Origin of the sequence: uncultured Caulobacter sp., assembly GCF_947036865.1 — a bacterium.
Classification (GTDB): Bacteria; Pseudomonadota; Alphaproteobacteria; order Caulobacterales; family Caulobacteraceae; genus Caulobacter.
Map to the genome: position 1 here is coordinate 1 of NZ_CAMQSF010000009.1, position 55,382 is coordinate 55,382.

Genomic DNA, 55,382 nt, shown 5'->3' on the forward strand with positions numbered 1-55,382 from the left:
GGTCCGCCCCGCTTCGGCGGCGGTGGCGGCGGCGGCCGTTTCGGCGGCGGCGGCCCTGGCGGCCCGGGCGGTGGCGGCGGTGGTCCCCCGCCCGGCATGATCCGGCCGGGCCAGGGTCTGCTGCAGCTCTCGATCTATCACACCTGGCGCCTGTCGGACGAAGTGACCATTCGCAAGGGGCTGCCGGTTCTCGACCAGCTCAACGGCTCGGCGATCAATTCGCGCACGGGCCAGCCCAGGCACGAGGTGCAGGTCCAGGGCGGCTACTTCAAGGACGGCGTGGGCATGCGCTTCAACGCCACCTGGAGGGCCTCGACCTGGGTCGACGGCGGCTCCACGGGCGGTCAGACGCTGTACTTCTCGGACTTGGCGACCGTCGGGGTCAATCTGTTCGCCAATTTCAGCGTCCCGCAGCGCAAGAAGTGGGTCGACAAGTATCCGCTGCTGAAGGGCGTGCAGGCCTCGCTGAACTTCGAGAACCTGTTCAACGCCAAGCAGTCGGTCCACGACCAGAGCGGCGCGACGCCGCAGGCCTATCAGCGCGACTATCTCGACCCGCTGGGCCGCACGGTGCGCCTGGGCTTCCGCAAGCTGCTCTGACCAGGGCGAGGGCGGGGCGACTTCAACCCGTCCTTAAACTGTGGGGCGTACGCTGCGGGGTCTGAACGGCCGCTCCCGGCCGGATCGGAGGCTGTCATGTCCATCATGACCACGAGCACGCGGCGGACGGGCGATCACTTCGAGCCCAGCGACGCCGACCCCCAGGTCCAGCGCCGCCTGCGCGGCTATCTGGAGCAGATCGACTATACCGCGTTCGCCTCGAACAAGGCCGTGCTGGGGGCGACCGTCGGCCGCGCCGAGGGCGAACGCTTCCAGCGTCTGGCCGTCGCCGCCGCCACCGCCCGCGCCAAGTGGGTGTCGGAAGCGGCCGCGATGGTCGACGCCGGGGCCAGTCTCTCCGAGGCGCAGGTCGCCCGGCTGGCCCATCTGCGCTCGACCTATGACGAGCTGGTCTCGGTCTACGAAGCCACCCGCCGGATGGTCGAGCGGGGCTACGTCGCCTACAAGCCAAGTCAGGCTTAGCAAGACGGACTTTTATCCGGATAATATTGACTCCGGATTTTCACCCGGGCAAAAGCGCGTCCAGGAGGACCGCATGTCCGGACGCAAGGCGCTGCTGCGCCAATACAGAGAACGCAAGGTCGAGGCCGGGATCTACGCGGTGCGCTGCGCCGTGACCGGCGAGGCATGGATCGGCGCCACGCCCGATCTATCGACTCGCCAGAGCGGGATCTGGTTCTCGCTCGGCCACGGGGCGCATCGCGAGGCGAGCCTGCAAACCGCCTGGAAGACGCATGGGCCCGACGCCTTCGTGTTCGACGCGCTGGAGGTCGTCGATATCGAGGGGCTGGACCGGTTCGGGCGCGACAGCCGGCTGAAGGCGCGCCGCTCGCACTGGATCGCGGCGCTGAACGGCAAGGGGCTGATGTGATGGAAGAGCGGTACGTTGTCTTCCAAGGCCATCGGCGCGTGGCGGCTGGATCGCGCCTTGAGGCCGCGCTGGCGGCCCAGCGCCTGGCGGGCGAGGCCGGGGTGGTGATCTTCGGACCACGCGGCGGCTCCACGGATTTCGACCTGAGCGGCGGACCCGAGGCCCTGACCGCGCGCTTGGCGCCCGCCGGCGAGGCGCCGCGCGGACGCGGCCGGCCGAAGCTGGGGGTCGTCGCCCGCGAGGTCACCCTGCTGCCGCGTCACTGGGACTGGCTGGCCGGCCAGCCGGGCGGCGCGTCGGTGGCGCTGCGCAAGCTGGTCGAGGCCGCGCGTCGCGAGCAGGAAGGCCCCGATCGCGTCCGCGCGGCGCGCGAGGCGGCCTATCGCTTCGCCTCGGCGATCGGCGGCGATCTGCCGGGCTTCGAGGAAGCCATGCGCTCCCTGTTCGCCGGAGACGCGGCCGGGTTCGAGGCGCGTATCCAGGACTGGCCGCCCGATGTCGCCGATCAGCTGCGGACCTACGCCGCCGAGGCCTTTCCGGAGGCCTGACGCGGCTCGGCCTCAGGCCTTGGGCTGCAACAGGTCCCAGCGGTTGCCGTAGATATCCTCGAACACCGCCACCGAGCCATAGGCCTCGTGGCGCGGCGCCTCCAGGAACCGGACGCCGGCGGCGGTCATGCGCGCGTGATCGCCGGCGAAGTCGTCCGTATGCAGAAAGAGCCAGACGCGCCCGCCGCCCTGGCGACCGATCGCCTCGGCCTGCTCGCCGGTCGCCCGAGCCAGCAGGATGTCCGCGCCGTCAGTTCCTGGCGACACCACCACCCAGCGCTTGCCGCCGCCCATGTCGGTGTCCTCGACGAGCGTGAAGCCCACCTTGCCGACATAGAAGGCGATCGCCTCGTCATAGTCGGCGACCAGCAGGGAGACGAGGGCGACGCGGCGGGCCATGGGGCGACTCCGTTTAGGGAGCCGCCTGCATACCATGCGTCCGGGTGAGCGAGGACGGCCGCGCCGCTAGCCGCCCGTATAGCCCCCGATGATCGGCAGAATCTCGCCGGTGATGAAGCTGGCGGTCTGGGGCGAGGCCAGGAAGACATAGGCCGGGGCGATCTCCTCCGGCTGGGCGGCGCGCTTCATCGGGGTCTGGGAGCCGAACTCGGCGACCTGCGGCGCCATCTTGTCCGCAGGGTTCAGCGGGGTCCAGACCGGGCCGGGGGCCACGGCGTTGACGCGGATCCCCTTCTTGACCAGGTGCGTGGCCAGCGAGCGGGTGAAGGCGTGGATGCCGCCCTTGGTCATCGAATAGTCCAGCAGGTCCTTGTTGCCGAGCAGGCCGGTGACCGAGCCGGTGTTGATGATCGAGCCGCCGTTGGGCAGGTGCTTCACCGCCGCCTTGGCCATGTGGAAATAGCCGTAGAGGTTGGTGCGGAGCGTGCGGTCGAAGTGCTCTTCCGTCAGGTCCTCGAAGTCGGTGACGTGCTCCTGGAACGCGGCGTTGTTGACCAGCACGTCGAGGCGGCCGAGTTCCGCGACGGTCTTTTCGACCGCGCTTCGAGCGTACTCCGGGTCGGCGACGTCGCCGGGCAGCAGGATGGCGCGGCGGCCCTCCAGCTCGACGGCCAGGCGGGTCTGCTCGGCGTCCTCGTGCTCGTTCAGATAGGCGATGGCGACATCCGCGCCCTCGCGGGCGAACAGCACCGCCACCGAGCGGCCGATGCCGCTGTCGGCGCCGGTGATCAGCGCGACCTTGTCCTGCAGCTTGCCCGAGCCCTTGTAGTACGGCGCGTCGTACATCGGCTGAGGATCGAGCTTGCTTTCCTCGCCCGGCTTGGCCTGGTGCTGCCGGGGGAACGGCGGAGCGGGGTAGGGGCGGGCGCCGGCCTGCATGGCCTGGCTCTTCTGGCCCTCGTCGCCAGCGTCCTCCGATTGGAAGGAGCGCTCCTCCTTGGCGTCCAGCGGAGCCTGGATATCGCGATAGGCCTGGGCGACGCGGTCGCCGGTCTCTTCGAATTCGGGAGTCTGGGTCTCGGCCACGGCGCGGTCTCCTGTGAGAGGGGGAGCCCGGAGAACCGCTGGGGTGGCGCGATGTTCCAAGCGTCACTACATGCGGGCTTGCCTAGAAATCGGGCATGGGCCAGTTTCGCGCCCTTCTTTGACACGGGTGACCCCATGCCGCGCGACGCGGCCGAAGCGATGCTTCCGCCGAAGCGATCGCGCGGCCCGATCATGACCGACCTTCTCGAACTGCTCCGCCTGGCGGGGCCGGTCGTGCTGTCGCGCCTGGGGATCATGGTCATGGGCCTGACCGACGCGATCGTCGTCGGCCACTTCTCCGCGCGGCAGCTGGGCTTCCACGCCATGGCCTGGGCGCCGACCTCCGTGGCGGTCACCGCCACGGTCGGACTGCTGGTCGGGATCCAGGTGATGACGGCGCGCGCCATCGGGGCCGGCAATCCGCACGAGACCGGGGCGGTGCTGCGGCGCGGCCTGGTCTATTCCGGCTGGCTCGGCGTCGGCTCGGCCCTGGTCCTGGCGCTGCTGGGGCCGCTGTTCCTGCACGCGCTGGGCCTGAAGGACGGCCTCGCCGACGGCGCGACCGCGCCCTTGGTCGTCTTCTCGCTGTCCCTGCCGGTCTACGCGGTGTCGGTGGCCTTGACCTTCTGGTTGGAGGGCCTGGGCCGACCCGGTCCCGGCGCGGCGATGATGTGGCTGGCCAATCTGGTCAACCTCGGCGCCAACCTGCTGTTCGTGCCGGGAGCCTTCGGCCTGCCCGCGATGGGCGCCGTCGGCGGCGCGTGGTCGACCTTCGTCGCCCGCACGGCGCTGGCCCTGGCCCTGGGCGTCTATGTGCTGCGGATGAAGGACTCCCGGACCCTCGGCGTGTTCGACAAGCCCGCCCGCGATCGGCCCGCCGAGGTCGAGCAGCGTCGCATCGGCTACGGCGCCGGCGCGTCGAACTTCTTCGAGGTCTCGGCCTTCGCCGGCATGAACCTGGTCTGCGGCTGGATCGGCAGCCTCGCCGTGGCGGCCTACGCCGTGGTGCTGAACGTCTCGGCCATCGTCTTCATGGTGCCGCTGGGCGTGGCGACGGCGACCGCCGTGCAGGTCGGGCGGGCCTATGGCGCGCGCGATCCGGAAGGCATGAAGCGGGCGGGCTGGATCGCCTTCGCGGCGATCGCGGTGGTCGGGATCGTGTTCGGCCTGATGCTCTATCCGCTCAGGGCTTGGGTGGCGCTGGCCTATACCACCGACCCGGCCGCCCTGACCCTGATCCTGCCGGCCATGGCGCTGTCCTGCCTGTTCTTCGCGCCCGACGCGGTGCAGGTGGTGGCGGCCCAGGCGCTGCGGGCGCGGGGCGAGGTGTGGATCCCGACCGTGACCCACCTGATCAGCTACGCCCTGGTCATGGGGCCGCTGGCCTGGTGGCTGGCGATCCCCAGGGGCATGGGCCTGAACGGGGTGCTGATCTCGATCATCGTCACCAGCTTCCTGGCGGCGGCGTTCCTGGTCGGACGGTTCCGGATGCTGGACTGGCGGGATCGAAGGGCGGCCCAGAACGCGTAGCGACCGTGCCGCGTCCTCACCCTTCGACAGGCTCAGGGTGAGGACGATTGCAGACGCTTGCAGTAGAGATCCTCACCCTGAGCTTGTCGAAGGGCGAGGGTCTCGGTTCCACTAAGCCCCCAGGATCCAGCCTTCCTCCGCCTCCGCCGCCGCCAGCGCCTCGTCCGACAGCCCCTTCGGCGCGGCGAAGAGCGCGCCGAGCTTGCCGGTCTCGTCCAGCTTGGCGAAGTGCTCGGCCAGGCTGCGCACCTGGGCCAGATCCTTGACCTCGCCGGCCGACGCGGCCGCCTTGAGCAGCGACGGATAGACCTCGGCCACGACCACGGCCACGCCGTCGAGATCGGCGTCGGTCAGGGCCTTGAAGCCCGTTTCGAACGGCCACACCCGCACGGCCTCGCCGCGCGCGTCCTTCAGCCGGCGCACGGCCGGGATGCCCATGATCGCCTGACCGCCGACCGAGCCGTTGTAATAGAGCTTCCAGATCGAGTGCGCGCCCTTGGCGGCCTCGTCGGCATGGCGGAACTCCGGCAGGTCGCCCTCGCCATGCTCGCGCGCCCGCTTGGGCTGCAGGGTGGTCAGGGCGTCCTTGGGCGGGCAGCCCCAGAACGGGAAGGGGCCCCCGGTCAGGCGGCGGTTGATCTCCGAGCCGACGCCGAAGCGGTTGTTGGTGTTGTCGGCCTTGTCCTTGACCATCTTGGCCAGCTGGTCCCAGACCGCGCGCCAGGGCGTCTCGCCCGGCAAAGCCAGGGCTTGGGCCAGGCCGCGCGGGAAGCCCAGCGGGAAGTCGAAGCCGACCAGGGCCCGCTCGCCGCGCTTCTTCAGGTCGTCGAGGATGGCGGCCAGGCGCGTCTCGGCCTCGGCGCGGGTGGCGGGATTGAAGCTCTCGAAGATCAGGCGGAAGCGCACGTCGCGCTTGAGCACGCCGATCCAGATGGAGTCGGCGCCGGTGGTCGGCTTGGCCGCCGCGCTCCAGTCGACGATCACATAGGCGCTGAACAGACGCGACACGGGGCGAAGCTCCGAGAGAGAAACGAAGTCGCGCTTCTACTCTTCCGGCCGCGCCCCGGCCAGATCATCAAAGCGCTTGACGCGCCGATATCAGGCGGCGTCGCGGACCTTGGCGGTGGGGCCGATCGGCCGGCCGTCGCGGGCGAACCAGCGGATCGGCGGCTCGCAGGCCGGACCCAGGGCGGCGCGGACGATGGCCGGCGGGCGGCGTTCCTCCGGCGTCATGAACAGGCCGTTGGCCTTCAGCTTCAGGCCGGCGACCTTGTGCGCGCCCAGCATGGTCAGCGGCACGGCCAGAACCAGGCCCAGCAGGATCGGGGCGGTCGAGGTGAAGAGGTCCGGCGTGAACCAGAACACCGAGGCCAGGATCAGTCCGGTGACGCTGATCCAGCCCATGGCGGCCGAGGCCTCCTTGAAGCTGACCTTGTCGGCGTCGCGACGCTGGGTGGCCCAGCCGCCGACCTTGCCGGCCAGGATCTCGACGATGGCCCGGGTCTGGGTGAACATCAGCATCGGGGCCACGAGGGCCGAGAGCAGCATCTCGATCGCCAGGCCGGCGGCCACGCGGCGCTTGCCGCCGAAGCCCTTGATCTCCTGCTTGCGCGAGAAGACCAGGATCGAGCCCATGATCTTGGGCCCGAACAGCAGCAGGAAGGTGATGATCATCGCCCAGGCGGTGGCCTGGATCTCGCGCCAGTCGATCAGGGCGTGGGCGGCGGCCTGCAGGTCGGCCATGGTGAAGGCGGCCTTCTTCAGCTCGGGCATCAGCGCGCGCGAGGTGACGCCCGCCGACAGCGCCACGAACCACAGCGGCGACAGGGCGTAGCTGAGCACGCCGATCACCAGGTGCATCCGGCTCATCCAGTGCAGGCCGGGCAGGGCGACCAGCGGCACATGCTGGATATTGCCCCGGCACCAGCGCCGGTCGCGGGTGGCGAAGTCCAGCAGGTTCGAGGGGCTCTCCTCGTAGGAGCCCTCCAGATAGGGGGCCAGGTGCACGCTCCAGCCGCCGCGGCGCAGCAGGGCGCTTTCGAGGGCGTCGTGGCTCATCACCTCGCCGCCGAACGGCTTGGGGCCGGCGAGGTGCGGCAGGCCGCAGGTCTCGGCGAAGGCGCGGGTGCGCACGATGGCGTTGTGGCCCCAGAACGAGCTCTCGCTTCCCGACCACCACGCCAGGCCCGTCCAGGCGACGCGGCCGTAGAGGCGCGTGGCGAACTGCAGGGTGCGGGCGAAGATCGTCTGGCCGTTGATGATCATCGGCATGGTCTGGATCAGGCCGGCGCCCGGGTGACGCTCCATGGCGTCGGCCAGGCGGACCATGGCCTCGCCGGTCATCAGGCTGTCGGCGTCCAGCACCAGCATGTGCTCGTAGGCGCTGCCCCACCGGCGGACCCAATCGGCGACGTTGCCGGCCTTGCGGCCCGTGTTTTCCTTGCGGATCCGATAGTAGACGTTGCTGTGCGCCTCGCGGCGGAAGCGGGCGAAGCAGGCCTGCTCGGCCAGGGCCACCTGGGCGTCGCGGGTGTCGCTGAGCACGAAGATGTCGAAGTGCCGGCTCATGCCGGTCTCGGCGATCGAGGCGTCCATGGCGCGAAGGCGCGCGAAGACGGCGGCGGCGTCCTCGTTGTGCACCGGCATCAGGATGGCGGTGCGGGTGTGCAGCTTGGGCATCGGGGCCGCGCCGTCGATGCCGAGCGGGTCCTTGGGTTTGCCCAGCAGGATCACGAAACCGGCCACGGCGGTGCAGAACCACAGCGACAGGGCCAGGAACAGCGGGGCCAGCAGGGTCAGAACGACCGCCTCCAGCCGGGTCACGCCGCCCAGCGCGATAGTGTCGTAGCTGGCCTTCCAGCCGGCGAAGCCCATGGCGAGCGTGGCCAGGGCGATGATCCAGCGGCGCAGCGTCATGTTGGCGACCAGCGCGGTGGCCCGGCGCGGACCGCCTTGCCAGAAGCCCAGGGGCTGGACCGGCATGGCCAGGGGCACTTCGGCGGGGATCTCGACCGTATCTCGGCGAACAACCTGATCGAGGGTCACGCTCGTGGAGGAGCGCACGTCGAAGAGGGAGGAGCGATCGCTCATGTCGTCAGATCTCGGAATGATCCGGCGCGGAGATCCGCCGGTTGGGACCTACAGTAAAACCTCGATCACAAATTCGCTACCGGAAATCACGCGGATTTCGCAGTTGCGAGAAAAAAGTCGGGCGGGACGGAGCTCGCCGCTGGCGGGAAGTCGTCGGAACCCATGGATTCCAGGGCTTTCCCTAAACTGACTTGCTGTTCGGCGCGCCGACAGCGGCGGTCGCGGGGCGGGTGGAGCATGCGCGTGCTCGCCCCGAAGGCGAAGACCACGCCCGTCTAGCGCTCGCCTCGGCGCGACTCGGCGGCCGCGAACGCGCGCGCGCGGCTCTCCGGCCTCACGCACGATCACGGCCTCGCGAGCGGCGAGAGTCTAGGCGCGCACCGCCGCGTGCAGCGCCTTCAGCGTCTTCAGCAGGGCCGCCGCGCCGTCCAGAGGCAGGCAGCTGGGGCCGTCGCACAGGGCGCTGTCCGGGTCGGGATGGAACTCCAGGAACACCGCGTCCGCGCCCGCGGCGATCGCGGCCTTGGCGATGATCGGCACGCCGGCGCGGCGTCCGCCGGTCGAGGCGCCGCCGGTGCGCGGATCGGCGCCCGGCAGCTGCACGGCGTGGGTGGCGTCGATGCTGACCGGCGCGCCCAGGCGGCGCATCTCCTCGATGCCCAGCATGTCGACCACGAGGTTGTTGTAGCCGAACGAGGAGCCGCGCTCGCACAGCACGATCTCGACGCCGGGCGCGGCCTCGCGCGACTTGTCGATGATGTTCTTGCAGTCCCAGGGGGCGATGAACTGGGCCTTCTTGACGTGAAGGATGCCCTCCTGAGCGGCGGTCGCGCGGGCGGTGGCGACGATCAGGTCCGTCTGGCGGCACAGGAAGGCGGGGATCTGCACGAGGTCGGCGACGGCCGCGACGGGCTCGGCCTGGTAGGGCTCGTGCAGGTCGGTGGCGATCGGCGCGTTCAGCTGGCGCTTGACCTCGGCCAGCATTTTCAGGCCCTCGTCCAGGCCCGGGCCGCGATAGCTCTTGATCGACGAACGGTTGGCCTTGTCGAAGCTGGCCTTGAACACATAGGGCAGGGCGAGCTCGGCGCAGACCGCCTTCAGCTCGCGGCCGACCTCGAGCGCCAGGTCCAGGTTCTCCAGAACGTTCAGGCCGGCGATCACCGCCAGCGGCTGGCCGTCGCCGATCGAGAGGTTCCAGCGCTTGAGGTGGGCGACGGGCATTTGAATCTCCTGGGGGCGGACGGTGGTCATCTACCCCCAGGAGATGTCGGGAACTAGCCCAGTTTGACCAGCATCTTGCCCAGGTTCTCGCCGGTGAAGAGCTTGAGGAACGCGTCGGGCGCGCGCTCGACGCCGTCCTCGACGGTCTCCTTCCAGGTGATCTTCCCGGCCTTGATCCACTCGGCCATGTCCTTGGCGAATTGCGGGAACAGGTCGGCGTGGTTCGAGACGATGAAGCCCTCCAGGCGCAGGCTCTTGCCCACGGCCTGGATGATGTTCGGCGGGCCTTCCGGCTTACCGGTCTCGTTGTATTGCGAGATCATGCCGCACAGGGCGAAGCGGGCGAACGGACGGGCCGAGTTGATCGCCGCTTCCAGGTGCACGCCGCCGACGTTCTCGAAATAGACGTCGATACCCTTGGGCGCGACCTTGGCCAGTTCGGCCACGACGTCCGGCGTGGCCTTGTAGTCGATGACGTGATCGACGCCGATCGACTTCAGGAAGGCGACCTTCTCGGACCCGCCGGCCGAGCCGATCACGGTGTGGCCCTTCAGCTTGGCGATCTGGCAGACGACCGAGCCCACCGCGCCGGCGGCGGCCGAGACGAAGACGACGTCGCCGTCCTTCAGCGCCGCGATGCGCAGCAGGCCGACATAGGCGGTGAGGCCGGGCATGCCGACCACGCCCAGGAACGCCTGGGGCGGCAGGCCGTGCGTCTCGATCTTGGTAATCGCGCCGAGGCCGCCGCCGGCCAGGGCCTTGGGATGGGCGTTGTAGTATTCCCGCCAGCCGAACATCGAATTGACGATGTCGCCCGGCTTGAAGTCCGGATCGTTGGAGGCGACGACCTGGCCGATCGCGCCGCCCTGCAGGGCCTGGCCCAGCTGGAACGGGGGCACGTAGCTGGGGCGATCATACATGCGGCCGCGCATGTAGGGATCGACCGACATCCACAGGTTCTTGACCTGGATCTCACCGTCGCCGGGCGCGGGCAGGTCGACGCTGGCCAGTTCGAAGTCCGACGCCTGGGGCATGCCGACGGGGCGGCTCTTGAGGCGGATTTCGCGCGAGGTGGTCATGAGGGTCCTCCCTGTTCGGCGTTGAGCGCCGCCGGTTCAAACGGATGTTTAGCGCGCCCTTACGCAAGTCTCCAGTGCTTCTAAGCGCCCCCAAAGCGCGGTAGACAGCCGGCCATGACTCAAGCGCGCTCTCCTGCTTCTCCGCTTCGGGCCGGCGTCGTCGGCGCCGGGGTGTTCGGCGGCTATCACGCCAAGAAGTACGCAGAGCTAGAGGGCGTCGCGCTCGTGGGCGTCTACGATATCGACCTCGCCCGCGCCGAGGCGCTGGCCGGGTCGCTGGGCGCACGGGGCTTCGACGACCTGGACGCCTTCCTGGCCGCTGTCGACGTGGTCACGGTCGCCGCGCCGGCGGTGCACCACGCCGCGCCGGCCCTGGCGGCGTTGAAGGCCGGCAAGCCGGTCTATTCGGAAAAGCCTCTGGCCGTGACCCCGGAGGACGCCGACAGGATGGTCGCCGCCGCCGCCAAGGCCGGGCTGCCGCTGGCCTGCGGCCATCAGGAGCGCGTGGTGTTCCAGGCCATGGGCCTGCTCGACATTCCCGAACAGCCGCTGCGCCTGGAGGCGGTGCGCCGCGGCACGCCGTCCGACCGCAATCTCGACGTCTCGGTGGTGCTGGACCTGATGATCCACGACATCGACCTGGCGCTCGCGCTCTGCGACGGCGAGCCGATCGCCGTGGAAGGCGAGGGGGCGATCACCCGTTCGACCTCTCTGGACTGGGTCAAGGCCGAGGCCACCTTCGACAACGGCTTCACGGCCGTGTTCGACAGCTCCCGCGTCGCCGAGGCCCGCGAGCGGACGATGAAGGTCGTCTATCCGTCGGGCGAGGTCGAGATCGACTTCCTGCAGCGCACCTTCCGCAACACCACGCCCTATCCGCTGATCGAGAACTTCACCGAGACCCCGGCCGGCAAGGACCCCCTGGGCCTGTCGGTGGCCGGCTTCCTGGCGGCCGTTCGGGGCGAAGCGCCCCGGCCGGTGGTGACCGGCGAGGAGGCGGCGCGAGCGCTGGATCTCGCGCTGGCGGTGGAACAGGCGGTCGAAGGGTGAAGGGTCTGATCGTGCGCCCTGGTCGCTTAAGGACGGTTCGGCCGCAAGGAAAATCCGCGTTCACGACGCTTCTTCGGTAAAAACTGGGCGCGAAACTCTTCCGCCGAACTCCGCCATGGGCTAAGCCCGGCGCTCGTATTTCGAAGGGCGTTGCCATGACCAAGAAACCCGACGGCACCTGGGACAAGTCGAACCTGCCCAGCCGCCACGTGACCGAGGGGCCGGCCCGGGCGCCGCACCGCTCGTACTACTACGCCATGGGTCTTGGCACGCGCGACATCGCCCAGCCGTTCGTCGGCGTAGCCTCGTGCTGGAACGAGGCGGCGCCCTGCAACACCGCCCTGAACCGTCAGGCCGCCGCGGTGGCCGACGGGGTCAAGCGGGCCGGCGGCACGCCGCGTCAGTTCAACACCATCACCGTGACCGACGGCATCGCCATGGGCCACGAGGGCATGCGCAGCTCGCTGGCCAGCCGCGACGTGATCGCCGACTCGGTCGAGCTCTCCATGCGCGGCCACGGCTATGACGCTCTCGTCGGCCTGGCGGGGTGCGACAAGAGCCTGCCCGGCATGATGATGGCCATGCTGCGCCTGAACGTGCCGAGCGTGTTCCTGTATGGCGGTTCGATCCTGCCCGGCCGCCTGGACGGCAAGGACATCACCGTGCAGGAGGTCTTCGAGGCCGTCGGCCAGTTCGCGGCCGGCGCGATCAGCGAGGAGCGCCTCTGCCAGGTCGAGAAGCACGCCTGTCCGTCCGACGGCGCTTGCGGCGGCCAGTTCACCGCCAACACCATGGCCTGCGTGTCCGAAGCGATCGGCCTGGCTTTGCCGCTGTCGTCGGCCCTGCCGGCGCCGTACACCGACCGCGACGCCTATGCCGTGGCCTCGGGCGAGGCGGTGATGCGGCTGATCGAGCAGAACATCCGCCCGCGCGACATCTGCACCCGCAAGGCGTTCGAGAACGCCGCCGTCGTGGTGGCCGCGACCGGCGGCTCGACCAACGGCGCCCTGCACCTGCCGGCCATGGCGCATGAGTGCGGCATCGAATTCACCCTCAAGGACGTGGCCGAGATCGCCGCCCGCACGCCCTACATCGCCGACCTGAAGCCCGGCGGCCGCTACGTGGCCAAGGACATGGGCGAGGCCGGCGGCGTGCCGATGCTGCTCAAGACCCTGCTGGACGCCGGCCTGCTGCATGGCGACTGCATGACCGTCACGGGCAAGACCCTGGCCGAGAACCTGGCCGACGTGGTCTGGCGCGACGATCAGGACGTGATCCGCCCGGTCTCCAACCCGCTGTCGCCGACCGGCGGAGTCGTCGGCTTGTGGGGCTCGCTGGCCCCCGACGGCTGCATCGTCAAGGTGGCGGGCCTGAAGCACCAGACCCATCGCGGCCCGGCCCGGGTGTTCGATGGCGAGCAGGCCTGTTTCGAGGCGGTCAGCAACCGCGACTACAAGGAGGGCGACGTGCTCGTAATCCGCTACGAGGGGCCCAAGGGCGGTCCGGGCATGCGCGAGATGCTGTCGACGACGGCGGCGCTGTACGGCCAGGGCGTGGAGAACATCGCCCTGATCACCGACGGCCGGTTCTCGGGCGCCACGCGCGGTCTCTGCATCGGTCACGTGGGGCCGGAAGCGGCCGTCGGCGGCCCGATCGCTCTGGTCAAGGACGGCGACATCATCGCCATCGACGCCCAGGCGGGCACGATCGAGCTGGAGGTCGACGCCGACGAGCTGGCCCGGCGCAAGGCCGAATGGACCCCGCGCACGACCAATTACAACAGCGGCGCGATCTGGAAGTTCGCCCAACTGGTCGGCCCGGCCCACCTGGGCGCGGTGACCCACCCCGGCGCGGCGGCCGAGACCCACGTCTATATGGACCTGTAGGTCTCCCTCGCGCTCGCGAACGAAAAGGCCGCCGCCCGGGCTGGGCGGCGGCCTTGTTGTTTGGTCGCTGAGCGCTCACGGCCTTCGCGGAAGCCGTCCTCGCCCTTCGACAGGCTCAGGGTGAGGACGACTGTCGGGCCCCTGGCGCAAAATCCTCATCCTGAGCCTGTCGAAGGACGAGGATTTCCGTCCGAACCAGGGTCCGGGTCGCGCCGCTACAGGCTGACCTGCGTTCCCAGCTCCACGACCCGCCCCGGCGGCAGGTGGAAGAAGGTGGTCGGGTCGGCGGCGTTGCGCGTCAGGAAGGTGAACAGCTTGCGCTTCCAGGCGGGCAGGGCGTCCTGGGCCACCGACGGCACCACCGTTCGGCGGCTGACGAAGAACGACGTCGACATGATGTCGAACTTCAGGCCCTGCTTGCGGCACACCGCCAGCGCCTTGGGCAGGTTCGGGCTCTCCATGTAGCCGTAGTGCAGGGTGACCAGCCAGAACCGCTCGTCCAGCTTCTGGGTCTCGATGCGCTGTTCGTCGGCGACATACGGCGTGGTCTCGTTGACCACGCGAAGCAGCACGTTGCGCTCGTGCAGCACCTTGAAGTGCTTGAGGCTGTGCATCAGGGCCGGCGGCGTCGTGTCCGGGTCGGCGGTCAGGTAGACGGCGGTGCCGGGCGTCGAGGCGGCCGGCCGGCGGGCGATCATCTCGCGGAAGTCGGCGAAGGGCAGGCCGTCCTTGCTGAGCTTGGCGCGCAGACGCTCGGTCGCCGTGACGAAGATCGACATCAACAGGCAAAGGCCCGCGCCGAGGGCCAGCGGCGCCCAGCCGCCGGTCAGCACCTTCAAGAGGTTGGCGACGAAGAAGGTCAGGTCCAGGGCCAGCAGCGGCACGATCAGGGCCAGGGCGGCCCACAGGCTCCACTTCCACACATGACGCACGACGATGAAGGCCAGCATGGTCGTGACGACCATCGTGCCCGTGACCGAGATGCCGTAGGCGTGGGCCAGGGCGCTGGACGAGCGGAACGACAGCACCACCAGCACCACGCCGACGAACAGCAGCCAGTTGATCGGCGCGACATAGATCTGGCCGGCTTCGGTGGTCGAGGTGATCTTGATGTCCATGCGGGGCAGCAGGCCCAGCTGGATCGCCTGCTGGGTCAGCGAGAAGGCGCCGGTGATCACCGCCTGGCTGGCGATGACCGTGGCCAGGCCCGAGAACAGCACCAGCCCGAAGCGCCACTGATGGGGGGCCATCAGGAAGAACCAGTCGGCGTTGGGCAGGGCATGGCCCGCGGCCTCGGCGGCCGCCAGGGCCTTGGAGGCCAGCGCGGCCTGGCCGAAATAGTTCAGAGCCAGCATCGGCAGGGCCAGGCTGAACCAAGAGAACTGGATCGGCCCCCGCCCGAAGTGGCCCATGTCGGCGGTCAGGGCCTCGGCGCCGGTCACGGTCAGGAACACCGCGCCCATGACCATGAAACCGGTCAGGCCGTGATGGGTCAGGAAATAGACGGCGTAGGTCGGCGACAGGGCCGCCAGCACGCTGGGATCGTCCTTGATGTGCCACACGCCCATCGCGCCCAGGCACAGGAACCAGGCGACCATGACCGGGCCGAAGACGCCGGCCACCTTGGCCGTGCCCTTGGCCTGGAAGGTGAAGAGGGCGGTCAGGATCACCAGGCTGGTGATGATCACCTCCTGGGTGCCGAACCAGCCGTCGAAGCCGCGCACCGACTTTAGGCCCTCGACGGCCGACAGGACCGAGATGGCGGGCGTGATCACGCCGTCGCCATAGAACAGCGCCGCGCCGATCGCGCCGAGCGCGAAGATCAGGCGGGTGCGGCCCGCCGCGCCCTGCTGGGCCAGGGCCATCAGCGACAGCACGCCGCCTTCGCCCTTGTTCGAGGCGCGCATCAGGAAGAGGACGTATTTGACCGTCACCACCAGGATCAGCGCCCAGAGCGCCAGCGACAGCACGCCCATGATTTCCGCCCGCACCAGGCCGTCGCGGGCGGCTTCGGCCAGCGCGTCGCGGAAGGCGTAGAGGGGGCTGGTGCCGATGTCGCCGAACACGACGCCGACGCTGCCCAGCGCCAGCGGCCAGAAACGCGAGCTCGCGTGGCCGTGGTGGGAGGTCTGCGATGTCGGGGAAACGGTGTCGGACGCGGCGAGGGGGTCTTTACCCGCCATGGGGGCTCGAGGCTCCAAAGCGCCGGTTCAGGACCGGCGGCGGCGCTTTACGCCCGCCGCTGCGTCGCAGCAATGGAAAAAATTGACGCGGCGGGCGGCCATGCCGAAAGCGTGATCCGGCTCAATCATCGAACGGCAGCTCGTCCTGGTCGCTGGCGGTTTCCCGGCGCGCCTTGGAAACCGGCTTATAGGCGGGTTGTGGCGGCGGCTCGGGGTTCGCGGCGCGGTCGTCTTCGTCCCAGGGCGGATCGTCGAAACCTTCGAGCGGAAGGGCCGGCGCGGCCGGCGGGCGCGCGGGGGGCGGCGCGGTTGGACGCGACGCGGGCGAAGCTCGGCGCGCTTCGCTGAACGACGATCGACGCGCCAGCGGCGGCGGCGTGTCGGGCAGGGGCGGAGGCGGGGTGTCGAAATCGTCGTCGTCGTCCTCGAAGTCGTCGACGGTTTCGGGTACTGGCGGCGGCGCGGTCCGCGCGGCGACCACCGGCTCGGCGACGACCGTCGCGGAGGGGCGCGGCGGCAGCGGGCGGCGCACGATCGCCTCGCAGCGGGCCAGCCAGCGATTGGCCTCCTGCATCAGCTCGGCCGGCGAGCGGCTCTCGCGCCGCTGCTCGTCGCCGGGCGCCCAGAGGTCGAGCCTGAAGTCGGGGTGGCGGGGATCGTCGAAGATCAGCCGCAGAGTGACCGTCTGGGCCTGGGGCGCGACATGGTCGATGGCCCGGCGGCCCTCCCCACGGAAAACACGCCCCATCACCTGGCCGTCGACCACCAGCTCCGCGCCGATCAGCTCGTCCAGGCGATAGATCAGGCACCAGGCGCCGCGATCCCAGGCGACGGCCAGGAGGTTGGTGTCGAACGAGAAGCCCGCGCCGCGTCCGCGGCCGCGCGCGACGACGACGCCCTCCGGCTCGCTCTTCAGGACATTGCGCAGGGCCCGGCGGATGCGCCGGTCCTCGTCGCCGTACCAGATGGCCAGGCTGCCCAGGAACGTCACCGCCGAGCCGGCGATGGCCACGAACAGCAAAAGACGCGCGAGCTCGCTCATGGCCACGCAGGCTAGCGGGAGTCCTGATTCCCCAACAGTGGGCCACTAGAGCCTGACTGTTTCGAATGGGATCATTCGAAACAGACGGGCTCGGTCTCTAACATCTAGAGCGTGCTAGCCGCCGAAACCGCTCACACTTTCGGCTATCACGCTCTAGTCGCGGAAGTGGCCGACCACGGGGACGTGGTCCGACGGCTTTTCCTTGTCGCGCTCGTCGCGGTGGATGACGAGACCGGTCAACCGATCGGCGGCCTGCGGCGACAGCAGCAGGTGGTCGATGCGGATGCCGAGGTTCCTCTGCCAGGCGCCGGCCTGGTAGTCCCAGAAGGTGTAGCCGCCCGGCGATCCGTCGGCCTGCATGTAGGCGTCGGCGAGGCCCAGGTTCTTCAAGGCCCGGAAGGCCGCGCGGCTCTCCGGTTGGAACAGGGCGTCGCCCGTCCAGGCCTCGGGATTGGCGACGTCCTCGGGCTCGGGGATGACGTTGTAGTCGCCGGCGATGACCAGCGGCTCCTCGAAGGCCAGCAGCGCCCGGGCATGGGCGTGCAGGCGGCGCATCCAGGCCAGCTTGTAGGCGAACTTCTCCGTGCCGATCGGATTGCCGTTGGGCAGATAGATGCCGACGACCCGGAACGGGACCGGCGCGGCAATCACCGCCTCGACATAGCGCGCCTGCTCGTCGACCTCGTCCTCGGACAGGAAGGGCAAGCCCTTGCGGACGTCCTCGACGGGGAATTTCGACAGCAGCGCCACGCCGTTATAGGTCTTCTGGCCGTGGACCACGACATTATAGCCAAGCCTTTCAAAGGCTTCGGCCGGGAATTTCTCGTCGACGCACTTGATCTCCTGCAGCACGGCGACGTCCGGCGCTTCTGATTCGAACCACGCCAGCACGCCTTCCAGGCGAGCGTTGATCGAATTGACGTTCCAGGTGGCTATACGCATTGACGGCTCCAAACTGCGGCGGGAGGCTAGAGGCCATGAAGGTCGCGCTCAAGTCGGGCGGTAAACCCATCGATCGCGCGCAGCTGGCGTTGATGGCGCTGGCGACGGGCGTCTGCCTGGCGTTCGCGGTGCTGGGCGGCGTGATGGCGATCTTTACGCCGCTGGTCTTCGACCGCGTCGGCAATCGGCTCAACCCGATCGCCTGGCTGGGCTTCGCCTTCGCCGCCTCGTTCTGGGCGGTGTGCCTGCTGGCGCCGCTGGCCGGCTGGATCCTGTGGCGCAAGGGCGCGACGCCGCTGGCTTGGGCCGCGATGGCCGTGCCCCTGGCCTGGGGCGCCGTGGCGTTGACCCTGCTGCAGTTCGTGCCGGCTTAAGGGGCGGGAAGGGTAAGCAATCTCCCTTCCCCCTCGATGGGGGAAGGGCGGGTATGGCGGTGATGCGCCCTCAGATCGAAAAGCTCACCCCGCAGCCGCAGCTGGACTTGGCGTTCGGGTTCCTGACCCGGAACTCCGCCCCGGCCAGCTCGTCGACGAAGTCGATCTCCGAGCCCTTCAAGAGCGCCAGGGAGACGACGTCCACCAGGGCCGCCGCGCCGTCGCGCTCGACCTTGAGGTCGTCGTCCTCGACGCTATCCACCAGATCGAAGCGGTACTGGAAACCCGAGCAGCCGCCGCCGTCGACGGCGACGCGCAGCATCAGGGGGCGGCCCTCGCTGGCGGCGATGGCCTTGATCCGCCGGGCGGCGTTTTCGGAAAGCGTTAAGTCGGCTTGGGTCATGGGCTGTGGAAAACTTACCTTCGGACTATATGAGGGCGTCGCGGCCTCTTCGGAAGAGGCCAAATCGTCCAAGGCGATAAAGGCGGTTCATGAGCCAGGCTTCGTATTTCGTTCCCCGCGCGCCCTATGCCGAGGATCCCTTCAGGTCGAAGGGGCGCCGCTTCAAGGAGGACGAAAGCCGTACGCGCACGCCGTTCGCCCGCGATCGTGACCGCATCATCCACACCTCGGCCTTCCGCCGGCTGAAGGAAAAGACCCAGGTGTTCGTGGCGCACGAGGGCGACAATTTCCGCACCCGCCTGACCCACTCGCTGGAAGTGGCCCAGGTGGCTCGCTCTCTGGCCACCGCGCTGGGCCTGGACGCGGATCTGGCCGAAACCATCGCTTTGGCTCATGACCTCGGCCATCCGCCGTTCGGCCACGCCGGCGAGGACGAGCTCGAGATCCAGATGCGGCCCTATGGCGGCTTCGACCACAACGTCCAGACCTTCCGGGTCGTGACCGAGCTGGAGCATCGCTATCCGGACTTTCTCGGTCTCAACCTGACCTGGGAGACCCTGGAGGGGATCATCAAGCACAACGGTCCGGTGACCAACAAGCTGGGCAAGCCGTCGTGGAAGGCGATCTCGAAGTACGACAACGAGTACGAGCTGGGCCTGGACGGCTGGGCCTCGGCCGAGGCCCAGGTCGCGGCCCTGGCCGACGACATCGCCTACAACAACCACGACGTCGACGACGGCGTCACCGCCGGTCTCTTCACGCTCGACGAACTGATGGACGTGCCGCTGATCGGCCCGATCCTGGCCGCGGTGAAGAGCGAGCGCCCCGAGCTCGACCCGCGCCTGACTCACCTGGAAGCCGTGCGGCGCATGATCGGGGCCATGGTCGACGATGTGATGGGCGAGACCCTGCAGCGGGCCGCCGCCAGCGGCGTCGCCTCGGCCGACGAGGTTCGCGCCCTCGACCACGCCCTGGTCGCCTTCTCGCCGGACATGGCCGAGGACCTGGCCCGGCTGCGCGCCTTCCTCTACGAGCGCATGTATCGCCACTGGCGGGTCAATCGCACGCGCAGCCAGGCTCGCCGCATTCTGAGCGAAATGTTCGCGCTCTTCTTGAAGGAGCCGGAGGTCCTGCCGACCGTCTGGTTCGCCAAGTCGCAGAACCGCGACGAAGCCGGCCGAGCCCGCGTGGTCTGCGACTATATCGCGGGCATGACGGACCGCTTCGCGATAGAAGAGCACCGCAAGCTGTTCCATCTCGACGTCTGGAACTAGATTCTCGACGCGCGGCGCGAACGGCTTATCGTCTGCCACCTGAGCGGGGCGGGCGCTTCTGAGACGGGCCGGCGTTGGGTAACCTCGTGTCGCGCGCGTCTGATTCGATGCGTTCGATCCGTGCGTCCACAGTTCTGGGCGCAAGAGTATCTGGAGCCTGCCTGAGATGTCCGATCCGCACCGCGGGGCCTATACGCCGCCCACCGACGCGCCGCTGTCGTTCGACGCGCGTCAGCCCGTGCGCGGGGCGCGCCCGTTGCCCATGACCCTGATCATCAGCGCGGTGGTGCTGGTGACGCTGGTGGTGGCCGTGGTCATGATCTATCGCGGCGGCGTGCGCGGACCCAACGAGCCGCCGCAGGCCGTCGGGACCGAGGTCGCCCAGATGAAGACCCCGCCGCCGGCCGGCAGCCAGCCGAAGGACCCCGCCGCGGGTCTGCAAATCTATCACAACGACGAGCCGCAGCCGTCGGCGACCTTCGCGCCGCCGCCCGAGGCCCCGCAGGCGCGTCCCACCGCGCCGGTGAACGCCACGCCGGTCGAGACCGCCGCGCTGCCCGCCGCCAAGCCGGCCGCCGCCGCGCCGGCCCCGACGATCGAGTCTCTGGCCACCGCCGCCAACGCCGGCGTCCGTCCCGCCGCCAAGCCCGTCCAAGTGGCGCAAGCCGCGCCGACCAAACCCGTCGCCGCACCGGTGACGACCGCCGCCGCGCCCAAGCCGGTCGCGTCCGCCACCGGCGCCGCCTCGGTGCAGATCGGGGCGCTGTCCTCGCCCGCCCTGGCCGACAAGGCCTGGGCCGACGCCGTGCGCCTGGCCCCGAGCCTCGCCGCCGGCAAGGGCAAGAAGGTCGAGACCGTCGACAAGAACGGCGTGACCCTCTACCGCACCTCGGTGACCGGCTTCGCCACCCGCGAGGCGGCCAAGGCCTTCTGCGAGGCGATCGCCGCCTCGGGCAAGTCCTGCTTCGTCAAGTGAACCTGCTGATGGGCGCCCCCTCCGCCGCCATCCTCGGCTGCGCCGGAACCACGCTGACGGCCGAGGAGGTCGCGTTCTTTCGGGACGTGAAGCCCTGGGGCTTCATCCTGTTCAAGCGCAACATCGCCGACCCCAACCAGGTCCGCGCCCTGACCGCGGCTTTGCGCGAGACGGTCGGACGCCCCGACGCGCCGATCCTGATCGACCAGGAGGGCGGCCGGGTCGCGCGCCTGCAGCCGCCGCATTGGCGCGTCTATCCACCGGGCCGCGCCTATGGCGAACTGGTCGCCAACGATCCCCTGACGGCTCGCGAGATCACCCGCTTGGGCGCGCGCCTGATCGCCCACGATCTGTTGTCGCTGGGCATCAATGTCGACTGCGTGCCGGTGCTGGATGTCCCCGATCCCAAGGGCCACGAGATCATCGGCGACCGGGCCTATGGCGACACGCCCGAGCAGGTGGCGACGCTGGGCCGGGCGGCGGCGGAAGGGCTTCTGGCCGGCGGCGTCCTGCCGATCATCAAGCACATCCCCGGCCACGGCCGCGCCATGGCCGACAGCCACCTGGAACTGCCGGTGGTCAAGGCCAAGCTGGCGGAGCTGGACGCCCGCGACTTCGCGCCGTTCCGCGTGCTGTCCGACATGCCGATGGCGATGACGGCGCACGTCGTCTACACGGCCATCGACCGCAAGAACCCGGCGACGACCTCCAAGAAGGCCATCAAGAAGATCATTCGCGAATCCATCGGCTTCGACGGGCTTCTGATGAGCGACGACCTGTCGATGAAGGCGCTGTCCGGCGACTTCCGCCAGCGCGCCAAGGACAGCCTCGCGGCCGGCTGCGACGTCGTCCTGCACTGCAACGGCGACAGGGACGAGATGAAGGCCGTGATGGCCGGCGTCGGTCGGATGTCCAAGGAGGCCCGCCGGCGGGCTCAGGCCGTCATGGGGCGGCTGGTCAAGGTTCCGGAACCCTTCGACGTCGCCGAGGCCCGCGCCCGCTTCGACGCCGCGTTCGACGGAAAGTACGCTTGAACACGGGCTTCCAGCCGACCTTCGACTTCGAAGCCGCCGAGGAGGCGGCCGAGGACGGCGCGGCGCTGGTCATCGACATCGAGGGCTACGAAGGTCCGCTGCACGTGCTGCTGGCGCTCGCGCGCAGCCAGAAGGTCGATCTGCTGCAGCTGTCGATCACCCGGCTGGCCGAGCAGTATCTGGCCTTCGTGCAGCAGGCGCGGCGCGTGCGCTTCTCGCTGGCCGCCGACTATCTGGTGATGGCGGCCTGGCTGGCCTACCTCAAGTCCCGCCTGCTGCTGCCCAAGCCCGAGCGCGCCAAGGCCGAGGAGCCGCCCGCCGAGGAAATGGCCGCCCAACTAGCCTTCCGCCTCGCCAAGCTGGACGTGATGCGCAAGGCCGTCGAGGCCCTGAAGGAACGTCCGATCCTGGGCCGCGATGTCTTCATGCGCGGCGATCCCGAGGCGGTCAGGATCGTCTCCTCGACGCGCCTGGAAGGCGACCTCTACGGGCTGATGAGCGCCTATATCGAGCAGCGCAAGCGCGAGCACAGCCGCCACTACGCGCCACGCCCGCCGACCGCCTATCCGCTGGAGGACGCGCGTGATCGCTTGCGGGGGCTGCTGCCGCGCATGACGGACTGGACCGTGCTCTCGACCGTGGCGCCGATCGAGCGGGTTCTGGAGGAGGACGACGGCCCGTCGCCGGCGTCGTACCTGGCCTCGACGCTGTCGGCCTCGCTGGAGCTGGTCAAGGAAGGCGTGCTGGAAGCGCGCCAGCTGGAGGCCTTCTCCGACATCTATCTGCGAACGAGGGCGGAGCCGCTGGAGGTCGAGGCGTGAAGCCTACCCCCCGTCCGTTCTCCCCGGCGAACGCCGGGGTCCAGATCGAACCCACGCCCGGCCGACGGGTTGAAGGGGCGCATCTCGGATCATTCCTGGTCGGTCAGGATGAATCTGGGCCCCGGCGTTCGCCGGGGGAAACGGGTATGGGTTGGGGATGACCGTCGAACTCGAACCCCTCTTCGTCGAGCGCTGCATCGAGGCCCTGCTGTTCGCCGCGGCCGAGCCGCTCAGCGACGTCGACCTCGCCAAGCGGCTGCCCGAGGGCGCGGACATCGCCGCCGGGATCGCGGGTTTGCGAGCCCGCTATGAGGGGCGGGGAATCGAGCTCGTCGAGGTGGCGGGCCGGTGGCGGTTCCAGACGGCGACCGACCTCGCGTTCCTGATGACGGAGGAGCGCGAGGAGCCGCGACGCCTCTCCAAGGCCGCCCAGGAGACCTTGGCGATCGTGGCCTATCACCAGCCGGTGACCCGGGCCGAGATCGAGGCGGTGCGGGGCGTCCAGGCCAGCCGGGGCACGCTGGACGTGCTGCTGGAGCTGGGTCTGATCCGCATGCGCGGCCGCCGCCGCACGCCGGGCCGGCCGGTGACCTTCGGGACGACGGACGCCTTCCTGGAGCACTATGGCCTGGCCAGCCTGGCCGATCTCCCCGGCATCGCGGAGATGAAGGCCGCCGGCCTGCTGGAGATGAACCTGCCGCCGGGGTTCAATGTGCCCGATCCGCTGGGTCTGCGCGCCGGCGAGGACGAGGACCCGCTGGATCTCGACGACGAGGCGCCGGAATTCGCCCAGGACTTCCTGGGCGAGCCCGAGAAGGCTTGAGGCTTCGAGGCGGCTTCGCGGATCCTGATCGACCGGCGATGGCGCGGCCGGCCGCGCTTCGCCCCGATCCGGTCGAATTCCTGCGCTTGAAAGGCCCTCACACTTGTCCGGGGCGGCGTGGCGTTCTACGCCCCCACCCGATCTCTTCTGTTCGGGGAATTCGATGAAGCTCGCCATGACCGCCGCCGCGCTGGCGCTCGCCGCCACCACGGCTTCGGCCCAGACCGTCTCCGATTGGCGCACGCCGGACCCGAACAACGTCATTGTCGTCGAGACCAACAAGGGCCGGATCATCGCCGAGCTCTATCCTCAGGCCGCGCCCAACCACGTCGAGCGCGTGCGGAGCCTGGTCAAGAGCGGCTTCTATGACGGCCTGACCTTCTTCCGCGTCATCGGCGACTTCATGGCCCAGACGGGCGATCCGCAGAACACCGGCGTCGGCGGCTCCGATCAGCCGAACCTGGTGGCGGAGTTCACCTTCCGGCGCGGCGCCGACACGCCGCTGGCCCAGGGCTTCAAGGTCGGAACCGGCGAGAGCGGTTGGATCGGCGCCCTGCCGGTGAGCAGCCAGAATTCCGCCCTGGCCGTGATGACGGCCGACCGCAAGGTGGCCAGCTGGGGGAACTTCTGTCCGGGCGTGCTCGGCATGGCCCGCGCGGGCGACCCCGACAGCGCCAACAGCCAGTTCTTCTTCATGCGCCAGACCATGGCCGCGCTGGACAAGACCTACACCGCCTTCGGCCGCGTGTTGTCGGGTCTCGACGTCGTCCGCAGCATCAAGACCGGGGAGCCGGTGCCCGATCCGCAGGACAAGATGATCAGCGTCAAGCTGCTGGCCGACCTGCCCGCAGACAAGCGCCCGTCGATCCAGGTCATGGACACGCGCGGTCCGGCCTTCCAGGCCCTGCTCGCCAAGCGTCGCGAACAACTCGGCCCGAGCCTGACCAATTGCGACCTCGACGTTCCCGTGCAAATTAAATGAAATGATGTCCTCGCGCGCGCTCCTGGCCGGGCTTTGCCTGGCGACGATCTCCACCGCGTCCCTGGCCGCGCCGGCGGCGAGGCTCGCCAAGCCGACGGAGAAGGACTGGCGCACCCCGGCTCCCGACACGATCCTGGTGATCGACACCAACAAGGGCCGGGTGCTGGTCGAGTTGATCCCCGAAGTGGCGCCCAACCACGTGGCGCGGCTGCGCGAGCTGACCCGCGCCGGGGTCTATGACGGCCGCACCTTCTTCCGGGTGATCGACCGGTTCATGGCCCAGACGGGCGATCCTCGGGACACCGGCGAGGGCGGCACGGACAAGCCGAACCTGAAAGCCGAGTTCACCTTCCGCCGCGGGACCGAGACGCCGTTCGTGGCCATGGCGGCGCCGGCGGGCCTGCAGGTCGGCTATCTGAAGTCGCTGCCGGTCGTCAGCCAGGCGTGGAGCTGGAGCGACGTGACCAGCGACAAGAAGGTCGCGGCCTGGGGAACCTACTGCCCCGGCGTCGTCGGCATGGCCCGCGACGAGGACAACAACTCGGCCAACAGCCAGTTCTTCCTGATGCGCCAGCCCTATCCGTCGCTGGACAAGCGCTACACCGCGTTCGGCCGGGTGATCAGCGGCCTCGATGTGGTGCGATCGATCAAGACGGGCGAGCCGGTCCCCGCGCCGCAAGACTTGATGCGGAGGGTCCGACTGCTGTCGGACATCCCCGAGGGCGAGCGTCCGAAGGTTCGCCTGATCGATCCGAAGGGGCCCTGGTTCGCCGCCGAGACCAAGCGCCTGCGCGCGCTCAAGGGCGCGGACTTCTCCGTCTGCGACATTGAGCCGCCGGTCCGGATAGGCTGACGCGCCGCCCATTTCCCGCCACGATCCGGTTCACAGCCGGGCGCTAAACGCGCTAGAAGCGCGTTCGAAAAGAAACTCACCCAGCGATCTCCAAGGGAAGACCATGTCGGCCGATCTCGAAAACACCCTGATCCTGACGCTCGAGAGCGGTCCGGTCACCATCAAGCTGCGCCCCGACCTGGCGCCGGGGCACGTCGCGCGCATCAAGGAACTGGTGCGCGAGGGCTTCTATGACGGCGTCGTCTTCCACCGCGTGATCCCCGGCTTCATGGCCCAGGGCGGCGATCCGACGGGCACCGGCCGGGGCGGCTCGGACAAGCCGGACCTGAAGGCCGAGTTCAACGACGAGCCGCACGTGCGCGGCGTCTGCTCGATGGCCCGCACCCCGAACCCGGACTCGGCCAACAGCCAGTTCTTCATCGTGTTCGACGACGCCACCTTCCTGGACAAGCAATATACCGTCTGGGGCCAGGTGGTCGAAGGCATGGAGCATGTCGACGCCCTACCGAAGGGCGAGCCGCCGCGCGCGCCGGGCAAGATCGTCAGCGCCAAGATCGCCGCCGACGCCTAGAACGTGATAGCCGAAAGTGTGAGCGGTTCCGGCGGCTAGCGCCCTCTAAACACGGCATTCCAGCGACGGCCTCGGATCCTGTCCGGGGCCGTTTCTATTGGGCGATCCGCCGGAGCGTCACCATCACCGGTCGGTGATCGGAGCCCAAGGCGGGGCCGCGCTCGATCCTCACCGCCCGCCATCGCGCCCCCGCATAGACGTGGTCGATCGGCAGGAACGGGGCCGGCGCGGCCATCACCCGCGAGAACCGGCCGGCCGGCCACGAGGGCAGGGCGCGCGTCCAGCGGCGCAGGCCCAGCGCCTTGTCCTGGCGCTTCAGCGAGAACGACCAGGGCGTCGAGTTGAAATCGCCGGTCAGGATCAGGCTCTTCTGGTCGAACGGCGCCAGCATCTGAACCAGCTTGCGCGCCTGGGCCTGTTGCGGCCCGGCGGGAACGGGCCAGGTATAGTGCACCCCGGCGACCGTGAACGGGCCGTTGGCGTCGGCCAGCGTCGCCCAGGCTCCGGACAGGTATGGCGGATCGGTGGGCGCCCCGCCGCGCGCCAGCATCTTCTTGCGCGAGAAGATCCAAGTCTCGCACAGCGCGGACCTGTCGCAGGAGGCGAAGGGATAGGCGGCCTTGAGGGCGCGGATGATCGGCAGGGCGTCGCCGCCGCCTTCCTCCATCACCACCACGTCGGCGTCCTGCGCCAGGACCCAGTCGATGCTCTTTCCGGGCGTGCGGTTGTCGCGCCAGACATTGAACTGGATGATCTTCAGATCGCTCGGCGCCGGCGTCGCGCCTCGGAACCGCCAGGCGGCGGCGTATTCCGGCAGCATCAGCACCGCGCAGGCCAGCAGCGTGGCCAAGCCCAGGCCGACCATCACCCAGCGCTCGCCTCCGCGCGCGAACAGGCCGCCCAGGGCGAGGGCGCCGACGCCCATGGCCAGCCACAGCGGCGCGGCGTGGGTGAAGGCGTCCAGCTTGTCGCTGAAGGCGCCCCCCAGGCAAGCTAGACCCATGCCCGCGCCGACCAGGCCCAACATCAGGGCGGTGCCGCGCGCGAGGAGGCCGAGAAGCTGAGCAATCAGTCGCATGCCTGGCCCTTAGCACGGCTGAGCGAAGGTTGCGTGGCTCTCCTCGCCAGGCGGGGCCGGCGTCTGGACGTCGCGTCCTCGATGCGGGTCTGGCGCCTGTCTCTTGACCTTCCGGGTCCATCGTGCGCTTGAAACGCGCCCATGCGCCTTTCCGACTTCGACTTCGATCTGCCCGAGGATCGCATCGCCCTGCGGCCCGCCGAGCCTCGCGACGCCGCCCGCCTCTTGGTGGTGCGCCCAGGCCAGGGCCTCGCCGACCACGTCGTCCGCGAGCTGCCTGACTTCCTGCGACCGGGCGACGCCTTGGTCTTCAACGACACCCGGGTGATCCCCGCGCGGCTTTCGGGCCTGCGCGAGGGGCGCGTGACCGGCGGCGCGGACGGCACGCCCGTCGCCGTCGAGGCCACGCTGCACCGCCGTGTCTCGCCCAGCCGCTGGAGCGCGTTCATGCGCCCCGGCAAACGCTTGAAGGTCGGGGATCGCGTGGCGTTCGGGGCGCGCGACGACCGCGCCTGCGCCGGCGAGCGCCTGGACGCGACGATCGCCGAGAAGCATGAGGGCGGCGAGGTGCTGCTGGCCTTCGACCTTTCGGGGCCCGATCTCGATATCGCCATCGCTCGCCACGGCGACATGCCGCTGCCGCCCTATATCGCCGCCAAGCGGGGCGAGGACGAGCGCGACCGCGCGGACTACCAGACCGTCTATGCCCGCGAGGACGGCTCGGTGGCCGCCCCGACGGCCGGCTTGCACTTCACGCCGGAGCTCTTGGAGCGGCTGAAGGCGAGGGGCGTCTCTCTACACTTCGTCACCCTGCACGTCGGCGCGGGCACCTTCCTGCCGGTCAAGACCGACGATGTCTCCGAGCACAGGATGCACGCCGAGTACGGCCAGGTGACCGAGGCGGTCGCGGGCGCCCTCAACGCCGCGCGCGCCGCCGGCGGCCGCATCGTCTGCGTCGGCACCACCTCGCTGCGCCTGCTGGAGAGCGCCACGGGCGAGGACGGCGTCGTGCGGCCGTTCGCCGACGAGACGGCCATCTTCATCACGCCGGGCTACCGCTTCCGCGCGGCCGACGTGCTGATGACCAATTTCCACCTGCCCAAGTCGACGCTGTTCATGCTGGTCAGCGCCTTCGCGGGACGGGAGACCATGCGCGCGGCCTACGCGCACGCGATCCAGCATGGCTATCGTTTCTATTCCTACGGCGACAGCAGCCTGCTGTTCAAAGACGAGGCGTCCTGATGGCCGCGTTCCCCTTCGAGATCAAGGCTGTCGACGGCAAGGCCCGCACAGGCGTCTTGAAGACCCCGCGCGGCGACATCCGCACGCCCGCCTTCATGCCCGTGGGCACCGCCGCCACCGTCAAGGCGCTGACCGTCGACCAGGTCAAGGCCACCGGCGCCGACATCATCCTGGGCAACACCTACCACCTGATGCTGCGGCCCTCGGCCGAGCGGGTGAAGCGCCTGGGCGGGCTGCACAAGTTCATGCGCTGGGACAAGCCGATCCTGACCGACAGCGGCGGCTTCCAGGTCATGAGCCTGTCGGGCATCAGCAAGCTGACCGAGGAGGCGGTGACCTTCTCCAGTCACGTCGACGGCTCCAAGCACGTGCTGACCCCCGAGCGCTCGATCGAGATCCAGGCCGACCTGCTGGGTAGCGACATCGTCATGCAACTGGACGAGTGCGTCGCCTGGCCGGCCGAGGAGGCGAGGGCGCGCAAGGGCATGGAGCTGTCGGCCCGCTGGGCGCGGCGCTCGAAGGACGCCTTCGGGACGCGCGACACCCAGGCCCTGTTCGGCATCCAGCAGGGCTCGACCTTCGAGGCCCTGCGTCGCGAGTCCTCGGACCGCCTGCGCGAGATCGGCTTCGACGGCTACGCGATCGGCGGCCTGGCGGTCGGCGAAGGGCACGCGGCCATGTGCGAGGTGCTCGACTACGCGCCGGGCCTGCTGCCCGAGGATCGGCCCCGCTACCTGATGGGCGTCGGCAAGCCGATCGACCTGGTCGAGGCCGTGGCGCGCGGCGTCGACATGTTCGACTGCGTCCTGCCCACCCGCTCGGGCCGTCACGGCCAGGCCTGGACCTGGGACGGGCCGATCAATCTGAAGAACGCCAAATACGCCGAGGACGAGACGCCGCTGGACGAAACCAGCGACTGCCCGGCCAGCCGCGACTATTCCAAGGCCTATCTGCGGCACCTGTTCAAGGCCGAGGAGATCCTGGGCCAGGTGCTGCTGTCCTGGCACAACATCGCCTTCTTCCAGGCCTTGACCGCCGCCATGCGCGCGGCGATCGCCGAGGGGCGGTTCGAGGCCTTTCGCCGCGACTTCGCCGCGCGGCATCTGGGGGGCTGAGGGCGGCGGAAACCTCGCCTTTCTCAGTCTCTCGGCCCTTTCGGCACGGTCGGCGCCTCCTCCTTGTGGATCGGGAAGCGCGGCCGGCGCGGGCCGTAGGGATCCGGCGGCGGCGGCATGCCGGGATCGACGACGGGCGGCGGGGCTGGCGGCTTGTGCTGCGGCGTGGCCGGCGGATCGCAGCCGCGCGCTTCGCCGAGCCCCTTCAGATAGGCGCGGCGCACATTGCCCGAGGTGACGGCGCTCTGGACGAGGCGGTCGTGCCGCTCGGCGCCGCTGAGCTTGCGCACCCAGCCGCGCATCGGGATCATGTCCTGCGCCGCGCTGGCCACCGCGCCCAGCGCGGCCTCGCCGGCCGCCTTGCGGCCCCGGTCCGTCAGATCCTCGTTGTCCGCCGGCGGGGTGCGGTCGATGTCCTCGCCCAGGGCCGTGTCGAGCGGGCCGATCAGCGCCGCCAGGGTCTCGCAACGTCCGTTGGCCGGGCGCTGGTAGGGATCCTCCATCGCCTCCAGCAGCACGCGGGGGATCTTGGTGCGGACCACGTTGACGTCGCGCAGCGGCGCCGTCATTGCGCCGGCGAGGCCGTCCTTGTTCGCCTCGGAACTGGACTTGATTCGTCCGTCGTCGGTCGCCTGGGCAGGAGCCTCCTGCGCCGGTCGCTGGTCCTGCGCGCGCGTCGCGGCCGCGGCGGCCAAGGCGGCGACGCAAAGCGCCGTCGGAAGCAAGGTTCTACGCATGGCACACTCTAACCCGCCCACAGCTTTACCGTCATGCTCCGCAAAAACGGCGAAACCATGCTTGCGACCGCTCAAGCCCCCGACTATGGTCCGCGCCGCTTCCACCGGTCCCGCCGGATCGTGAGCGGGCCGGTAGCTCAGTGGTAGAGCATTCGACTTTTAATCGAATGGTCCTGGGTTCGAGTCCCAGCCGGCCTACCAAATCCTATTCTTGAATAGTCCTGGCTCATTCGAGCGCTCGACGACGCGAACGCGCCGGCGTTTGGTGGGCCATGATCGAGAACCAGTTTTTCTGGGCTCGGGGCCAGCCTTTTCTCGTTTGCCCCATTGCGTCGGTAGAGATTTAAGCGGCTCAGTTTCATCGACGACCGGACCCTGACGCGGCGCCGGGCGTTTCAACCTTGCCTTGAGCCATGTGGCGAGCCCGAACCCTGGACGACGACCGGATGACGACCGCCGACGCCGCCTCGGGCCCCGCCGCCCCGCCGCCGGCCAGACGGCCGTTCCTGCGCCGACGGTCGGCCATCCCCGGCTTCGGCCTGACGATGGGCGTCACGCTGTCGGTGCTCTCCCTGATCGTGCTGATCCCGCTGGCGGCGGTCGTGCTGAAGGCCGCCCACCAGTCGCCGGCCGAGTTCTGGGCGGTGGCGACCTCGCGGCGCGCGATGGCCGCCTATCGCCTGACCTTCGGCGCGGCGTTCGTGGCGGCGGCGATCAACAGCGTGTTCGGGGTCCTGACCGCCTGGGCCCTGGTGCGCTACGACTTTCCGGGCAAGACGATCGTCAACGCCCTGGTCGACCTGCCGTTCGCCCTGCCGACCGCCGTCGCCGGCATCGCCCTGGCCACGCTCTACGCGCCCACCGGCTGGGTCGGCCAGTTCCTGACGCCGCTCGGGATCAAGGCCGCCTACAACCCCGTCGGCGTCACCATCGCCCTGACCTTCATCGGCCTGCCGTTCGTGGTGCGCGCGATCGAACCGGTGCTGCGCGACGCGGCCGAGGACGTCGAGGAGGCGGCGGCGAGTCTGGGGGCGACGCGGCTCGACACCATTCTTAGGATCGTCTTGCCGGCCCTGGCGCCGGCCTGGCTGACCGGCTTCGCCATGGCCTTCGCGCGCGGGGTCGGGGAGTACGGCTCGGTGATCTTCATCGCCGGCAACATGCCCTACAAGTCCGAGATCGCGCCGCTGCTGATCATCATCCAGCTGGAGCAGTTCGAATATGCCCGGGCCGCGACCATCGCGGTCGTCATGCTGACCGTGTCGTTCACGATGCTGCTGATCATCAACGCCGTCCAGGCCTGGGCGCGGAGGTTCGACTGATGGCCGCCGCCTCGCATCGCCGCGCCACCGACGATCCGGCCTGGGCCAAGGCCCTGGTGATCGGGATCGTCCTGGCCTTTCTGGCCCTGGTCCTGGTCCTGCCGCTGGCGGCCGTCTTCGTCGAGGCGCTGCGCAAGGGCCTGGACGCCGCCGTCGCCGCGGTCCGAGCGCCCGACGCCCTGGCGGCGGTGCGGCTGACCCTGATCACCGCCGCGATCGCCGTGCCGTTCAACGCCGCCTTCGGCCTCTGCGCCGCCTGGGCCATCGCCAAGCACGACTTCAAGGGCAAGGCGCTGCTGATCACCCTGATCGATCTGCCGTTCTCGGTCTCGCCCGTGGTGGCGGGCCTGATCTATGTGCTGATCTTCGGCCTTCAGGGGTGGTTCGGCGACTGGCTGGTCGAGCGTGACCTGAAGATCATCTTCGCCCTGCCGGGCATCGTGCTGGCGACCGTCTTCGTCACGTTCCCGTTCGTCGCCCGCGAGCTGATCCCGCTGATGCAGGAGCAGGGGACCAGCGAGGAGGAGGCGGCGGTCTCGATGGGCGCGGGCGGCCTCTACACCTTCTGGCGGGTGACGGCGCCGAATGTCCGCTGGGGCCTGATGTACGGCGTGCTGCTGTGCAATGCCCGCGCCATGGGCGAGTTCGGGGCCGTTTCGGTGGTCAGCGGCCATATCCGGGGCCTGACCAACACCATGCCGCTGCACGTCGAGATCCTCTACAACGAGTACGACTTCGTCGGCGCCTTCGCCGTCGCGGCCCTGCTCTGCCTGCTGGCCGTGGTGACCCTGATCCTGAAGACGGCGCTCGAAGTCGCCCAGCCCCATGTTCGCGGGCGCGGCGGACACTGAACGGACTGAACGGCCATGACCATTTCCATCCGCTCCGTCGAGAAGACCTTCGGCCGCTATCCGGCGCTGAACAAGGTCGATCTGGAGATCGCCGACGGCGAGCTGCTGGCGCTGCTGGGGCCCTCGGGTTCGGGCAAGACGACGCTGCTGCGCGCCATCGCCGGCCTGGAATTCCCCGACGCGGGCCAGGTGCTGTTCGACGGCGTCGACGTGACCTTCGCCTCGGCCGCCGACCGCCGCGTCGGCTTCGTCTTCCAGCAATACGCGCTGTTCAAGCACATGACCGTGGCCAAGAACATCGCGTTCGGCCTCGACGTCCGGAAGGGCAAGGACAAGCCCGACAAGGCCGAGATCGCCCGCCGGGTCGAGGAGCTCTTGAAGCTGGTGGAGCTGGAGGGCCTGGGCAAGCGCTATCCCTCTCAGCTGTCGGGCGGCCAGCGCCAGCGCGTGGCGCTGTCGCGGGCTCTGGCCGTGCAGCCCAGCGTGCTGCTGCTCGACGAGCCGTTCGGCGCCCTGGACGCCACGGTCCGCAAGTCGCTGCGCCGGGAGCTGCGCCGCGTGCACGACGCCACCGGCGTGACCACCATCTTCGTCACCCACGACCAGGAAGAGGCGCTGGAGCTGGCCGACCGCGTCGCCATTCTCAACAACGGCCGCATCGAGCAGATCGGCACGCCGGACCAGGTCCATGACCAGCCGTCGACGGCGTTCGTCTGCGGGTTCGTGGGCGAGGCCAACCGGTTCGAGGGCCAGGTCAGCAACGGCCGGTTCTCGGCCGGGGTCCTGGGCCTGCCGGCGACGGGGCTGCGCGACGGCGCGGCGACGGCCTATGTCCGGCCGCACGATTTCGCGCTGGACGACAGCGGCTTCGAGGCGCGGGTCGAGCGCGCCCACGTCCAGGGCCCGCTGACCACCGTGAACGCCGTGACCCCGGACGGCCGCCGTCTGGAGATCAGCGCCTCCCGCGCCGAGGCCGCCCGCTTCGCGGGCACGATCCGGATCGCCGCCCGCAAGGCGCACGTCTACGCGGCTTGAGCCCGCTATTCGCGCGACGATCTTCGGCCAGCCCCGCCAAGGTTCGCGCGAAGCCGCCGGGGTTGCGCTAAAGTCGTCTCCGACTCGGCGGGAGCATTAAGGTCGGATGTCCATGTCGGAGCCTTCGGGCGCGGAGCGGCGCGCGCATCCCCGGATGCCGGCGGCGCGCAAGATCTACATCGTCGATGACCCGCGCTCCTGGAAGTGTTCGCTGCTCGACGTCGCCGAGAAGGGCGCGCGGCTGTCGACGGCCGGCATTAAGCCGCCGCCGGACAAGTTCGTCTTCGTCGACGCCGGCGGTCGCCGCGTGCACCTCGCCCAGGTGGTCTGGCGCTCGGGGGCCGAGGCCGGCGTTCAGTTCCTGGAGACCCAGCGCATCGGTCCGCGCGCCGGCGGCGCCGCCGGCGCCCTGGAGATCGCCCGCAAGTTCACCGGGACCCTGGCGGGCGGCGGGCAGGGCTGACGGCGGCGACTACTGCTGCTGCTGTTGCTGCTGCTGGTGAAGGTCCTGGCGCAGCGCCGCGTCCGGACGGCGGCGGCCGCCCGCGAAGCTGGGGCGGGCCATGCGCAGGAACTCCGGCTCGGCCACGGCGGCGCGGGCGCGGCGCACGGTGACGCCCACCGCCAGCTGGCTCTCGGCGTCGCCCTTATAGACGCCGCGCGAGGGCGTCACGTCGGCATAGTCGCGGCCGACCGCGACGGCCACGTGTCGCTCGGAGGCCATCACGTTGTTGGTCGGATCCAGGCCCACCCAGCGCAGGCTGGGCAGGAAGACCTCGACCCAGGCGTGGGTCGCGTCGGGATCGGAGCGGTCGCCGGCCTCGCGGTCGGTGAACAGATAGCCCGACACATAGCGCGCCGGGATGCCCCAGCCGCGACAGACCGCCAGCATGATGTGGGCGAAGTCCTGGCACACCCCGCGTCCGGCGCTCAGCGCCAGGTCAATGGGGCTGTCGGCGTCGGTCACGCCCGGCTGGTATTCGAACGCGCTGTAGATGGTCTCGGACAGGGTGCGGACCGCCGTCAGCGGGTCCTTGCGCTTCAGGGCGTCGAGGTCGTGCTCGTTGATGAAGGTCTGCAGCGCGTCGGTCGTGCGCACGAAGCCGTGCGGCCGCAGGAAATCGAAGCATTCGCCGCGCACGAACTCGCTGCGCAGCCGGTCCCATTCGCCCATGTCCAGGTGATCGGGCCGCTCGCCCACCGCCTCGGTCTCGACGGCCGACCTGGCGATGATCGTCAGCCGGTCGTGCGGCTGGGGGACGTCGAAGTGATAGACGGCGTTGCCGAAGCTGTCGGCGTAGGAAAACACCTGGGCCGCGGGCTCGAGATCGAGCTCGAAACTGACCAGCCGCTGGCGGGCGCTCTTCTGGGGCTGCATCCACAGCTCCATCAGGCTTTCCCGGACGGGCTTTTCGTAATGGTACTGGGTGACGTGGCGGATTTCGAGAAGCACGGGTCGGTCCTGGCTAGGCGGGCAGGCGCATTTCGAGCGGATAGGCCACGAAGGTCTCGTAGATCGCTTCGTGGATTCGCGCGCATTCGTTGACAACGGTGGTCAGCAGCGGCCCCGCGCCGACGGCTTCCAGCTCGTCGACATCGGCGAACTGCAGCCGCGCCTTGAGGCGTCCGGCCAAGCGCTCGGGGCCTGCCCGTTCGTTGGCGGTGACGCTGCGCGCCAGGGCCGACAGGTGCTGCTCGATCTGGGCGGTGGAGAAGCGGATCGAACGCGGGAAATCCTCGTCGAAGACCAGGAACTCCAGGATGTGGCGGGGCTCGATCTCGGCCGTATAGACGCGCAGATAGGGCTCCAGGGCGCAGGCCATGCGCAGCACGCTGACGAGGGCGACGTGGTCGTCGACGCGGCCCCGGGTCGGCCCCTCGGCGAAACAGACCTCCAGCAGGCGCGACACCAGCTGGGCGCGCTCCATATAGATGCCCAGCATCATGAACCGCCAGCTTTCGCCGTGGCTCATGGTCGTGTCGGCCGCGCCCTTGAACAGGTGCAGGTCGGCGATGACGTCGTGCAGGAAGTTGGCCGAGCCGTCCGAGAACTCCTTGGCGGCGCGGGGGTCGGTGACCTTCAGATAGAGCAGGTTCAGCCGCTCCCAGGTCTCGGTGGTGATCTGGTCGCGAACCTGGCGGGCGTTCTCCCGCGCCCGGGCCAGGGACGAGACGACCGAGTTGGGGTCGCCCCGGTTCAGGACCAGCGCCTGGGCGGCCTCGAACGAGCCGATGGCCTGGCCTTCGCCCGGCTCGCCGACGGCGGCGAGGGCGATCCACACCGCCTGGGCGCCGGACTCGGTCTGGTCCAGCGTGGCGTTCAGCATGACGGACGACAGGCGCGACAGATGCTCGGCCCGTTCGATATAGCGACCCAGCCAGTAGAGGCTGTCGGCGACGCGAGCGAGCATCATGCGAGCGACCTCTTCAACTTAGTAAGCGCGAGCATCATCGCGCCGCCCCCTGGCCGTTGTGGGTGCTGTCGTCGGCCAACACCCAGGTGTCCTTGGAGCCGCCGCCCTGGCTGGAATTGACGACCAGCGAGCCGCGCTTCAGCGCGACGCGGGTCAGGGCGCCGGGCGTGACGATGGTCTTCTCGCCCGACAGGATGAAGGGCCGCAGGTCGACGTGGCGCGGCTCGATCCGGCCGTCGACCAGGCACGGCCCGGTCGAGAGCTGGATGGTGGGCTGGGCGATATAGTTTTCCGGATCGGCCTTGATCGCCTCGGCGAAGGCGTCGCGTTCGCTCTGGCTCGCGTGCGGCCCGACCAGCATGCCGTAACCGCCGGAGGCCCCGACCGCCTTGACCACGTACTTGTCGAGATTGTCCAGCACGTGGGCCAGCTGGCGCGGCTCCCGGCACAGGAAGGTCTCGATATTGGGCAGGATCGCGTCCTCGCCCAGATAGTAGCGGATGATCTCGGGGACATAGGCGTAGACGGCCTTGTCGTCGGCGACGCCGGTGCCCGGGGCGTTGCAGATCACCACGTTGCCGGCGCGATAGGCGTTGAACAGGCCCGCCGCGCCCAGCGAACTGTCGCGCCGGAACGTCAGGGGGTCGATGAAGTCGTCGTCGACCCGGCGATAGATCACGTCCACGCGGCGCAGGCCCGTGGTGGTGCGCATGTAGACCATGTTCTCGTGCACCACGAGGTCGCGGCCCTCGACCAGCGGCACGCCCATCAGGCGCGCCAGATAGGCGTGCTCGTAATAGGCGCTGTTGTAGACGCCCGGCGTCAGCACCACGACTTGCGGGTCGTTGCGCCACTCGGCCGCCATGCTCTTTAGGGTCGACAGCAAAAGGTCGGGATAGCGCTCGACGGGCCGTACGCCGGCGGCGCGATAGGTGCCCGGGAAGGTGCGCTTGGCCGCGTCGCGGTTGGCCAGCATGTAGGAGACGCCCGAAGGGACGCGCAGATTGTCCTCCAGCACCGCGAACTGGCCGTCCTGGCAGCGGATCAGGTCGCTGCCGCAGACGTTCGCATAGGCCTTATGCGGCACGTAGAGGTGCTGCATCTCGCGGCGGAACGACGGCGCGCCCAGCACCAGCTCGCGCGGCACCACGCCGTCCATCAGGATCTGCTGGTCGCCATAGATGTCGGCCAGGAACAGGTTCAGCGCCTGCAGGCGCTGGGTCAGGCCGCTCTCGATCCGCTTCCACTCGTCCGCCGGAATGATGCGCGGGAAGAGGTCGGTCGGAATGATCCGTTCCGTCGTGTTTTCGGCGCCGTAGACGGTGAAGGTGATGCCTTGCAGCAGGAACGAGCGCTCCAGCGTGCGCTGGCGGCCGGCCAGTTCCTCGGCGCCCAGGGTCGACATGCGACCGTGCAGCGGGGCGTAGTGCGGACGGACCTCGCCCTCCGGCGTGAACATCTCGTCATAGGCGATCCCCGGCAGATAGGCCGCCTCGGTCATCGGCAGGGTTGGTGCGTCCACGAGGGTCTGGGTCTTCGCCGCCACGCTTCTTTCCACGCTTGTCTTTCGCCTTGGGTCCCGCCCCAGAGGGCGATGGACCGGTTCGACACTAAAGCGTCGCAAGGACCCTGCGCGCCGGATTCGACATCCGCCGCGTGAATGCGCACGACTGCTTATCATTTGGGCGCCATTCGCCTGCTTTGAGAAGCCACGCTCGCAGCCCGTTCCGTGCAATTCCGGTCGTGACAGCGGCGCGACCCCGGACTACAGCAGGGCGCGAGGGGCGCTTCGCGCGAGGAACGAGACTTGGCTTTTGGGCGGACGTCCCTAGCGCTCACGGCGGCGACTTGGCTCACGGCGTCGGTCGCGTTCGCGGACGAGCCGATGGCCCAGATCCAAGGCGTGGAGGACCGGGCTCTTCGCGACGCCATCCAGCGCGCCATGACCCTCTCCAAGTCCGCCGCGCTCAGCCGGGCCGAGGCGCGCCGTCGCGCGCGCCAGGCCGGCGAGGACGCCATCGCCGTCCTGCGGGCCGAGGGCTACTATGCCTACGCCGTCGAGCCGGACGTTCTGGACGGCGAGCCGCCGCGCGCCGTGGTCAAGATCACGCCGGGGCCGCTGTTCGTGCTGGCCGATCCGCGCATCGACTGGTCTGGCGAGCCGCCGGACGAGGGCACCCGCCAGCGCGCGGCCACCGCCATGCACCTGGCAGAGGGGGAGCCCGGCCGCGCCGCCGACGTGGTCGGCGCGGAGGGCCGGATCGTCGCCCAGGTCGCCAAGCTCGGCTATGCCGACGCCGCGGCCGAACCGCGCGAGGTCGTGGTCGATCACGCCGATCACACCGTCCGCCCATCCTTCAAGATCGCCGCCGGCGAGCTGGTGCATCTGGGCGGGATCGAGGTCGTGACAAAGGGGCGGACCAATCCCGCCTGGGTCGGCCGCCTGGCGCCGTGGGTGGTGGGCGACGTCTACGATCCCGAGGACGTTGCCGAGCTGGAACGCCGCCTGCGCGACACCAGCGTCTATGATTCGATCGCGGTGTCGCTGGCCGGCAAGGACAGCGCCACGCGAGAGGGCTACCGGCCGGTGGTCGTCACCCTGGCCGACCGCAAGGCCCGGACCTTGGAACTGGGCGCCGGCTATTCGACCAGCGAGGGGGCCGGCGTCGACGCCAAGTGGATCCGCTACAACCGCCTCAAGCGCGCCGACACCTGGACCTATGCGCTCCGCTTCGCCAAGCTGGAGCAAAGCGTCGGCGCCGAAGTCGCCTTGCCACACTGGCGTCGGCCTCAGCAGACCTTGAAGCTGAACACCGCGATCTTCCGCAACGATACCGACGCCTATAACGAAACCGGCGCCCGGATCGGCGTCGACCTCACCAAGCGCCGGCAGACGACGGCCTACCGCACCTTCGGCGTGACGGTGGACGTGTCTCAGACCAAGGAACAGGTCAATCGCGGCGGTCTCGTCGCCGGGCGGAAGCTCAACCTCGTCACGGTGGCGGGGCTGGGGGCCTATGCCTGGGACTTTTCGGACAGCATCCTCGACCCGAAACGCGGCTGGCGGCTGGAGGCGCGGGGCGAGCCGACCTACGTGGTGGGCGACACCACCGTTCCCTATCTGAAGCTGACCACCCAGGGCTCGGCCTATATTCCGCTTGGCCGGGGCGCGAGCACGGTGGTGGCGACGCGCCTGAAGATCGGCGCGATCCTGGGCGGCGGCATCCAGGACGTGCCGGCCTCGCGGCGGTTCTACGCCGGCGGCGGCGGGTCGGTGCGCGGCTACGCCTATCAGGCCATCGGCCCGCGTCTGACCGACAATACGCCCCAGGGCGGGATCTCGGTCGTCGAGACCTCGCTGGAGCTCCGCCAGAAGGTCACGCAGCACTGGAGCGGCGTGGCTTTCGTCGACGCGGGGGCGATCGGCACGCACAACACGCCGCAGCGCGAGGACTTCCGGGCCGGGGCCGGGCTGGGGATCCGCTACGACCTCGGCTTTGGCCCCATCCGCGCCGACGTCGCCGTGCCGCTGGGCCGCCGCAAGGGCGATCCCGCCTTCCAGATCTATCTCAGCATCGGGCAAAGCTTTTGAGCGGCGAGCACGACAAGCCCGACCTGAGCGAGTCGGTCGCCCACGCCGCCGAGGCCGCGGGCGAGACCGCCGTCAAGGCCGCCAAGAAGCTGGGCTGGGGCGGCGTGCTGCTGATCGCCTCGGCGATTCTGGCGGCGCTGCTGATCGTCACGGCCGGCGGCCTGCGCCTGGCGCCGATCACGCCGCAGGGGCGCCTGTTCCTGGAAGCCCAGGCCTCCGGTCTAAAGCTGGGCCGGATCGGCAGGCTGCGGATCGAGGGCCTGTCGGGCGACATCTGGAAGGACTTCGGCGTTCGTCGCCTGACGATCTCGGACGAGCGGGGCGTGTGGCTGGAGGCGCATGACGTGCGTGTCGCCTGGCGGCCCACCGAGCTGTTCGGACGCCGGTTCCACGCCGAGCGGGTCAGCGCCCGCGACGTCATCGTCCTGCATCGACCGACCCTGACGCCCAAGGGGCCGGATTCCGGTCCGGCCCCGGTCTCGGTGGCGCTCGACGCCTTCGACCTGCGCCTGATCACGCGGCCCGATTTCAGCGGCAAGGACGGGGACTTCGATGTCTCGGGCGCCTATGACATGGCGCGGCTGGGCGGGCAGAAGGGCAAGCTTTCGGTCGCCTCGCGCCTGCACGTCGGCGATCACCTGACCCTCGACTTCGACCTGGGCCGCAGCGACACGCTGCACCTGAACGCCGACGCCACCGAGGCCGACGGCGGCGCCATCGCCGGCGCGCTGGGCCTGTCCGCCAACCGCCCGTTCGACCTCAAGGCCAAGGCCGACGGCACGACCAGCCGCGCGGCCTTCGACCTGATCGCGCGCACGGGCGACCAGACGCCGCTGCGGGCGAACGGAGCCTGGACGCCAGAGGGCGGATCGGCGCGCGGCCGCCTCGATCTGCAAGCCTCGTCCCTGACCCAGACCCTCGCCAGGATGTTCGGGCCGGAGGCGACCTTCACGCTCGACGGCAAGAAGGCGACCCGGGACGGGCTCTCGGCTCTGAACCTCGATATCCAGGCGCAGAACCTGTCGCTGCAAGGCCATGGCCTCGCCGACCTGGCCAAGCGCCGCACCGGACCGGACGGGCTGGCCTTCACCGCCCGGGTGGGCGCCCTCAAGCGCATCGTCAGCATCCCCCAGATGGGGCAAGGCCAAGCCAACGGCGTCTTCCGGCTCGAGCCTGGCGGGTTCTCTCTCGTGGGTGACGTCGACGTCGCCGACCTGGAGCTGCTGGGCTACCGCCTCAAGCGCGCCAAGGGGCCGGCCGAGGTGCGCTGGGCCAAGGGCGATCTCTCGATCAAGGCCGCGGCGAGCGGCGCCGGCGGCGGCGGGACGGGCCTGTTGGCGCTGCTCGGCCCTGGTCCCAAGGCGACCTTCGAGGGCGAGCGCGTCAAGGGCGGGCGCTTCCTGATCAAGGCCGCGCGCATCGATGCGCCGAACCTGATCGTCACCGGCAAGGGCGAGCGCGGCCCGCTGGGCGGCCTGTCCTTCGACGGCGAGATGAAGGTCGCGAGCATGGGTCCGGTGCGCCCGGGCGCGAAGGGCTCGGTGACCGCCCGCTGGACCGCGTCCAGCTTCGCCGATCGCCCCTGGAGCTTCACCGTCGACGCCCGAGGCGCCGGTTTCGGCACGGGCTACGCCGAGATCGACCGCCTGCTGGGCGCGACGCCGCGCCTGACGGGCAAGGCCAGCTGGAACGACGGCGTTCTGACCGTCGCCGAGGCGCAACTGAACGGCGCGGCGGCCGATCTGAAGTCCGCCGGGCGCCTGGTGGCGCAGGGGCTGGGTCTCGATTTCAAGCTGGACTGGACGGCGTCGGGGCCGTTCCGGGCGGGTCCGGTCGAGGTCACCGGCAAGGCGGCGGGCGACGGCCATGTGGGCGGGGCGCTGTCGGCGCCGAAGGTCGAACTGAACGCCGACCTCGACTCCATCGATCTGCCGCGACTGCCCCTGACCAAGGCGCGCTTGGCCCTGACCTTCGCGCGGGGGCCGAACGCCACCGACGGTTCCGCGACCCTGACCGCGAGCAGCGCCTACGGCGCCGCGCGCGGGCATACGGCCTTCCGGTTCTCGCCGGGCGGAATCGAGCTCAGTGGGCTGGACGTCGACGCCGGCGGGGCTAAGGCGCAGGGGGCGATGAGCCTGCGCGACGGTCTGCCGGCGACGGCCGACCTGAACGTGTCGGTCGGGCCGGGCGCCTTCCTGCCGCAGGGACGGGTGAAGGGCTCCGCGCGCTTGGTCGACGCGCCCGGCGGCGGCGGCGCGACCGCGACGCTGGACTTGACGGCCGAGGACGTGGCCAGCGGCGGCTGGAAGTTGCGCGCGGCGCGGATCAAGGCCGACGGCCCCCTGGCCCGGCTGCCGCTGTCGATCGACGCGCGCGGCGAGGCGCCGGGCGGGCGCTGGCGGCTGGACGGGAACGGCGAACTGGCCCAGGTCGGCAAGATCTACGACCTGAGCCTGAACGCCAACGGCCGCATGGGCCGCACCGAGATCAAGACGCGCGAGGCGGCCAAGATCCGCTTCGGCGACGGCCCGACCCAGACCCGCCTACGCCTGGCGATCGACCGCGGGACCGCCGATGTCGACGCCGACCTCGGGGGCGCGGCGGCCATGCTGAAGGCGCGGCTGGCGGGCGTCGCCCTGACCGCCTTCGATCCCGACCTAGACGGCGACATCGACGGCGACTTCAATCTGCGGGGCCAGGGCGACAAGCTGGCGGGCGACTTCACCATGCGCCTGGCCAACGCGCGCGAGCGGGGCGCGAAGGCGGACCAGGGGCTGGACGCCAAGGTCCACGGCGAACTGACCGACACCCAGCTGACCATCGTCGCCGACGGCGACAACCGCCAGGGCCTGAAGGCCGAGGCCAATCTGGTCCTGCCGGTCGAGGCGTCGGCCCAGCCGCTGAGCCTGATGATCAATACCAAGCGCGGCGTGCAGGGGACGTTCCTCGCCCAGGGCGAGATCAAGCCGCTGTGGAACCTGCTGATGGGCGCGGATCGCTCGCTTTCGGGACGGATCAACCTGCGCGCCAGCCTGGGCGGCACCCTGGCCGACCCGCGCCTGATCGGCTCGGCGACGCTCGACAGCGGCGGGTTCGACGACGGTCAGACCGGCTTTCGTCTGCGCAACGTGACGCTGCGCGCGGCCCTGGCCGACAACGCCATCGACGTCAGCCAGGCGATCGGCGAGGACGGGCAAGGCGGCTCCATCTCCGGCGCCGGCCGGATCAGCCTGGCCCGCGACGGCGTCGGCAACTTCAAGCTCGACATGAAGAGCTTCCGGCTGATCGACAACGACCTCGCCTCGGCCGTCGCGACGGGCCAGGCCGCGGTGAACCGATCGTCGGACGGCAAGATCAAGCTGACCGGCGCCGTGACCCTCGACCGCGCCGACGTGTCGGCCCAGACCAAGACCCCGGCCGGCGTGGTGGCGATGGAGGTGGTGGAGCGCAACCGTCCCCCGGACCTGGATCAGGGCCTGCAGCGCCGCGCGCCGACGGGCGGCATGATCCTGGACCTCGATCTGAAGGCGCCGCGCCGCGTCTTCGTCCGGGGACGAGGCCTCGACGTCGAGCTGTCGATGAACGCCCATGTCGGCGGGACGTCGCTAGCGCCGACCCTGAGCGGCGTCGCCCGCGTGGTGCGCGGCGAGTACGACTTCGCCGGCAAGCGCTTCGCGTTCGATGACGACGGCGTCGTGTACCTCTCGACCCAGCTCGACCATATCCGCCTCGACCTGTCGGCGACGCGGCAGGACACGGCTCTGACCGCGGTGGTCAAGATCCAGGGCACGGCGGCCAAGCCGGAGATCACCTTGACCTCCAAACCGGAACTGCCCAGCGACGAGGTGCTGAGCCAGGTGCTGTTCGGGGCCTCGGCCGCGCAGCTGACGCCGATCGAGGCGGCGCAACTGGCCTCGGCCCTGGCGGCGCTGGCGGGCGGGGGCGGCTTCGACGTGATCGGCAACCTGAGAAGCTTCGCGCGCCTGGATCGCCTGGCCTTCGCCGAGAGCGCCACGGGCATGACCGTGGCGGGCGGCAAGTACGTGACCGACGACGTCTATGTCGAGATCATCGGCGGCGGGCGCGAGGGACCTGCGGCGCAGGTCGAGTGGCGGATTCGCCGAACCCTGTCGCTGGTCTCCCGCATCGGCGGCCAGAACGACGCGAAGCTTTCCGTCCGGTGGCGAAAGGACTATTGAGGTCACGCGATAGCCGGGAGTGGACACCGGCTTTGACGGCTGTCGCGGGTTAGCGAAGAACGGGCTCGCTGATCCATTTCGAATTTCATTCGAAATGGGCGAGCTCTCGCAAGGCTGTTGCGCGGGCGACCGGTTACCTCTCGGGAGGTGAGCACGAATTACCCGCGGCCCTTGGTTATCGTGACTGAGGGAGGACAGGTCTTTCATGCGTCTCGATTCGAAGGATCGCGCGGTTCTGGACTGGATCGCGGGCGAGGGCGGGCGGATCATCGACCGGGCCGTGGCGTGGTGCGCGGTCAACTCCGGCAGCCGCCACTTGGCGGGGCTCGAGCGGCAAAGGCGGCTCCTGCTGGAGGCGGCCGAGAGCCTGCCGTCCGCGCCCGTCGAGATCCCTCTGTCGCCGTCGCGCGAGATCACGCCCGACGGCCTCGAGACCGAGTTCCATCACCCGCCCGCCCTGGCCGTCATCGTGCGTCCGGAGGCGCCGACGCAGGTCGTGCTGACCGGCCACTACGACACGGTCTATCCCGAGACCAGCGCGTTCCAGACGGTCAGCACCCGGCCGGACGGCGCGCTGCACGGGCCCGGGATCGCCGACATGAAGGGCGGGATCTCGGTGATGCTGGCGGCGCTGGAAGCCTTCGAGCGACATCCCGACGCCGCCAAGCTCGGTTACCGCGTGCTGCTGTCGCCCGACGAGGAGATCGGCTCGATCGCGTCCGGCCCGGTCTTGGCGCAGTTCGCCGGCCACGGCCATGTCGGCCTGACCTATGAGCCGGCCCTTGCCGACGGGGCGCTGGCCTCGGCGCGCAAGGGGTCGGGCAATTTCCACATCGTCGTGCGCGGTCGCGCCGCCCACGCCGGCCGCGACTTCGCCGCTGGCCGCAACGCGGTGATCGGCGCGGCGCGCATCGCCGAGAAGCTTCACGCCCTGAACGGCCGCCGCGACGGCGTCACCGTCAATGTCGCGCGCATAGACGGCGGCGCGCCGCTGAACATGGTGCCGGATGTCGCGGTCGTCCGCTTTAACGTCCGCTTTCCGGAGGCGCGGGCCGCCGCCTGGTTCGAGGCGGAAGTCGCGCGCATCGTCGCCGAGATCGACGGCGACCTTCACGCCCACCTGCACGGCCTGATCACCCGTCCGGCCAAGCCCTTCAACGCCGCGCAGCAACGCTTGTTCGGCGCGGTCAGGGACGTCGGCGCGCTGCTGGGCCAGGACATCGCCTGGAAGCCGTCGGGCGGCGTCTGCGAGGGCAACAACCTGTTCGCCTCGGGCCTGCCCAATGTCGACACCCTGGGCGTGCGCGGCGGCGACATCCACAGCGAGGCCGAACACGCCTGGCCCGAAAGCTTCGTCGAGCGCGCACAGCTGTCGACCCTGATCCTGATGAAGCTGGCCAGCGGCGAGATCGACGCTCGCGGCATCCGGTCGGCCATGGAGACCCCCTGAATGCTCGTCGTCCGTCCCGCCGGCGCCGCCGATTTCGACGCCCTGATGGAGCTGGCCGTGCTGTCCGGTCGCGGCTTCACCAGCCTGCCCGAGGACGAGCCGACCTTGCGAGCCCGGCTGGCTCTCTCCGAAGCCAGCTTCCAGGCCGGCGTCGCGCCGCCCGAGGCCTGGTACACCCTGATGCTGGAGGACCTGGAGACCGGCTCGATCGAGGGCGTCGCCGGGGTCAAGGCCGGGGTTGGCCTGAAGCGCCCGTTCTTCTCGTTCCGCGTGGTGACCCTGGCCCAGTCGTCGCCGACCCTGGCGATGCGCTTCGATCACAAGGCGCTGGTGCTGGTCAATGAATGCGCCGGTTGGTCGGAGGTCGGCTCGCTGTTCCTGCGGCCCGAGAAGCGCAAGGGCGGGGCGGGGCGGCTGCTGGCCCAGTCGCGCTACATGCTGATCGGCATCGAGCCGCAGCGCTTCGCCGAGATGGTGCTGGCCGAGTTGCGCGGCTGGTTTGACGACGACGGTCGCTGTCCGTTCTGGGAGCACGTGTCGCACAAGTTCTTCCGCCTCGAGTTCGACCAGGCGGACCTGATGAGCGCCTCGACGGACGGCCAGTTCATCCTGGATCTGGCGCCGCGCCATCCGATCTATACCGAGCTGTTGCCCGACGAGGCGCGCGAGGTGATCGGCCGCGTCCATCGCGACGGCGAGGCGGCGCGGGCCATGCTGGAGCGCGAGGGCTTCCGCTACCAGGGGCTGGTCGATCTGTTCGACGCGGGCCCGACCGTGGCCTGCCCGCGCGACGACATCCGCACGGTGCGCGACTCCAAGCGCTTGCGGATCAGGGCGGGCGAGGACGCGTTCGGCGAGGAGGCGCTGATCTCGACCAGCGAGGTGGCGCGGTTCCGGGCGATCCGCGCGCCGGTGCTGATCGACGGCGAGACGGCGATCCTGGATCGCGCGGCGATGGACGCGCTGGGCGTCCGCGAAGGTGAAATGGTGCGGGTGAAGGCATGAGCGGCGTGTTCATCGACGGCCAATGGCGCGCGGGGCGCGGCCCTGAACGGGTCTCCACCGATCCGGCCAGCGGCGAGGTCGTCTGGCGCGAGGCGACGGCCAGCGAGGCCGACGTCGCCGAGGCCGTGGCGGCCGCCCGCCGCGCCTTCCCCGCCTGGGCCGACCAGCCGCGCGAGGCGCGGATCGCGATCCTGCGCCGCTACAAAGAGGTTCTGGTCGAGCGGACCGCCGCTTTCGCCGAGGCCCTGAGCCGCGAGACCGGCAAGGCCTTGTGGGAGACCAAGGCCGAGCTCGGCTCCATGGCCGGCAAGGTCGATCTGTCGATCAAGGCCTATGACGAGCGCACCGGCGTCACCGACAATCCCATGCCGTTCGGCCGTGCGGTGCTGCGGCACCGGGCCCACGGGGTGATGGCGGTGCTGGGGCCGTTCAACTTCCCGGGGCACCTGCCCAACGGCCACATCGTGCCGGCCCTGCTGGCCGGCGACACCGTGGTGTTCAAGCCCTCGGAAGAGACCCCGCTGGCGGGGCAGCTGATGGTCGAGGCCCTGGAGGCGGCCGGGGTTCCGGCCGGGGTGGTCAACCTCGTCCAGGGCGGTCGCGAGACGGGCCAGGCTTTGATCAATCAGGAGATCGACGGCCTGCTGTTCACCGGCTCGGCGGCGGCTGGGGCCTTCTTCCGCCGCCATTTCGCCGATCGGCCCGACGTGATCCTGGCCCTGGAGCTGGGCGGCAACAATCCGCTGGTCGTGTGGGACGTCGGCGACGCCGAGGCCGCCGCCGCCCTGGTCGTCCAGTCGGCCTTCATCACCACCGGCCAGCGCTGCTCGTGCGCGCGACGCCTGATCGTGCCCGACGACGCCAGCGGCCGCGCCGTGATCGAGGCTACGGCCGTGTTGATGGACCGGCTGACAATCGGGCCTTGGAACGGCGAGGTCGAGCCGTTCATGGGACCGCTGATCTCGGTCCGCGCCGCCCAAACCGCCCGCGCCGTGGCCGACACCCTGGGCGGCGAGCGCATCCGCGCGCTGGGGCCGGTCGAGGGTCTCGGCGAGGCCTTCGTCACGCCCGGCATGGTCGACGTCACCGGCGTCGACACGCCGGACGAGGAGCTGTTCGCGCCGTGGCTGCAGGTGCGCCGCGTCGCCAGTTTCGACGAGGCCCTGACGGCCGCGAACGCCACGCGCTATGGTTTGTCGGCGGGGCTTATCTCCGAGGATTCAACGCTCTGGGAGCGGTTCCTGAACCTGATCCGCGCGGGCGTCGTCAACTGGAACCGGCCGACCACCGGCGCGGCGGGCTCGATGCCGTTCGGCGGCCTGGGGGCCTCGGGCAATCACCGGCCCAGCGCCTATTACGCCGCCGACTATTGCGCCTATCCGATCGCCAGCTTCGAGGCGCCGGCCGTCGTCGACACCCTAAAGGATATCAAGGGGCTGCGCGGATGACCTCGGCGGTCGAGGCCAATTGCGACGGCCTGGTCGGGCCAACCCACAGCTATGTCGGCCTGGCGCCCGGCAACCTGGCCAGCACGCGCAACGCCGGCGAGGTCTCCAACCCCCGCGCGGCGGCGCTGGAAGGGCTGGCCAAGATGCGCCGGCTGGCCGATCTGGGCATCCCTCAGTTCGTTCTGCCGCCGCATGAGCGTCCGGCGGTAAGCCTTCTGAAGACTCTCGGTTTTTTCGGCACGGATGCGACGGTGCTGGAACAGGCCTGGAAGGTCGCCCCGGCCCTGGCCGCCGCCGCCTGCTCGGCCTCGCCGATGTGGGCCGCCAACGCCGCGACCGTGACCCCCAGCGCGGACGCCGAGGACGGCCGCGTCCACTTCACCCCGGCCAACTTGCTGACCAACCTGCACCGCAGCCTGGAGGGGCCGCAGACCGCCCGCGCCCTGCGTCGCCTGTTCCCGGATGAGGCCCGCTTCGCGGTGCATGATCCGCTGCCTGCCCAGCCGCACTTCGCCGACGAGGGCGCGGCCAACCATGTCCGGCTCTGCGCCGAGCACGGGGCGCCGGGGGTGAACCTGTTCGTCTGGGGGCGCGAGGCCTGGGGCCATTGGGACGGCAGGTTCCCCGCGCGCCAGACCCGCGAGGCCTTCGAGGCGATCCAACGTCGGCACGGCGCGGCGCGGGCGGTGTTCCCCCGGCAGGCGAGGGCGGCGATCGAGGGCGGGGCCTTCCACAACGACGTGGTCTGCGTCGGCACGCGGGAGTGCCTGTTCTTCCACGAACGCGCCTTCGAGGACCGCGCCGCGATGGAGCGCGAGGTCCGGGCGGCGGCGCAAGGGCTGTTCGAGCCCGTCTTCGTCGAGATCGCCGAAGCCGACCTGCCGATGGCCGATCTGGTGGCCAGCTATCTGTTCAACTCGCAGCTGCTGGTCGTCCCGGGCGAGGACCGCCTCGTTTTGCTGGCGCCGGCCGAGACGCGGGACAACCCGCGCGCCTTCGCCGTCGCCGAGGGTCTGGCCAGTTCGAACGGGCCGATCGGTCGCGTCGACTATGTCGATGTCCGCCAGAGCATGCGCAATGGCGGCGGGCCGGCCTGCCTGAGGCTGCGGGTGGTGCTGACCGAGGACGAACTGGCGGCGACGAACGCGGCCCAGCGCTTCACCCCCGGCCTGCATGCGACGCTGGTCGACTGGGTCACGCGCCGTTATCGCGACCGACTGGCGCCGTCGGACCTCGCCGATCCGAACCTTTTGATCGAGAGCCGCGAGGCGCTGGACGAACTGGCCCAGCTCCTCGACCTTGGCGGCGACTTCTACCCGTTCCAGAGGGCGTCATGAGCGTCACGATCCGCCAGGCCAGTCTCGACGACGTCGCCGGGATCATGGCCGTCCACAAGGCCGCGGCGGTCCAGCCGGTCGGCCTGGCGCGGACGCCCGAGGAGATCACCGAGACCTATGTCCGCGGTGTCGTCGACGCGCCTGGCGGGGTCTGCCTGGTCGCCGTCGACGCCGACGGAGCGATCCGCGGCGAAATCCATGCGCGCCGGGAGCATATCGCGATCTTCTCCCACGTCCTGGGCGGGGTGACCGTGGCGGTGCGGCCGGACTCCCAAGGTCAAGGCATCGGCTCACGCCTGTTCAAGGCCCTGATCGCCGAGGCGCGGAGCATGACGCCGCCTATCCTGCGGATCGAGCTGGCGGCCGGGGCGGGCAATCTGGACGCCATCCGCCTCTACGAGCGCCTGGGCTTTCAGCATGAGGGGCGGCAGCCCAGGCGCGGACTCTATCCCGATGGCCGCTTCGAGGACGACATTCTGATGGGGATGCTGCTCTAGGCGCGGAGCGCCGCCAGGGCCTCCGGGAAGCGGCGCGACAGCGGGACCTCGACCGCGCCCAACTCCACCGAATAGTCGCCCGAGCCTTCCGGCTTCAGGCCGGTCACGCGCGCCATGTTGACCAGCCAGGACTTGTGCGTCCGGACGAAACCCTCGCGGCTCAAACCCTCGAGCGTCGCGCTCAGCGATGAGCGCATCAGGGGGCGGCGGCCGTCGGCCAGCAGGAACTCGACATAGTTCCCCGCCGAACGCACGGCCAGGATGTCGGCGACGGGGACGCGGACCAGACGCGCGCCGTCCAGGATGTCGAAGGTGGCGGGCGAGGCGGCGGCTGCGACCTCGGCCGGCCGCTGGGCGCCGCGCCGCAGGGCCAGCCAGAAGATGATCGAGGCGATGCCGTAGCTCAGCATGTCCTTGCGGAATTCGTAGGGGAACTCCGTCGCCAGCGGCCCGAAATGGTAGGCCTCGCGCAGCAGCACGCCATGAGCCAGCCGCCGCAGCGCGACGAAGCCTGCCACGTGCAGGATCGAGTAGAGCAGCATCGCCGCCGCGTGGCCCGGAACCGCGAGCCGCCAGGTCGGTCGGGCCCGGATCATCCAGAGCGCCATCGCTCCCGGGATCGAGAAGATGCAGAAGGTGACCAGCGCGCTGCTGATCTCCCAGATCGCGGGCCGGATCAGGCCGAGGCGCGGCGCGTCGTGCTGGATCGTCAGGATGTTGACCACGGCGATCGCCGACACCAGGGTCACGCCCAGCAGCCAGGCCCGCTTGAGCCAAAGCCGCGCCTCGCCGGTCATCCCGAAAAGACCGCCGCTCGTCCCGGCCCATGTTCCGCTTGTCCCGGCCAGCGACCGCTGATCCCCGAGCGCTTGGCCTCGGGCGCGGTCCTTGGGCAGGTCTCTGGCATCGTCTTTCACGCCGGACATTCCCCGATGACCACGCCCGCCCCACCGCTCGACCGCCGTTACGACCTCGACTGGATTCGGGTCGGCGCGTTCTTCCTGCTGATCCTTTATCACACCGGAATGTTCTACGTGCCCTGGGATTGGCACGTGAAGTCGCCGCATATCGTCGAGGGGCTGATGCCCTTCATGCTGCTGACCAATCCCTGGCGGCTGACCCTGCTGTTCCTGGTTTCGGGCGCGGCGACGCGGTTCATGGCCGACAAGGCGACCGTCGGGGCGCTGACGCGGGCCCGCGTCGCGCGGCTGGCGCCGCCGCTGGTCTTCGCCATGCTCGTGGTCGTGCCGCCGCAGTCCTACTACCAGGTGGTCGAGTACATCGCGCTGCACCCGAACAGCGGCCTGTCGGTCGACCACTTCTGGCTCCGCTATGTCACCGGCTCGGGCCACTGGTGCGGCCTCGATGGCCATTGCCTGGTCACGCCGACCTGGAACCACATGTGGTTCGTCGCCTATCTGCTGTTCTACACGGTCGTTCTGGCGCTGCTGCTTCTGGTCTGGAAAACGGCCGGCCAGGCGATCCAGCGCGCCGCCGAAGGGCTGCTTCGGGGCGCTGGACTGCTCGTCTGGCCGATCGTGTTCCTGGGCTTCCTGCGCGCGACGCTCTATCCGAGATTCGGCGAGACCCACGCCCTGATCGGGGACCACTACGTCCACGCGGTATCGTTCAGCGCCTTCCTGCTGGGGTTCGGGCTCGCCAAGTCCGAGGCGCTGCGCGACCGCCTGACCGCCGTCCGCTGGCCCGCCTTGATCGCGGCGGTCGCGGCCTGGGCGGGCTGGGCGATCTATGTCTGGACCTATCGCCACGACACGCCCGTCCCGTCGCCGGCGCTGAAGCTCGTGATGCGCTTCGTGTTCGCGACCGACACCTGGTGCGCCATCGTCGCCATCCTGGGCTTCGGCGCCAGGCATCTGACGCGGGGCGGACCGGTCCTTCGCTACCTGACCTTGGGCGTCTTCCCGTTCTATCTCGTGCACCAGACCCTGATCGTCGTCATGGCCTACCATCTGGCCAAGCTTGGCTTGCCGCAGGGGCTGGAGGGCGCGATCCTGGTCGTGGCGACCTTCGCCGGCTGCTTCGCGACCTATGAGATCGCGCGCCGCGTTCCCGGCGTTCGGATCCTGTTCGGCCTGAAGGGGGAGCCCGCCAAGACGGCCGCTCATCGATCAACAGCCTTGGCCTAGGCCCGCGCGGCGATAGCCCGCGGGCTTGCGCCTAGTGCGAGATCCGCGGGCGAAGCTTGTATTGGCCGTGATTGAACGACTCGAAGATCACCGAGGTCTGCGGGTGCCCCACGGGCTCGCCGCTGTCGTCGGGCAGCAGGTTCTGCTCGGACACATAGGCGACGTAGCTGTTGTCCTCGTTCTCGGCCAGCAGGTGATAGAAGGGCTGGTCCTTACGCGGCCGGATGTCCTCGGGGATGGACTGCCACCACTCCTCGGTATTGGCGAACACCGGGTCGACGTCGAACACCACGCCCCGGAAGGGGAAGATGCGGTGCCGGACGACCTGGCCGATCGCGAACTTGGCGAGTCTCGAGTTCATGGCGCCCAAACTAGCAGAGCCGACCTGACTGAAAGCTGAACGTAGAACTCAGAACGCGGAAGACAAGGCGGCGCCTTCCGAGAGGCGAGCGACATGATATGGTCGACTCGAAATGAGGCCGCGCAACCCGTCGCGCGGTCTGCGAGACAGGTATCGAGACCATGTCGGAGGCGCCGCGCGCGCCCGGCGCGCCACAAGGTCGGCGCCGGCGGTCTCAGGACGACTCCGTCGCGTGCTACGCGGCGCTCGACCTGGGCACCAACAACTGCCGCCTGCTGGTGGCCACGCCCACGCCGCGCGGCTTCCGCGTCGTCGAGGCCTATTCCCGCATCGTGCGCCTGGGCGAGGGCCTGTCGCAGACCGGTCAGCTGTCCGAGGCGGCCATGGATCGGTCGCTGGCCGCGCTGAAGGTCTGCGCCGAGAAGATCCGCCGCCGCAAGGCGCTGCGGGTCAAGGCCGTGGCGACCCAGGCCTGTCGCGGCGCCGCCAACGGAGCCGCCTTCGTCAAGCGCGTCCAGGAAGAGACGGGGCTGAAGCTGCAGATCATCAGCCCCAAGGAGGAGGCCCAGCTGTCGGTGGCCGGCTGCATGAGCCTGTTCGATCGCCAGCAGGACGCGGCCCTGGTGGTCGATGTCGGCGGCGGCTCGACCGAGCTGTCCTGGGTCGACCTCAAGGGCGGGGGCCTCGACGCCAAACCCCGGCAGTTCGCCGCCTGGAAGCTGCCGATCAAGGCCTGGCTGTCGATCCCGGTCGGGGTCGTCACCCTGGCCGAGCGTTTTCCGGAAGGCGAGCGCGCCGACGAGGGTTGGTTCAGGGCCATGGTCGACGACGTCAAGGCGCGGATCGAGGCCTTCCCGCACGCCGAGCCGATGCGGCGCATCTTCGCCGAGGGCAGGGCGCATCTGGTCGGCACCTCGGGGGCGATCACCAGCCTGGCGGGGCTGCACCTGGGCCTGCCGCGTTACGACCGCAACGTCGTCGACGGCCTCTGGATGGATCGCAAGGACTGCGACGCCGCCGCCGACCGGCTGCTGGGCCTGACCGCGGCGGAGCGGGCCAAGGAGCCGTGCATCGGCGCCGATCGCGCCGACCTCGTCCTGGCCGGCGCGGCGATCCTGCAGGCGGTTCAGGAGCTCTGGCCCTGTTCGCGCGTGCGCGTCGCCGATCGAGGGCTTAGAGAGGGGCTTCTGATGTCCCTGATGTCCGACCAGCAGAAGCGTCCGCGTCGACGCCGTCGCGGCGGCGCACCCAGCAGAACGGCAGCCGCATGAGCGAAGATCCTCCCCGCCGCCGCATGGTCAAGCCGCCCACCGGCGGCAACGAGGGCGGGCGCGGCAAGCCGGCGCGCCTGAAGACCGCCTATGGCCGCACGCCCAGCCAGCAGGCCTGGCTGGAGCGGCAGATCAACGATCCGTTCTCGGCCAAGGCCCGGGCGCTGGGCTATCGCAGCCGAGCGGCCTTCAAGATCAGCGAGATCGACGACAAGTTTCGGTTCTTCCGGAAGGGCGCGAAGGTCATCGACCTGGGCTGCGCGCCGGGCGGCTGGCTGCAGATCGCCGTCGAGCGCGGCGTGACGACCCTGGCCGGCATCGACCTGCTGCCGGTCGACCCGGTGGCGCCGGCGCACATCCTGGAAATGGACTTCACCGCCGACGGCGCCCCCGACAAGCTGCTGGAACTGTTGGGCGGCGAGCCGGATCTGGTGATGTCCGACATGGCGCCCAACACCGTCGGCCATCGCGAGACCGATCACCTGCGCATCGTCGGCCTGATCGAGATCGCGGCCGAGTTCGCGATCGACGTCCTCAAGCCCGGCGGCGCGTTCGTCGCCAAGGCCTTCCAGGGCGGCGAGACGGCCGAGGTGATCGGCAAGCTCAAGCGCCACTTCGACAAGGTCCAGCACTTCAAGCCCAAGGCCAGCCGCCAGGACAGCTCGGAGGTCTTCCTGGTCGCGACGGGGTTCAAGGGGCGGTGAGGGGGCGGGACGGCGTGATCGGCGAGCTGATCGCGCGGCCGTTCCGCAATCTGGCCGCGGCCGTGGCCTTCGTGTTCGCGGTCGCCGCGTGCGCGGTCCTGGCCTACATGCGGGCCGGCTGGCCGTTCGAAGACGCGCTCTACATGGTCACCCTGACCATCTTCACCGTCGGGTACGGCGAAGTCAGGCCCATCGACACCACCTACTTGCACGTGGTGACCATGGCCACGATGGTGTTCGGGTGCACGGGCGTCATCATCGTCACCGGCGCGCTGGTGCAAGCCCTGACCCAAACGCAACTGGAACAATTCTTCGGAAAGCGCGTGGAACGCGACATCGACAAGCTGGACGGTCACGTCATCATCTGCGGCTTCGGCCGCATCGGCCTGATGCTGGCCAGCGAACTTTCAGCTGCGGGCGAGACCTTCGTCATCGTCGAGCGCGACGAGGGGCGCTGTCAGGAGGCGCGGGATCTCGGCTATCTCTGCCGCCACGCGGACGCCACCGACGAGGACGTCCTGCGCGCCATGCACGTCAAGCGGGCCAAGGTGCTGGCGACCGTCCTTCCCGACGACGCGGCCAATGTCTTCATCACCCTGTCGGCGCGCAGTCTCAACCCGACCATCGAGATCATCGCGCGCGGCGAGCGGCCGACCACCGAGCGCAAGCTGCTGCAGGCCGGCGCGGACAAGGTCGTGATGCCCGCGCACATCGGGGCCGAGCGCATCGCCGAAATCATCCTCTACCCCCGCATGGCCGGCTATCTGCGCGAGGCCCGCACCGAGACGAGCACCCGCGAAGAGCGTCTGGCGGCGCTCGGCCTGGACTTCAGCGTGGTCACGGCGCCCGCCTCGTTCCAGGCCCGCCGGATGACGGTCGGCGAGTTCGAACGCCGGGGCGGGGGGCTTCTGGTCGTCCGCATCGATCGCGTCGACGGCGACGTGATCGAGGCGCCCAAGCCGGACGATGTGATCCGGGCGGGCGACGGCGTGGCGGTGGTCTCCAAACTGGGGCGGCTCGGCCTCTCGGCGATCACCGACTAGGCGGCGCGCTGCCGCTTGGGTTGCCGGCACGCCTTTGGACAATTACAAGGCGTTGATCCAAAACGGAAATTTACATTTCTTTCTCTTGCCAAGACTCTTCGACGGCCCGAGCGTCTGAAACGCGCATTTCTCGCGCGAGGAGGAAGCCCAACCATGTCGAAGTCCCTGAGCATCGCCGTCGCCTTGGCCGTGGCTCTGTCGAGCGCCAGCGCCGCGTTCGCCGCCGCGCCCTGCCGCGACGCCAAGGGTAAGTTCATCAAGTGCCCGCCGGCGGCCGCCGCCAAGCCGACCAAGTGCAAGGACGCCAAGGGCAAGTTCGCCAAGTGCGGCACGCCGGGCGCCAAGCCGGTCTAGAGAGTCAGAAGGGGCGGCGGCGTCTCGGGGCGGATGGCCTAGAGTAACGAGGGTATGTCCCGCGCGCCGTCGAACACGCGAAGTATCAGGACGTCGTGTTCCTCGACCCTGTAGCAGATGACGTACCGACTGTAGGGCGCTCGGCGGACACCTCGCGCTTCATACCCGTCGAGACGGGCAAAGGCATAAGGGCGATCGGCCAGGGCCTCGCACGCTTCTCGGAGTCCGCCGACGATCTTTCTAGCGGCATTCGGTCGATCCGCCGCGATCCAGTCCGCGATCGCCTTGAGATCGCGAAGAGCGACCGCCGTGAACCGAGTCCTCATTCCTCCGCGAAACCGGCGGGCTGAGCCAGACGTGCATCGAGTCGTGTCTCGACCTCGGCGAAGGCGTCTTCCAACGAGACGGTCCGTCCAGCGTCCGCATCCGCTAAGCCGGCCTCGATCGCCGCATGGAACGCCGCTAGCTTGGCTTCGCGCTCCTGCACCAGCCGCACCCCCTCGCGCAGCACCTCGCTCTTG

At 69.7% G+C, this 55,382-nt stretch carries 52 protein-coding genes, 1 tRNA gene and 2 pseudogenes (1 of these 55 running past the window's edge); 36 read left to right on the forward strand and 19 right to left on the reverse strand.

Going from position 1 to position 55,382, the window contains the following annotated elements:
* The 4 genes and pseudogenes from Q0V34_RS07730 to Q0V34_RS07745 form a co-directional block, all read left to right on the forward strand.
* Positions 1–600: pseudogene (locus Q0V34_RS07730) on the forward strand (TonB-dependent receptor); the annotation flags it as partial.
* A gap of 96 nt (positions 601–696) precedes the next feature.
* Complete coding sequence (locus Q0V34_RS07735; RefSeq protein WP_297510171.1) at positions 697–1,083, forward strand: hypothetical protein; 387 nt, start codon at positions 697–699, stop codon at positions 1,081–1,083.
* Positions 1,084–1,156: 73 nt separating this feature from the next.
* A complete protein-coding gene (locus Q0V34_RS07740) occupies positions 1,157–1,492 on the forward strand; it encodes a GIY-YIG nuclease family protein (protein ID WP_297510174.1) in 336 nt (111 codons plus the stop codon).
* Positions 1,492–2,040 (forward strand): DUF2239 family protein, encoded by a 549-nt coding sequence (locus Q0V34_RS07745; protein ID WP_297510177.1) that lies wholly within the window; start codon positions 1,492–1,494, stop codon positions 2,038–2,040. The genes Q0V34_RS07740 and Q0V34_RS07745 overlap by 1 nt, the downstream gene beginning before the upstream one ends.
* 12 nt (positions 2,041–2,052) lie before the next feature.
* Here the strand turns inward: Q0V34_RS07745 and Q0V34_RS07750 are convergent, their stop codons facing one another.
* On the reverse strand, positions 2,053–2,439 hold the full coding sequence (locus Q0V34_RS07750) for a VOC family protein (RefSeq protein WP_297510180.1): 387 nt from the start codon (positions 2,437–2,439) through the stop codon (positions 2,053–2,055).
* 66 nt (positions 2,440–2,505) lie between these two features.
* Positions 2,506–3,525 (reverse strand): SDR family oxidoreductase, encoded by a 1,020-nt coding sequence (locus Q0V34_RS07755; RefSeq protein ID WP_297510182.1) that lies wholly within the window; start codon positions 3,523–3,525, stop codon positions 2,506–2,508.
* A gap of 135 nt (positions 3,526–3,660) precedes the next feature.
* Here Q0V34_RS07755 and Q0V34_RS07760 point away from each other — a divergent pair, with 135 nt between their 5' ends.
* Positions 3,661–5,055 carry an MATE family efflux transporter gene (locus Q0V34_RS07760; protein WP_297510185.1) on the forward strand — a complete coding sequence of 465 codons (1,395 nt, stop codon included), beginning with the start codon at positions 3,661–3,663 and terminating at the stop codon, positions 5,053–5,055.
* Positions 5,056–5,166: 111 nt separating this feature from the next.
* On the opposite strand, the gene Q0V34_RS07765 is transcribed toward Q0V34_RS07760, so the two are convergent.
* The 4 genes from Q0V34_RS07765 to Q0V34_RS07780 form a co-directional block, all read right to left on the reverse strand.
* Positions 5,167–6,063, reverse strand: coding sequence for a cobalamin biosynthesis protein CbiG (locus tag Q0V34_RS07765; protein ID WP_297510187.1), 897 nt, complete (start codon positions 6,061–6,063; stop codon positions 5,167–5,169).
* Positions 6,064–6,153: 90 nt separating this feature from the next.
* Positions 6,154–8,145, reverse strand: coding sequence for a glucans biosynthesis glucosyltransferase MdoH (gene mdoH / locus Q0V34_RS07770; protein ID WP_297510190.1), 1,992 nt, complete (start codon positions 8,143–8,145; stop codon positions 6,154–6,156).
* Between the two features lie 369 nt (positions 8,146–8,514).
* Positions 8,515–9,366, reverse strand: coding sequence for a 3-deoxy-8-phosphooctulonate synthase (gene kdsA / locus Q0V34_RS07775; protein WP_297510193.1), 852 nt, complete (start codon positions 9,364–9,366; stop codon positions 8,515–8,517).
* A 53-nt stretch (positions 9,367–9,419) separates the two neighbouring features.
* Positions 9,420–10,445, reverse strand: coding sequence for an NADP-dependent oxidoreductase (locus tag Q0V34_RS07780; RefSeq protein ID WP_297510195.1), 1,026 nt, complete (start codon positions 10,443–10,445; stop codon positions 9,420–9,422).
* Between the two features lie 114 nt (positions 10,446–10,559).
* Between Q0V34_RS07780 and Q0V34_RS07785 the strand changes: the two genes are divergently transcribed.
* The 3 genes and pseudogenes from Q0V34_RS07785 to Q0V34_RS07795 all read left to right on the forward strand — a co-directional run.
* A complete protein-coding gene (locus Q0V34_RS07785) occupies positions 10,560–11,495 on the forward strand; it encodes a Gfo/Idh/MocA family oxidoreductase (protein WP_297510198.1) in 936 nt (311 codons plus the stop codon).
* A gap of 155 nt (positions 11,496–11,650) precedes the next feature.
* Positions 11,651–13,381 carry a dihydroxy-acid dehydratase gene (gene ilvD / locus Q0V34_RS07790; protein WP_297510201.1) on the forward strand — a complete coding sequence of 577 codons (1,731 nt, stop codon included), beginning with the start codon at positions 11,651–11,653 and terminating at the stop codon, positions 13,379–13,381.
* 95 nt (positions 13,382–13,476) lie between these two features.
* Positions 13,477–13,573: pseudogene (locus Q0V34_RS07795) on the forward strand (hypothetical protein); the annotation flags it as partial.
* A gap of 23 nt (positions 13,574–13,596) precedes the next feature.
* Here the strand turns inward: Q0V34_RS07795 and Q0V34_RS07800 are convergent.
* From Q0V34_RS07800 to xth, 3 genes are all read right to left on the reverse strand, one after another.
* The gene (locus tag Q0V34_RS07800; protein ID WP_297510206.1) at positions 13,597–15,564 is read right to left on the reverse strand and encodes a potassium transporter Kup; all 1,968 of its coding nucleotides are present in this window, start codon (positions 15,562–15,564) and stop codon (positions 13,597–13,599) included.
* A 121-nt stretch (positions 15,565–15,685) separates the two neighbouring features.
* A complete protein-coding gene (locus tag Q0V34_RS07805) occupies positions 15,686–16,606 on the reverse strand; it encodes a hypothetical protein (protein WP_297510209.1) in 921 nt (306 codons plus the stop codon).
* Between the two features lie 153 nt (positions 16,607–16,759).
* Entirely contained in the window at positions 16,760–17,548 is a 789-nt protein-coding gene (gene xth, locus Q0V34_RS07810; RefSeq protein WP_297510211.1) for an exodeoxyribonuclease III, read from the reverse strand.
* On the opposite strand from xth, the gene Q0V34_RS07815 reads away from it, so the two are divergent.
* Positions 17,548–17,922 (forward strand): hypothetical protein, encoded by a 375-nt coding sequence (locus tag Q0V34_RS07815; RefSeq protein WP_297510214.1) that lies wholly within the window; start codon positions 17,548–17,550, stop codon positions 17,920–17,922. The genes xth and Q0V34_RS07815 overlap by 1 nt on opposite strands.
* A gap of 70 nt (positions 17,923–17,992) precedes the next feature.
* Here the strand turns inward: Q0V34_RS07815 and erpA are convergent, their stop codons facing one another.
* Positions 17,993–18,325, reverse strand: a complete 333-nt coding sequence (gene erpA, locus Q0V34_RS07820; protein ID WP_297510217.1) for an iron-sulfur cluster insertion protein ErpA — start codon at positions 18,323–18,325, stop codon at positions 17,993–17,995.
* A gap of 89 nt (positions 18,326–18,414) precedes the next feature.
* On the opposite strand from erpA, the gene Q0V34_RS07825 reads away from it, so the two are divergent.
* The 8 genes from Q0V34_RS07825 to Q0V34_RS07860 all read left to right on the forward strand — a co-directional run bounded on the left by Q0V34_RS07825 (position 18,415) and on the right by Q0V34_RS07860 (position 25,659).
* Positions 18,415–19,599: a deoxyguanosinetriphosphate triphosphohydrolase gene (locus tag Q0V34_RS07825; protein WP_297510220.1), complete on the forward strand. Its 1,185-nt coding sequence runs from the start codon at positions 18,415–18,417 to the stop codon at positions 19,597–19,599.
* 166 nt (positions 19,600–19,765) lie between these two features.
* Positions 19,766–20,575 carry an SPOR domain-containing protein gene (locus Q0V34_RS07830; protein WP_297510223.1) on the forward strand — a complete coding sequence of 270 codons (810 nt, stop codon included), beginning with the start codon at positions 19,766–19,768 and terminating at the stop codon, positions 20,573–20,575.
* Positions 20,572–21,609: a beta-N-acetylhexosaminidase gene (gene nagZ / locus Q0V34_RS07835; protein ID WP_297510226.1), complete on the forward strand. Its 1,038-nt coding sequence runs from the start codon at positions 20,572–20,574 to the stop codon at positions 21,607–21,609. The genes Q0V34_RS07830 and nagZ overlap by 4 nt, the downstream gene beginning before the upstream one ends.
* Positions 21,606–22,430: a ScpA family protein gene (locus Q0V34_RS07840; RefSeq protein WP_297510229.1), complete on the forward strand. Its 825-nt coding sequence runs from the start codon at positions 21,606–21,608 to the stop codon at positions 22,428–22,430. The genes nagZ and Q0V34_RS07840 overlap by 4 nt, the downstream gene beginning before the upstream one ends.
* 157 nt (positions 22,431–22,587) lie before the next feature.
* Positions 22,588–23,253, forward strand: a complete 666-nt coding sequence (gene scpB, locus Q0V34_RS07845; protein ID WP_297510232.1) for an SMC-Scp complex subunit ScpB — start codon at positions 22,588–22,590, stop codon at positions 23,251–23,253.
* A 163-nt stretch (positions 23,254–23,416) separates the two neighbouring features.
* Complete coding sequence (locus Q0V34_RS07850) at positions 23,417–24,235, forward strand: peptidylprolyl isomerase (protein ID WP_297510235.1); 819 nt, start codon at positions 23,417–23,419, stop codon at positions 24,233–24,235.
* A 1-nt stretch (position 24,236) separates the two neighbouring features.
* Positions 24,237–25,088, forward strand: a complete 852-nt coding sequence (locus tag Q0V34_RS07855) for a peptidylprolyl isomerase (protein ID WP_297510238.1) — start codon at positions 24,237–24,239, stop codon at positions 25,086–25,088.
* 103 nt (positions 25,089–25,191) lie between these two features.
* Positions 25,192–25,659 carry a peptidylprolyl isomerase gene (locus Q0V34_RS07860; RefSeq protein ID WP_297510241.1) on the forward strand — a complete coding sequence of 156 codons (468 nt, stop codon included), beginning with the start codon at positions 25,192–25,194 and terminating at the stop codon, positions 25,657–25,659.
* A 94-nt stretch (positions 25,660–25,753) separates the two neighbouring features.
* On the opposite strand, the gene Q0V34_RS07865 is transcribed toward Q0V34_RS07860, so the two are convergent.
* A complete protein-coding gene (locus Q0V34_RS07865) occupies positions 25,754–26,737 on the reverse strand; it encodes an endonuclease/exonuclease/phosphatase family protein (RefSeq protein WP_297510243.1) in 984 nt (327 codons plus the stop codon).
* A gap of 141 nt (positions 26,738–26,878) precedes the next feature.
* On the opposite strand from Q0V34_RS07865, the gene queA reads away from it, so the two are divergent.
* Together queA and tgt are read left to right on the forward strand one after the other, a co-directional pair.
* Positions 26,879–27,979, forward strand: coding sequence for a tRNA preQ1(34) S-adenosylmethionine ribosyltransferase-isomerase QueA (gene queA, locus Q0V34_RS07870; RefSeq protein WP_297510246.1), 1,101 nt, complete (start codon positions 26,879–26,881; stop codon positions 27,977–27,979).
* Positions 27,979–29,094, forward strand: a complete 1,116-nt coding sequence (gene tgt / locus Q0V34_RS07875; protein WP_297510249.1) for a tRNA guanosine(34) transglycosylase Tgt — start codon at positions 27,979–27,981, stop codon at positions 29,092–29,094. The genes queA and tgt overlap by 1 nt, the downstream gene beginning before the upstream one ends.
* Positions 29,095–29,117: 23 nt before the next feature.
* Here tgt and Q0V34_RS07880 read toward each other — a convergent pair whose 3' ends face one another.
* Positions 29,118–29,831: a hypothetical protein gene (locus Q0V34_RS07880; RefSeq protein WP_297510252.1), complete on the reverse strand. Its 714-nt coding sequence runs from the start codon at positions 29,829–29,831 to the stop codon at positions 29,118–29,120.
* 126 nt (positions 29,832–29,957) lie between these two features.
* Here Q0V34_RS07880 and Q0V34_RS07885 point away from each other — a divergent pair.
* The 5 genes from Q0V34_RS07885 to Q0V34_RS07905 all read left to right on the forward strand — a co-directional run bounded on the left by Q0V34_RS07885 (position 29,958) and on the right by Q0V34_RS07905 (position 33,502).
* Positions 29,958–30,032, forward strand: a tRNA-Lys gene (locus Q0V34_RS07885).
* Positions 30,033–30,277: 245 nt separating this feature from the next.
* Complete coding sequence (cysT, locus tag Q0V34_RS07890) at positions 30,278–31,153, forward strand: sulfate ABC transporter permease subunit CysT (protein WP_297510255.1); 876 nt, start codon at positions 30,278–30,280, stop codon at positions 31,151–31,153.
* On the forward strand, positions 31,153–32,004 hold the full coding sequence (cysW, locus tag Q0V34_RS07895) for a sulfate ABC transporter permease subunit CysW (RefSeq protein WP_297510258.1): 852 nt from the start codon (positions 31,153–31,155) through the stop codon (positions 32,002–32,004). Before cysT ends, cysW begins: the two co-directional genes overlap by 1 nt.
* A gap of 15 nt (positions 32,005–32,019) precedes the next feature.
* Positions 32,020–33,039 (forward strand): sulfate/molybdate ABC transporter ATP-binding protein, encoded by a 1,020-nt coding sequence (locus Q0V34_RS07900; protein WP_297510260.1) that lies wholly within the window; start codon positions 32,020–32,022, stop codon positions 33,037–33,039.
* Between the two features lie 106 nt (positions 33,040–33,145).
* Entirely contained in the window at positions 33,146–33,502 is a 357-nt protein-coding gene (locus Q0V34_RS07905; protein ID WP_297510263.1) for a PilZ domain-containing protein, read from the forward strand.
* Positions 33,503–33,511: 9 nt separating this feature from the next.
* On the opposite strand, the gene Q0V34_RS07910 is transcribed toward Q0V34_RS07905, so the two are convergent.
* Genes Q0V34_RS07910 through Q0V34_RS07920 form a run of 3 tightly spaced genes read right to left on the reverse strand, consistent with a single transcriptional unit; the run spans position 33,512 to position 36,999 of the window.
* The gene (locus tag Q0V34_RS07910) at positions 33,512–34,492 is read right to left on the reverse strand and encodes a transglutaminase family protein (RefSeq protein ID WP_297510264.1); all 981 of its coding nucleotides are present in this window, start codon (positions 34,490–34,492) and stop codon (positions 33,512–33,514) included.
* Positions 34,493–34,505: 13 nt separating this feature from the next.
* On the reverse strand, positions 34,506–35,453 hold the full coding sequence (locus tag Q0V34_RS07915) for an alpha-E domain-containing protein (RefSeq protein WP_297510266.1): 948 nt from the start codon (positions 35,451–35,453) through the stop codon (positions 34,506–34,508).
* A gap of 34 nt (positions 35,454–35,487) precedes the next feature.
* Positions 35,488–36,999, reverse strand: coding sequence for a circularly permuted type 2 ATP-grasp protein (locus Q0V34_RS07920; protein WP_297510271.1), 1,512 nt, complete (start codon positions 36,997–36,999; stop codon positions 35,488–35,490).
* 261 nt (positions 37,000–37,260) lie between these two features.
* Between Q0V34_RS07920 and Q0V34_RS07925 the strand changes: the two genes are divergently transcribed.
* The 7 genes from Q0V34_RS07925 to Q0V34_RS07955 all read left to right on the forward strand — a co-directional run bounded on the left by Q0V34_RS07925 (position 37,261) and on the right by Q0V34_RS07955 (position 48,981).
* Complete coding sequence (locus tag Q0V34_RS07925) at positions 37,261–39,045, forward strand: autotransporter assembly complex family protein (protein WP_297510273.1); 1,785 nt, start codon at positions 37,261–37,263, stop codon at positions 39,043–39,045.
* 23 nt (positions 39,046–39,068) lie between these two features.
* Positions 39,069–43,244, forward strand: a complete 4,176-nt coding sequence (locus Q0V34_RS07930) for a translocation/assembly module TamB domain-containing protein (RefSeq protein ID WP_297510447.1) — start codon at positions 39,069–39,071, stop codon at positions 43,242–43,244.
* Positions 43,245–43,449: 205 nt separating this feature from the next.
* Positions 43,450–44,694, forward strand: a complete 1,245-nt coding sequence (locus Q0V34_RS07935) for a hydrolase (protein ID WP_297510275.1) — start codon at positions 43,450–43,452, stop codon at positions 44,692–44,694.
* On the forward strand, positions 44,695–45,699 hold the full coding sequence (locus tag Q0V34_RS07940) for an arginine N-succinyltransferase (protein WP_297510277.1): 1,005 nt from the start codon (positions 44,695–44,697) through the stop codon (positions 45,697–45,699).
* A complete protein-coding gene (astD, locus tag Q0V34_RS07945; RefSeq protein ID WP_297510279.1) occupies positions 45,696–47,147 on the forward strand; it encodes a succinylglutamate-semialdehyde dehydrogenase in 1,452 nt (483 codons plus the stop codon). The genes Q0V34_RS07940 and astD overlap by 4 nt, the downstream gene beginning before the upstream one ends.
* Positions 47,144–48,484, forward strand: coding sequence for an N-succinylarginine dihydrolase (astB, locus tag Q0V34_RS07950; protein ID WP_297510281.1), 1,341 nt, complete (start codon positions 47,144–47,146; stop codon positions 48,482–48,484). The genes astD and astB overlap by 4 nt, the downstream gene beginning before the upstream one ends.
* On the forward strand, positions 48,481–48,981 hold the full coding sequence (locus Q0V34_RS07955; RefSeq protein WP_297510283.1) for a GNAT family N-acetyltransferase: 501 nt from the start codon (positions 48,481–48,483) through the stop codon (positions 48,979–48,981). Before astB ends, Q0V34_RS07955 begins: the two co-directional genes overlap by 4 nt.
* On the opposite strand, the gene Q0V34_RS07960 is transcribed toward Q0V34_RS07955, so the two are convergent.
* Positions 48,978–49,907, reverse strand: a complete 930-nt coding sequence (locus tag Q0V34_RS07960; RefSeq protein ID WP_297510285.1) for a LytTR family DNA-binding domain-containing protein — start codon at positions 49,905–49,907, stop codon at positions 48,978–48,980. The two genes, Q0V34_RS07955 and Q0V34_RS07960, sit on opposite strands and share 4 nt — an antisense overlap.
* 6 nt (positions 49,908–49,913) lie before the next feature.
* Here Q0V34_RS07960 and Q0V34_RS07965 point away from each other — a divergent pair, with 6 nt between their 5' ends.
* A complete protein-coding gene (locus Q0V34_RS07965) occupies positions 49,914–51,128 on the forward strand; it encodes an acyltransferase family protein (RefSeq protein WP_297510288.1) in 1,215 nt (404 codons plus the stop codon).
* Between the two features lie 31 nt (positions 51,129–51,159).
* Here Q0V34_RS07965 and hspQ read toward each other — a convergent pair whose 3' ends face one another.
* Positions 51,160–51,489: a heat shock protein HspQ gene (gene hspQ, locus Q0V34_RS07970; protein ID WP_297510290.1), complete on the reverse strand. Its 330-nt coding sequence runs from the start codon at positions 51,487–51,489 to the stop codon at positions 51,160–51,162.
* Between the two features lie 161 nt (positions 51,490–51,650).
* Between hspQ and Q0V34_RS07975 the strand changes: the two genes are divergently transcribed.
* The 4 genes from Q0V34_RS07975 to Q0V34_RS07990 all read left to right on the forward strand — a co-directional run bounded on the left by Q0V34_RS07975 (position 51,651) and on the right by Q0V34_RS07990 (position 54,861).
* Positions 51,651–52,760: a Ppx/GppA phosphatase family protein gene (locus Q0V34_RS07975; RefSeq protein WP_297510292.1), complete on the forward strand. Its 1,110-nt coding sequence runs from the start codon at positions 51,651–51,653 to the stop codon at positions 52,758–52,760.
* Positions 52,757–53,464, forward strand: a complete 708-nt coding sequence (locus Q0V34_RS07980; protein ID WP_297510294.1) for an RlmE family RNA methyltransferase — start codon at positions 52,757–52,759, stop codon at positions 53,462–53,464. Before Q0V34_RS07975 ends, Q0V34_RS07980 begins: the two co-directional genes overlap by 4 nt.
* Positions 53,461–54,507, forward strand: a complete 1,047-nt coding sequence (locus tag Q0V34_RS07985) for a TrkA family potassium uptake protein (RefSeq protein ID WP_297510296.1) — start codon at positions 53,461–53,463, stop codon at positions 54,505–54,507. Before Q0V34_RS07980 ends, Q0V34_RS07985 begins: the two co-directional genes overlap by 4 nt.
* A gap of 153 nt (positions 54,508–54,660) precedes the next feature.
* Complete coding sequence (locus Q0V34_RS07990) at positions 54,661–54,861, forward strand: hypothetical protein (RefSeq protein WP_297510298.1); 201 nt, start codon at positions 54,661–54,663, stop codon at positions 54,859–54,861.
* Between the two features lie 38 nt (positions 54,862–54,899).
* On the opposite strand, the gene Q0V34_RS20805 is transcribed toward Q0V34_RS07990, so the two are convergent.
* Together Q0V34_RS20805 and Q0V34_RS07995 are read right to left on the reverse strand one after the other, a co-directional pair.
* Entirely contained in the window at positions 54,900–55,187 is a 288-nt protein-coding gene (locus Q0V34_RS20805) for a type II toxin-antitoxin system RelE/ParE family toxin (RefSeq protein ID WP_367272047.1), read from the reverse strand.
* Positions 55,184–55,382, reverse strand: partial view of a type II toxin-antitoxin system ParD family antitoxin gene (locus Q0V34_RS07995; protein WP_297510300.1) — the 3' portion only. It continues 77 nt past the right edge of the window; the window shows 199 of its 276 coding nt (coding positions 78–276); the start codon falls outside the window, past its right edge — the gene reads right to left on this strand; it ends in the stop codon at positions 55,184–55,186. The genes Q0V34_RS20805 and Q0V34_RS07995 overlap by 4 nt, the downstream gene beginning before the upstream one ends.

Coding starts and splice junctions, on each gene's coding strand:
- Q0V34_RS07735 (WP_297510171.1), top strand. CDS start 697: ATGTCCATCATGACCACGAGCACGCGGCGGACGGGCGATCACTTCGAG.
- Q0V34_RS07740 (WP_297510174.1), top strand. CDS start 1,157: ATGTCCGGACGCAAGGCGCTGCTGCGCCAATACAGAGAACGCAAGGTC.
- Q0V34_RS07745 (WP_297510177.1), top strand. CDS start 1,492: ATGGAAGAGCGGTACGTTGTCTTCCAAGGCCATCGGCGCGTGGCGGCT.
- Q0V34_RS07750 (WP_297510180.1), bottom strand. CDS start 2,439: ATGGCCCGCCGCGTCGCCCTCGTCTCCCTGCTGGTCGCCGACTATGAC.
- Q0V34_RS07760 (WP_297510185.1), top strand. CDS start 3,661: ATGCCGCGCGACGCGGCCGAAGCGATGCTTCCGCCGAAGCGATCGCGC.
- mdoH (WP_297510190.1), bottom strand. CDS start 8,145: ATGAGCGATCGCTCCTCCCTCTTCGACGTGCGCTCCTCCACGAGCGTG.
- kdsA (WP_297510193.1), bottom strand. CDS start 9,366: ATGCCCGTCGCCCACCTCAAGCGCTGGAACCTCTCGATCGGCGACGGC.
- Q0V34_RS07780 (WP_297510195.1), bottom strand. CDS start 10,445: ATGACCACCTCGCGCGAAATCCGCCTCAAGAGCCGCCCCGTCGGCATG.
- Q0V34_RS07785 (WP_297510198.1), top strand. CDS start 10,560: ATGACTCAAGCGCGCTCTCCTGCTTCTCCGCTTCGGGCCGGCGTCGTC.
- ilvD (WP_297510201.1), top strand. CDS start 11,651: ATGACCAAGAAACCCGACGGCACCTGGGACAAGTCGAACCTGCCCAGC.
- Q0V34_RS07800 (WP_297510206.1), bottom strand. CDS start 15,564: ATGGCGGGTAAAGACCCCCTCGCCGCGTCCGACACCGTTTCCCCGACA.
- Q0V34_RS07805 (WP_297510209.1), bottom strand. CDS start 16,606: ATGAGCGAGCTCGCGCGTCTTTTGCTGTTCGTGGCCATCGCCGGCTCG.
- xth (WP_297510211.1), bottom strand. CDS start 17,548: ATGCGTATAGCCACCTGGAACGTCAATTCGATCAACGCTCGCCTGGAA.
- erpA (WP_297510217.1), bottom strand. CDS start 18,325: ATGACCCAAGCCGACTTAACGCTTTCCGAAAACGCCGCCCGGCGGATC.
- Q0V34_RS07825 (WP_297510220.1), top strand. CDS start 18,415: ATGAGCCAGGCTTCGTATTTCGTTCCCCGCGCGCCCTATGCCGAGGAT.
- Q0V34_RS07830 (WP_297510223.1), top strand. CDS start 19,766: ATGTCCGATCCGCACCGCGGGGCCTATACGCCGCCCACCGACGCGCCG.
- scpB (WP_297510232.1), top strand. CDS start 22,588: ATGACCGTCGAACTCGAACCCCTCTTCGTCGAGCGCTGCATCGAGGCC.
- Q0V34_RS07850 (WP_297510235.1), top strand. CDS start 23,417: ATGAAGCTCGCCATGACCGCCGCCGCGCTGGCGCTCGCCGCCACCACG.
- Q0V34_RS07855 (WP_297510238.1), top strand. CDS start 24,237: ATGATGTCCTCGCGCGCGCTCCTGGCCGGGCTTTGCCTGGCGACGATC.
- Q0V34_RS07860 (WP_297510241.1), top strand. CDS start 25,192: ATGTCGGCCGATCTCGAAAACACCCTGATCCTGACGCTCGAGAGCGGT.
- Q0V34_RS07865 (WP_297510243.1), bottom strand. CDS start 26,737: ATGCGACTGATTGCTCAGCTTCTCGGCCTCCTCGCGCGCGGCACCGCC.
- queA (WP_297510246.1), top strand. CDS start 26,879: ATGCGCCTTTCCGACTTCGACTTCGATCTGCCCGAGGATCGCATCGCC.
- tgt (WP_297510249.1), top strand. CDS start 27,979: ATGGCCGCGTTCCCCTTCGAGATCAAGGCTGTCGACGGCAAGGCCCGC.
- Q0V34_RS07880 (WP_297510252.1), bottom strand. CDS start 29,831: ATGCGTAGAACCTTGCTTCCGACGGCGCTTTGCGTCGCCGCCTTGGCC.
- cysT (WP_297510255.1), top strand. CDS start 30,278: ATGACGACCGCCGACGCCGCCTCGGGCCCCGCCGCCCCGCCGCCGGCC.
- cysW (WP_297510258.1), top strand. CDS start 31,153: ATGGCCGCCGCCTCGCATCGCCGCGCCACCGACGATCCGGCCTGGGCC.
- Q0V34_RS07900 (WP_297510260.1), top strand. CDS start 32,020: ATGACCATTTCCATCCGCTCCGTCGAGAAGACCTTCGGCCGCTATCCG.
- Q0V34_RS07905 (WP_297510263.1), top strand. CDS start 33,146: ATGTCCATGTCGGAGCCTTCGGGCGCGGAGCGGCGCGCGCATCCCCGG.
- Q0V34_RS07915 (WP_297510266.1), bottom strand. CDS start 35,453: ATGATGCTCGCTCGCGTCGCCGACAGCCTCTACTGGCTGGGTCGCTAT.
- Q0V34_RS07935 (WP_297510275.1), top strand. CDS start 43,450: ATGCGTCTCGATTCGAAGGATCGCGCGGTTCTGGACTGGATCGCGGGC.
- Q0V34_RS07940 (WP_297510277.1), top strand. CDS start 44,695: ATGCTCGTCGTCCGTCCCGCCGGCGCCGCCGATTTCGACGCCCTGATG.
- astD (WP_297510279.1), top strand. CDS start 45,696: ATGAGCGGCGTGTTCATCGACGGCCAATGGCGCGCGGGGCGCGGCCCT.
- astB (WP_297510281.1), top strand. CDS start 47,144: ATGACCTCGGCGGTCGAGGCCAATTGCGACGGCCTGGTCGGGCCAACC.
- Q0V34_RS07955 (WP_297510283.1), top strand. CDS start 48,481: ATGAGCGTCACGATCCGCCAGGCCAGTCTCGACGACGTCGCCGGGATC.
- Q0V34_RS07960 (WP_297510285.1), bottom strand. CDS start 49,907: ATGTCCGGCGTGAAAGACGATGCCAGAGACCTGCCCAAGGACCGCGCC.
- Q0V34_RS07965 (WP_297510288.1), top strand. CDS start 49,914: ATGACCACGCCCGCCCCACCGCTCGACCGCCGTTACGACCTCGACTGG.
- hspQ (WP_297510290.1), bottom strand. CDS start 51,489: ATGAACTCGAGACTCGCCAAGTTCGCGATCGGCCAGGTCGTCCGGCAC.
- Q0V34_RS07975 (WP_297510292.1), top strand. CDS start 51,651: ATGTCGGAGGCGCCGCGCGCGCCCGGCGCGCCACAAGGTCGGCGCCGG.
- Q0V34_RS07980 (WP_297510294.1), top strand. CDS start 52,757: ATGAGCGAAGATCCTCCCCGCCGCCGCATGGTCAAGCCGCCCACCGGC.
- Q0V34_RS07990 (WP_297510298.1), top strand. CDS start 54,661: ATGTCGAAGTCCCTGAGCATCGCCGTCGCCTTGGCCGTGGCTCTGTCG.
- Q0V34_RS20805 (WP_367272047.1), bottom strand. CDS start 55,187: ATGAGGACTCGGTTCACGGCGGTCGCTCTTCGCGATCTCAAGGCGATC.